Annotated in this window: 56 protein-coding genes and 2 pseudogenes (1 of these 58 running past the window's edge); 40 read left to right on the forward strand and 18 right to left on the reverse strand. The window is 36.9% G+C overall.

What is annotated here, in order from left to right; all coding sequences use genetic code 11:
* Positions 1-259, reverse strand: a pseudogene (locus tag AC1DVB_RS09475) (DUF1641 domain-containing protein); the annotation flags it as partial.
* Between the two features lie 291 nt (positions 260-550).
* Here AC1DVB_RS09475 and AC1DVB_RS09480 point away from each other — a divergent pair.
* From AC1DVB_RS09480 to spoVK, 10 genes are all read left to right on the forward strand, one after another.
* The gene (locus AC1DVB_RS09480; protein ID WP_134402162.1) at positions 551-844 is read left to right on the forward strand and encodes a hypothetical protein; all 294 of its coding nucleotides are present in this window, start codon (positions 551-553) and stop codon (positions 842-844) included.
* Positions 845-1242: 398 nt separating this feature from the next.
* Positions 1243-1698: an SMI1/KNR4 family protein gene (locus AC1DVB_RS09485; RefSeq protein WP_057276364.1), complete on the forward strand. Its 456-nt coding sequence runs from the start codon at positions 1243-1245 to the stop codon at positions 1696-1698.
* 72 nt (positions 1699-1770) lie between these two features.
* Positions 1771-2478, forward strand: coding sequence for a response regulator transcription factor (locus AC1DVB_RS09490; protein WP_057276365.1), 708 nt, complete (start codon positions 1771-1773; stop codon positions 2476-2478).
* Complete coding sequence (locus tag AC1DVB_RS09495; protein WP_057276366.1) at positions 2475-3536, forward strand: sensor histidine kinase; 1062 nt, start codon at positions 2475-2477, stop codon at positions 3534-3536. Before AC1DVB_RS09490 ends, AC1DVB_RS09495 begins: the two co-directional genes overlap by 4 nt.
* 98 nt (positions 3537-3634) lie before the next feature.
* A complete protein-coding gene (locus tag AC1DVB_RS09500) occupies positions 3635-4411 on the forward strand; it encodes an ABC transporter ATP-binding protein (RefSeq protein WP_477589060.1) in 777 nt (258 codons plus the stop codon).
* Positions 4389-6329 carry an FtsX-like permease family protein gene (locus tag AC1DVB_RS09505; RefSeq protein WP_095678819.1) on the forward strand — a complete coding sequence of 647 codons (1941 nt, stop codon included), beginning with the start codon at positions 4389-4391 and terminating at the stop codon, positions 6327-6329. The genes AC1DVB_RS09500 and AC1DVB_RS09505 overlap by 23 nt, the downstream gene beginning before the upstream one ends.
* 549 nt (positions 6330-6878) lie before the next feature.
* Entirely contained in the window at positions 6879-8201 is a 1323-nt protein-coding gene (locus AC1DVB_RS09510; RefSeq protein ID WP_057276369.1) for a sensor histidine kinase, read from the forward strand.
* A gap of 259 nt (positions 8202-8460) precedes the next feature.
* Positions 8461-9381 (forward strand): tRNA (adenosine(37)-N6)-dimethylallyltransferase MiaA, encoded by a 921-nt coding sequence (gene miaA / locus AC1DVB_RS09515; protein ID WP_057276404.1) that lies wholly within the window; start codon positions 8461-8463, stop codon positions 9379-9381.
* 3 nt (positions 9382-9384) lie between these two features.
* Complete coding sequence (hfq, locus tag AC1DVB_RS09520; RefSeq protein ID WP_034313436.1) at positions 9385-9618, forward strand: RNA chaperone Hfq; 234 nt, start codon at positions 9385-9387, stop codon at positions 9616-9618.
* 383 nt (positions 9619-10001) lie between these two features.
* Positions 10002-10958, forward strand: a complete 957-nt coding sequence (gene spoVK / locus AC1DVB_RS09525) for a stage V sporulation protein K (RefSeq protein WP_477589063.1) — start codon at positions 10002-10004, stop codon at positions 10956-10958.
* Between the two features lie 37 nt (positions 10959-10995).
* On the opposite strand, the gene AC1DVB_RS09530 is transcribed toward spoVK, so the two are convergent.
* Positions 10996-11604: a trimeric intracellular cation channel family protein gene (locus AC1DVB_RS09530; protein WP_048680928.1), complete on the reverse strand. Its 609-nt coding sequence runs from the start codon at positions 11602-11604 to the stop codon at positions 10996-10998.
* Positions 11605-11772: 168 nt separating this feature from the next.
* Here AC1DVB_RS09530 and hflX point away from each other — a divergent pair, with 168 nt between their 5' ends.
* The 5 genes from hflX to AC1DVB_RS09555 all read left to right on the forward strand — a co-directional run bounded on the left by hflX (position 11773) and on the right by AC1DVB_RS09555 (position 16742).
* Positions 11773-13026, forward strand: coding sequence for a GTPase HflX (gene hflX / locus AC1DVB_RS09535; RefSeq protein ID WP_477589065.1), 1254 nt, complete (start codon positions 11773-11775; stop codon positions 13024-13026).
* A gap of 12 nt (positions 13027-13038) precedes the next feature.
* A complete protein-coding gene (locus AC1DVB_RS09540; protein ID WP_098184609.1) occupies positions 13039-14307 on the forward strand; it encodes a methionine gamma-lyase family protein in 1269 nt (422 codons plus the stop codon).
* A 196-nt stretch (positions 14308-14503) separates the two neighbouring features.
* Positions 14504-14908 carry a MerR family transcriptional regulator gene (locus tag AC1DVB_RS09545; RefSeq protein ID WP_034313425.1) on the forward strand — a complete coding sequence of 135 codons (405 nt, stop codon included), beginning with the start codon at positions 14504-14506 and terminating at the stop codon, positions 14906-14908.
* Between the two features lie 36 nt (positions 14909-14944).
* Entirely contained in the window at positions 14945-16279 is a 1335-nt protein-coding gene (gene glnA / locus AC1DVB_RS09550; RefSeq protein ID WP_034313424.1) for a type I glutamate--ammonia ligase, read from the forward strand.
* Positions 16280-16502: 223 nt separating this feature from the next.
* Positions 16503-16742 carry a peptidoglycan-binding domain-containing protein gene (locus AC1DVB_RS09555; protein ID WP_477589068.1) on the forward strand — a complete coding sequence of 80 codons (240 nt, stop codon included), beginning with the start codon at positions 16503-16505 and terminating at the stop codon, positions 16740-16742.
* A 920-nt stretch (positions 16743-17662) separates the two neighbouring features.
* Here the strand turns inward: AC1DVB_RS09555 and AC1DVB_RS09560 are convergent.
* Both AC1DVB_RS09560 and AC1DVB_RS09565 read right to left on the reverse strand, forming a co-directional pair.
* The gene (locus AC1DVB_RS09560) at positions 17663-18133 is read right to left on the reverse strand and encodes a hypothetical protein (protein ID WP_454862221.1); all 471 of its coding nucleotides are present in this window, start codon (positions 18131-18133) and stop codon (positions 17663-17665) included.
* A 715-nt stretch (positions 18134-18848) separates the two neighbouring features.
* Positions 18849-19565 carry a GntR family transcriptional regulator gene (locus AC1DVB_RS09565; RefSeq protein ID WP_318266503.1) on the reverse strand — a complete coding sequence of 239 codons (717 nt, stop codon included), beginning with the start codon at positions 19563-19565 and terminating at the stop codon, positions 18849-18851.
* A 451-nt stretch (positions 19566-20016) separates the two neighbouring features.
* On the opposite strand from AC1DVB_RS09565, the gene AC1DVB_RS09570 reads away from it, so the two are divergent.
* The 4 genes from AC1DVB_RS09570 (at position 20017) to AC1DVB_RS09585 (ending at position 25401) form a co-directional block, all read left to right on the forward strand.
* Positions 20017-21234: a cystathionine gamma-synthase family protein gene (locus AC1DVB_RS09570; RefSeq protein ID WP_454862222.1), complete on the forward strand. Its 1218-nt coding sequence runs from the start codon at positions 20017-20019 to the stop codon at positions 21232-21234.
* 37 nt (positions 21235-21271) lie between these two features.
* Positions 21272-22312: a homoserine dehydrogenase gene (locus tag AC1DVB_RS09575; RefSeq protein WP_477589071.1), complete on the forward strand. Its 1041-nt coding sequence runs from the start codon at positions 21272-21274 to the stop codon at positions 22310-22312.
* A gap of 62 nt (positions 22313-22374) precedes the next feature.
* Positions 22375-23832: an aldehyde dehydrogenase family protein gene (locus tag AC1DVB_RS09580; RefSeq protein ID WP_477589073.1), complete on the forward strand. Its 1458-nt coding sequence runs from the start codon at positions 22375-22377 to the stop codon at positions 23830-23832.
* A gap of 132 nt (positions 23833-23964) precedes the next feature.
* A complete protein-coding gene (locus tag AC1DVB_RS09585) occupies positions 23965-25401 on the forward strand; it encodes an amino acid permease (protein ID WP_082854680.1) in 1437 nt (478 codons plus the stop codon).
* Between the two features lie 192 nt (positions 25402-25593).
* Here AC1DVB_RS09585 and AC1DVB_RS09590 read toward each other — a convergent pair whose 3' ends face one another.
* The 3 genes from AC1DVB_RS09590 to sda all read right to left on the reverse strand — a co-directional run bounded on the left by AC1DVB_RS09590 (position 25594) and on the right by sda (position 27837).
* On the reverse strand, positions 25594-26715 hold the full coding sequence (locus AC1DVB_RS09590) for a type II asparaginase (protein ID WP_377333177.1): 1122 nt from the start codon (positions 26713-26715) through the stop codon (positions 25594-25596).
* 355 nt (positions 26716-27070) lie between these two features.
* Positions 27071-27385 carry a hypothetical protein gene (locus tag AC1DVB_RS09595; RefSeq protein ID WP_063576837.1) on the reverse strand — a complete coding sequence of 105 codons (315 nt, stop codon included), beginning with the start codon at positions 27383-27385 and terminating at the stop codon, positions 27071-27073.
* Positions 27386-27690: 305 nt separating this feature from the next.
* A complete protein-coding gene (gene sda / locus AC1DVB_RS09600; RefSeq protein WP_063576836.1) occupies positions 27691-27837 on the reverse strand; it encodes a sporulation histidine kinase inhibitor Sda in 147 nt (48 codons plus the stop codon).
* Between the two features lie 1228 nt (positions 27838-29065).
* Here sda and AC1DVB_RS09605 point away from each other — a divergent pair.
* The 3 genes from AC1DVB_RS09605 (at position 29066) to AC1DVB_RS09615 (ending at position 32575) form a co-directional block, all read left to right on the forward strand.
* Entirely contained in the window at positions 29066-30061 is a 996-nt protein-coding gene (locus AC1DVB_RS09605) for an asparaginase (RefSeq protein ID WP_098865048.1), read from the forward strand.
* Positions 30062-30211: 150 nt separating this feature from the next.
* Complete coding sequence (locus tag AC1DVB_RS09610) at positions 30212-31645, forward strand: alanine/glycine:cation symporter family protein (RefSeq protein WP_477589076.1); 1434 nt, start codon at positions 30212-30214, stop codon at positions 31643-31645.
* Positions 31646-31777: 132 nt separating this feature from the next.
* Entirely contained in the window at positions 31778-32575 is a 798-nt protein-coding gene (locus tag AC1DVB_RS09615; RefSeq protein WP_034304454.1) for a fumarylacetoacetate hydrolase family protein, read from the forward strand.
* 339 nt (positions 32576-32914) lie between these two features.
* Here the strand turns inward: AC1DVB_RS09615 and AC1DVB_RS09620 are convergent, their stop codons facing one another.
* From AC1DVB_RS09620 to AC1DVB_RS09630, 3 genes and pseudogenes are all read right to left on the reverse strand, one after another.
* A complete protein-coding gene (locus tag AC1DVB_RS09620; RefSeq protein WP_258832098.1) occupies positions 32915-33049 on the reverse strand; it encodes a hypothetical protein in 135 nt (44 codons plus the stop codon).
* A gap of 314 nt (positions 33050-33363) precedes the next feature.
* Positions 33364-33648: pseudogene (locus AC1DVB_RS09625) on the reverse strand (YetF domain-containing protein); the annotation flags it as partial.
* Between the two features lie 288 nt (positions 33649-33936).
* A complete protein-coding gene (locus AC1DVB_RS09630) occupies positions 33937-34932 on the reverse strand; it encodes a zinc-dependent alcohol dehydrogenase family protein (protein ID WP_230134564.1) in 996 nt (331 codons plus the stop codon).
* A gap of 340 nt (positions 34933-35272) precedes the next feature.
* Between AC1DVB_RS09630 and AC1DVB_RS09635 the strand changes: the two genes are divergently transcribed.
* The 6 genes from AC1DVB_RS09635 to AC1DVB_RS09660 all read left to right on the forward strand — a co-directional run bounded on the left by AC1DVB_RS09635 (position 35273) and on the right by AC1DVB_RS09660 (position 38905).
* The gene (locus AC1DVB_RS09635; RefSeq protein ID WP_477589079.1) at positions 35273-35752 is read left to right on the forward strand and encodes a GNAT family N-acetyltransferase; all 480 of its coding nucleotides are present in this window, start codon (positions 35273-35275) and stop codon (positions 35750-35752) included.
* A gap of 287 nt (positions 35753-36039) precedes the next feature.
* Positions 36040-36489 carry a GNAT family N-acetyltransferase gene (locus AC1DVB_RS09640; RefSeq protein WP_477589081.1) on the forward strand — a complete coding sequence of 150 codons (450 nt, stop codon included), beginning with the start codon at positions 36040-36042 and terminating at the stop codon, positions 36487-36489.
* Positions 36490-36507: 18 nt separating this feature from the next.
* The gene (locus AC1DVB_RS09645; protein ID WP_477589083.1) at positions 36508-37038 is read left to right on the forward strand and encodes a PepSY domain-containing protein; all 531 of its coding nucleotides are present in this window, start codon (positions 36508-36510) and stop codon (positions 37036-37038) included.
* A 14-nt stretch (positions 37039-37052) separates the two neighbouring features.
* Positions 37053-37475, forward strand: a complete 423-nt coding sequence (fosM, locus tag AC1DVB_RS09650) for a FosM family fosfomycin resistance protein (protein WP_098187213.1) — start codon at positions 37053-37055, stop codon at positions 37473-37475.
* A gap of 36 nt (positions 37476-37511) precedes the next feature.
* Entirely contained in the window at positions 37512-38204 is a 693-nt protein-coding gene (locus tag AC1DVB_RS09655; protein WP_063590049.1) for an aspartate/glutamate racemase family protein, read from the forward strand.
* 503 nt (positions 38205-38707) lie between these two features.
* Positions 38708-38905: a hypothetical protein gene (locus AC1DVB_RS09660; protein WP_063575108.1), complete on the forward strand. Its 198-nt coding sequence runs from the start codon at positions 38708-38710 to the stop codon at positions 38903-38905.
* 256 nt (positions 38906-39161) lie between these two features.
* Here the strand turns inward: AC1DVB_RS09660 and AC1DVB_RS09665 are convergent, their stop codons facing one another.
* Together AC1DVB_RS09665 and AC1DVB_RS09670 are read right to left on the reverse strand one after the other, a co-directional pair.
* The gene (locus tag AC1DVB_RS09665; RefSeq protein ID WP_477589086.1) at positions 39162-40472 is read right to left on the reverse strand and encodes an MFS transporter; all 1311 of its coding nucleotides are present in this window, start codon (positions 40470-40472) and stop codon (positions 39162-39164) included.
* A 170-nt stretch (positions 40473-40642) separates the two neighbouring features.
* Entirely contained in the window at positions 40643-41407 is a 765-nt protein-coding gene (locus tag AC1DVB_RS09670) for an MBL fold metallo-hydrolase (protein ID WP_057276446.1), read from the reverse strand.
* A gap of 132 nt (positions 41408-41539) precedes the next feature.
* Between AC1DVB_RS09670 and AC1DVB_RS09675 the strand changes: the two genes are divergently transcribed.
* Positions 41540-41947, forward strand: coding sequence for an Lrp/AsnC family transcriptional regulator (locus AC1DVB_RS09675; RefSeq protein WP_034304420.1), 408 nt, complete (start codon positions 41540-41542; stop codon positions 41945-41947).
* Between the two features lie 369 nt (positions 41948-42316).
* Here AC1DVB_RS09675 and AC1DVB_RS09680 read toward each other — a convergent pair whose 3' ends face one another.
* Together AC1DVB_RS09680 and AC1DVB_RS09685 are read right to left on the reverse strand one after the other, a co-directional pair.
* A complete protein-coding gene (locus tag AC1DVB_RS09680) occupies positions 42317-43138 on the reverse strand; it encodes an STAS domain-containing protein (protein WP_048685423.1) in 822 nt (273 codons plus the stop codon).
* A 370-nt stretch (positions 43139-43508) separates the two neighbouring features.
* The gene (locus AC1DVB_RS09685) at positions 43509-44465 is read right to left on the reverse strand and encodes a patatin-like phospholipase family protein (protein ID WP_477589088.1); all 957 of its coding nucleotides are present in this window, start codon (positions 44463-44465) and stop codon (positions 43509-43511) included.
* Positions 44466-44751: 286 nt separating this feature from the next.
* On the opposite strand from AC1DVB_RS09685, the gene AC1DVB_RS09690 reads away from it, so the two are divergent.
* From AC1DVB_RS09690 to AC1DVB_RS09715, 6 genes are all read left to right on the forward strand, one after another.
* Positions 44752-45297 carry a hypothetical protein gene (locus AC1DVB_RS09690; RefSeq protein ID WP_477589090.1) on the forward strand — a complete coding sequence of 182 codons (546 nt, stop codon included), beginning with the start codon at positions 44752-44754 and terminating at the stop codon, positions 45295-45297.
* 279 nt (positions 45298-45576) lie between these two features.
* Positions 45577-46074, forward strand: a complete 498-nt coding sequence (locus AC1DVB_RS09695; protein ID WP_057276443.1) for a hypothetical protein — start codon at positions 45577-45579, stop codon at positions 46072-46074.
* A 213-nt stretch (positions 46075-46287) separates the two neighbouring features.
* Positions 46288-46509, forward strand: coding sequence for a DUF3953 domain-containing protein (locus AC1DVB_RS09700; RefSeq protein ID WP_477589108.1), 222 nt, complete (start codon positions 46288-46290; stop codon positions 46507-46509).
* 295 nt (positions 46510-46804) lie between these two features.
* Entirely contained in the window at positions 46805-47332 is a 528-nt protein-coding gene (locus AC1DVB_RS09705; protein WP_477589093.1) for an RNA polymerase sigma factor, read from the forward strand.
* Positions 47316-48467 (forward strand): DUF4179 domain-containing protein, encoded by a 1152-nt coding sequence (locus AC1DVB_RS09710; RefSeq protein WP_477589094.1) that lies wholly within the window; start codon positions 47316-47318, stop codon positions 48465-48467. Before AC1DVB_RS09705 ends, AC1DVB_RS09710 begins: the two co-directional genes overlap by 17 nt.
* Before the next feature lie 518 nt (positions 48468-48985).
* Entirely contained in the window at positions 48986-49189 is a 204-nt protein-coding gene (locus AC1DVB_RS09715) for a hypothetical protein (protein ID WP_477589096.1), read from the forward strand.
* A gap of 205 nt (positions 49190-49394) precedes the next feature.
* On the opposite strand, the gene AC1DVB_RS09720 is transcribed toward AC1DVB_RS09715, so the two are convergent.
* Positions 49395-50165, reverse strand: coding sequence for a sporulation protein (locus tag AC1DVB_RS09720; protein ID WP_454861779.1), 771 nt, complete (start codon positions 50163-50165; stop codon positions 49395-49397).
* A gap of 405 nt (positions 50166-50570) precedes the next feature.
* On the opposite strand from AC1DVB_RS09720, the gene AC1DVB_RS09725 reads away from it, so the two are divergent.
* Together AC1DVB_RS09725 and AC1DVB_RS09730 are read left to right on the forward strand one after the other, a co-directional pair.
* Positions 50571-50954, forward strand: a complete 384-nt coding sequence (locus AC1DVB_RS09725; protein WP_377333066.1) for a cupredoxin domain-containing protein — start codon at positions 50571-50573, stop codon at positions 50952-50954.
* A 159-nt stretch (positions 50955-51113) separates the two neighbouring features.
* Positions 51114-51671 (forward strand): hypothetical protein, encoded by a 558-nt coding sequence (locus AC1DVB_RS09730; RefSeq protein WP_454861776.1) that lies wholly within the window; start codon positions 51114-51116, stop codon positions 51669-51671.
* 43 nt (positions 51672-51714) lie between these two features.
* Here AC1DVB_RS09730 and AC1DVB_RS09735 read toward each other — a convergent pair whose 3' ends face one another.
* Complete coding sequence (locus tag AC1DVB_RS09735; protein ID WP_477589099.1) at positions 51715-53130, reverse strand: PQQ-dependent sugar dehydrogenase; 1416 nt, start codon at positions 53128-53130, stop codon at positions 51715-51717.
* Between the two features lie 372 nt (positions 53131-53502).
* Between AC1DVB_RS09735 and AC1DVB_RS09740 the strand changes: the two genes are divergently transcribed.
* Both AC1DVB_RS09740 and AC1DVB_RS09745 read left to right on the forward strand, forming a co-directional pair.
* Positions 53503-53778 (forward strand): ArsR/SmtB family transcription factor, encoded by a 276-nt coding sequence (locus tag AC1DVB_RS09740; RefSeq protein WP_048679554.1) that lies wholly within the window; start codon positions 53503-53505, stop codon positions 53776-53778.
* A 107-nt stretch (positions 53779-53885) separates the two neighbouring features.
* Complete coding sequence (locus AC1DVB_RS09745) at positions 53886-54269, forward strand: VOC family protein (RefSeq protein ID WP_095680040.1); 384 nt, start codon at positions 53886-53888, stop codon at positions 54267-54269.
* A 202-nt stretch (positions 54270-54471) separates the two neighbouring features.
* On the opposite strand, the gene AC1DVB_RS09750 is transcribed toward AC1DVB_RS09745, so the two are convergent.
* Entirely contained in the window at positions 54472-54627 is a 156-nt protein-coding gene (locus AC1DVB_RS09750; RefSeq protein ID WP_164468797.1) for a hypothetical protein, read from the reverse strand.
* A gap of 796 nt (positions 54628-55423) precedes the next feature.
* Between AC1DVB_RS09750 and catA the strand changes: the two genes are divergently transcribed.
* Complete coding sequence (gene catA, locus AC1DVB_RS09755; protein ID WP_477589101.1) at positions 55424-56074, forward strand: type A chloramphenicol O-acetyltransferase; 651 nt, start codon at positions 55424-55426, stop codon at positions 56072-56074.
* 563 nt (positions 56075-56637) lie between these two features.
* Here catA and AC1DVB_RS09760 read toward each other — a convergent pair.
* A protein-coding gene (locus AC1DVB_RS09760; RefSeq protein WP_477589103.1) for a S8 family serine peptidase crosses the window boundary here: on the reverse strand, positions 56638-57671 show its 3' portion. The gene runs 424 nt beyond the window's last position; only the last 1034 of its 1458 coding nucleotides appear in the window; its start codon lies off the right edge, out of view; its stop codon occupies positions 56638-56640.

Below are 57671 nucleotides of genomic sequence, written 5' to 3' on the forward strand. Positions count from 1 at the left end.
GGACCACAGGTGTCGCGATCTCCGAAATGGCGCTGACCGTATCATTTTTCAACACATCATCAGTCGCAACCGATTGAGCGAAATCATAAGACTTTGTTAAAATATTCACTAACTCAGTTAGTTTTGGTAACTGCTCGACTAAAGTGTTCAATGATTCCTGAACCTCAGGCTTTAAAAGCTGATCTAAGATATCCAATTGCTCTTGGTTTGCAGAAATATTAAGTGTTTCATGTTCAGGTTTTGAGATTACATCTACCATATCTAATTCCCCTTTAAACTTAATTATTTTGATTTATGTTTTTTCCGCCGATACTACTAATCATACGACTCTAATCTCTTAATTTCAAATATTTCTTTTGTGATACGAATATAATTTTATCGTAATAATTAAGAGTTATTTGGTGGTTTTTTTGATTTATCTTAATATTCCAAAAGAGTATTAAGATTATTCTGGTTATAATACCTTAAATAAAGAGGGGATTAGAGGCATTCTACCTTGTCATTTCCTATAATAATAAATCTATAGCAGACACCTTTTTGTTTTGCTATAATGTCCATAATCTTTGACGGAATGGGATTCGAGAATATTTTATCTGATTTAGGGTACATACTATTATCGGAATTGGAGTTGATGCCCTTGGTAGAACGCAGGATGTTAAAGGTACGTGGTGAGATTATCGAAATATCCTCTAGGTATAATGAAAAATATAGTAAATGGAATTGTACAGCTAAAGTTCCTAATAGTTCCATCATTGCTTATTGTCGTGACAAGAATAAGCTTCGTGCTGAGACAGTTTCTATGAGCAGGTTATTAATTACGTATGAAGACTATAAAATTGTTTGATAAATAGAGAAAAGGCGCCCAATCTTGAAGATGAAGTTGGCGCCTTTTTTATAGAATAATATTTTATCTGCGAAATCGGGAATATATCTTCGAAAATGGAGATATATCATCGAAAACTTCTGAATTATCTGCGAAAGTATACGATTTATCGATTTTTCGACAAAACTTCGATTAAAAAAAGCTATTTTCTTAGTGAAAAGCAACGAAATTGTCAAAAAATATATCAGAAAATACTGAAAAGGATAGTAAAATTATGTTAATATATTTAAAAAAAGTATTATTTTCTAAAGTAATAATGAATAATTTATATTTAAAGGATCTCCATTAAGAAAAGGTATTTCTAAACAGCAATTAGTTCAATTGATTTTACTACAATAAAATGAAATGGAGTCGATACAATGGTGAGTATTACTGGATATGGGAAAGCGAGAGAAGAAGCAGTGAATAATTTTCAGGAATTTGTGGGTTTTGAAATTCCTGAAGATTATAAACAATTTCTCCTTAAGCATAATGGCGGCACAACTACGGTTCAAAACTGTAAGTTTTATGTAGATGGATTAGACACACTTGTATGCTTACATGCACTTTATGGATTAGAGCTTCTAGATAAAGAACTGGATTTACAGAAATGGCATGAAGAAAACAGAGAAGACTTACATAAGAATTGCATTATAATAGGTAATGATACACGTGCAGGTAAAATTTTGCTGATAAATAATGAAGAAGAAAAGGGAGTTTACTTCTGGGATCAAGGTTGGTATTCGGATCCATCAAGCCAGGATGAAAACATTTATAAAGTTGCATCGAGTTTTCAATCCTTCATTGAGGGATTGAAAGTCCCGGAGGAAATCTAATTTTATTGTAATCCCCTTGATTGGCTCATGCCATTCAAGGTTTTTTATTGTCATGTTAATGAGGAGATAAAAATGTATAAAATATTATTGGTTGAAGACGATCTCAAAATAGCTGGAATCTTGGTCAATTATTTAAAAAGGTACGGGTATGAGGTTTTTGAAGTGAAGCAACTGGACCAAGTTTTTGCGGAGTTCCAAGATATAAAGCCAGATTTGGTTTTATTGGATATTAATCTGCCCTATTATGATGGGTTCCATTGGTGCCGGCTAATAAGGACGGTTTCGAAGGTTCCTGTCATATTCATCTCTGCAAGGACAGATGAAATGAACCAAGTCATGGCCATTGAATATGGGGGAGATGACTATTTAACAAAACCGTTTCATTTGGAAGTGGTATTAGCGAAAATAAAGAGTGTACTACGTAGGGTGTATGGTGAATATGCGGATATATCTTCATTCCACCAGCAAGTAAAGGAAATGGAAGGATTAACGCTTTATACGGAAAAAGCGATGATCGAATATCAAGACAATCAGGTAACGTTAACTCAAAATGAGTTGAAATTATTGAGTTGTTTACTACGACAGTATGACACAATCGTCTCTCGTGAAGAGTTACTTGAAGCATTATGGAATGATGATTCATTTGTTGATGACAATACATTGACCGTCAATGTCACAAGGGTACGAAGAAAACTTGAGGATATTGGCATCAAGCATGCCATAACAACTAGCAGGGGAAAAGGATACCGACTAAAAATAGTGCAAGGTGAAGAAAAGTGAAGCTGAAATCCTTTATAAAAGACCGTCTTTATTTTATTTTTTATACCGCTCTATTGGTAAGCCTGCTTATTATTGCTTATACATTAGCCGTTCTGGAAGCKGGGAATCACATATCGATTTCAAATATCATCTATTTAATTATTCTCGCGTTGTTTATGATGCTTCTATTTTTAGCGGCCGATTACATAAGGCATTACCGTTTTCTTAATCAATTAGCAAGGATGAAGCAAGAAACGAGCTTGTCCTTTGAATATGTCGAAGCCTTTAGGGAACCCCTGTCAAATGAACAAAAGTTATGGATGGAACTTTTTCAACAAATGAAACAAGTAACCATTGGGCAATTACAAGAACAAATCAAACAGAAGGAGCAATATGAGCTGTTGATTCATCAATGGGTTCATCAAATGAAGACACCTGTTTCTGTCATTTCCTTACTGATTCAAGAAGGCAAAAGGACATTTTCGAATGAGCCGATGAAGGATTATCTTAAAGAGATAGAAGAAGAAAATGATCGATTTCGCAGAGGGCTGGAAATTATATTGCATGGGGCAAGGCTGCAGCGTTTTTCGGAGGATGTAAAATCGGAGCGGGTTGACTTAATTAATCTAGTCAAGCAAGTAATTAACGAGGAAAAAAAACAGTTCATCAAACGGTTCATATATCCCAGGCTTGAAACGGAGCTTGAGAATGTATATGTACATTCGGATCGTAAGTGGCTGCACTTCGCCGTTAGTCAGGTGGTCTTTAATGCACTGAAGTATTCAAGGCAGGAAGAGCATGACAGCATAACGTTCAATATCATTGAAAAAGAGTCGGAGATTTTCCTTAGGATAACAGATCAGGGAATTGGAATCGTCCCACATGATGTAAAACGGGTGTTTGATCCATTCTTTACTGGTGAGAACGGGAGAGTCAAACAAGAGTCAACCGGAATGGGACTATATCTTGTGAAGGAAATCGTTAATAGACTTGGGCATGTCGTTACCATCCAATCGACTGTATCCGAAGGGACTACTGTGGAGTTTCTCTTTAAGACAAATATCTTACATGAAAGGTGACAGAATTGTAAGGGTGCTAAACGATTATGTAATAAACTTCGATGGGAGCCTCCCGCTTTATTCATTATACTTACGGTAAGAAAGGGAGGTATTTTCGGATGTCGATTTTAAAAGCAGAACAACTATCCAAAACTTATTTTCAAAAACAGGGGAATTTATTTCATAAGGCGTTACATAATTTCACCATGAATGTACAGAAAGGGGAATTTGTCGGAGTGATGGRTCCATCCGGCAGCGGGAAAACCACCCTGCTTAACTTAATGGCCACGATTGATAAGCCAACCACAGGTAAAGTCATTCTAAATGATCAAAATCCTAATGAATTAAACAATCAGGACCTGGCATTGTTTCGCAGGAGGGAAATTGGATTTGTTTTTCAAGACTTCAACCTTCTTGATACACTTACCGTTCGCGAAAATATCCTCCTACCTTTAGCGTTAGATCGTTATAAACTGCAGGAAATGGAAAATAGGGTAAATCAGTTGGCAAGCCTTCTTGATATAGAAGGGATTTTAGAAAAGAGGACTTTTGAAATTTCTGGAGGTCAGCAGCAACGAACGGCTTGTGCAAGAGCGATGATTCATGAGCCTTCCATTATTTTAGCGGATGAACCTACTGGTAATTTGGATTCCAAATCTGCCAAGCAGGTAATGGATACCCTCACGACACTTCAGGAGAAAAAGGGAGCAACCATCCTTATGGTCACTCATGACCCGACTGCAGCCAGCTTCTGTGACCGAATTCTATTCATAAAGGATGGCAAGTTCTTTTCGGAGGTTCACAGCGGAGGGGAAAGACAGAGCTTCCATCAAAGGATTTTAGATACGTTAAGTGTTTTGGGAGGAGTCTATCATGAACATCCGACTTCTCGCTAAGAGGAATATTCAAGGAAATGCACAACGTTACCTTGCTTATTTTTTTAGTATTGTCCTTTCCGTCTCAATCTTTTTTATTTACGCATCGTTTATCTTTCATCCTGATGTGGTCCATGCGAATATTCCAGGGGGACAGTTAATTAGCAGGGGACTCATTGCAGCAGAAATAGTGATCATCATATTTTCAGTTTTTTTTATCGCTTATTCGAATGCAGCATTTATACAGCCGCGAAAAAAAGAGTTTGGGCTGCTGACACTGCTTGGAATGTCCAAATCCCAACTTAAAAAACTGATTTACCTGGAGCAAACGATGGTTTCCCTCATATCTATCCTGATTGGAGTTGGCTTAGGGTTTTTGTTCTCAAAGTTATTCTTAATGGCAATTTCTTGGTTATTGGCTGTTGAGCAACCAATATCGTTTGTCTTTGTCCCTGAGGCCTTTATTTATACCATTGTTGGTTTCATTTTGCTATTTCAGCTATTATCGCTCTTTTCATTGTTCCAAATAGGAAATGCGGAGGTAGTCGATTTACTAAAAGATAAACAAAAACCCAAAAAGACTCCCTTCGTTTCAAAGTGGTTAATTGCACTATCAGCAGTTTGCTTAAGCATTTCTTATTATTTGGCATGTACGCTGTCGTTGAACAATTCTTATATTCGAGTATTGCCCATAGTATTCTTCGTACTGATCGGCACCTATTTTTTATTCAGCCAAAGCATTGTCGCTCTATGCAGCAGGCTTTACCGGAAGAAGAAAAGCTTATATGGCGGAACGAATTTAATTACTCAAACAAACCTGATCTTCAATATTAAGGACTATTCCAGGTTATTCTTTTTGACCTCGATCATTACAGCCGTGATTTTGACAGCTGCAGGAACACTTTTCATGTTCAGTGCAGATTTAAAAAAGCAAGGGATGGATAACATTCCGCAATCAATTGGCTGGATTGAAAATGATGCTTCCGTTTATTCAGTTATTGAACCATCCGCAGTGGAGAAAATATTAAAGGAAGATGGATTCAAGATCCTTTACGAAGTAAATATGACTGGATTGTCCATCACCCACATGTTACCCCATATGAGAACGGGAGAACCCAATGAAAATAGGTCATTATTAATCTCGGAAAGTGATTATAACAATGCGGCTGCATTGCGAAAAATTGAACCAGCAAAGTTATCAGGAAAAGAAGCGTTATATATTTTTCCTTATGGGGGACTGGACTATCAATTCGTCCACAAGGGAGAACAAAAGGAGCTGCACTTTGGCAATAGAACCATTCAGGTAACAATGGTTGGTCAGCGAAATCAATCGATAGTCGCACCCATAAAAGCAGCAACGACTCTGATAGTGGTCGATGATCAGCTGTATCATGAAATCACAGCTGATGTGCCTTTAAAAGAGAAGGCAAGAGTACGAGGGTATGAAATTAAAGACTGGGAAGAATCAATGGAAACAGCTGCTAAAATCGAAAAAATGTCTAATAATCCTGACCATAATCAACTGCAAACAAGAGCTCCGATTTATCAAGAAATGAAACAGGGAAGCATATTGATTCTTTTTATCGGCTTGTTTGTCAGTCTATTATTCTTTATCGTCCAAGGGAGCATGATGTATCTGCGAGTTTTTACGAATTTAGAAGATAAAAAAATTCAAATCCATGCCCTTCATCGATTGGGGTTGACAAAAAAAGAAATACGGCAAATTTTAAGCGCCGAAATACGCATCCTCTTTTTCGCTCCGTTTCTGATAGGGGTGATTCATGCCATAGTCGCCTACGTGGCACTAAGCAATTTATTGGAATCGAATTTGTTTGCCTACTCGGCCATGGTCATCGCAACGTATTTTCTTTTTCAACTGCTGTACTATCAAGTAACTAAAAAGATGTATGAGAGGGCAGTCATCAATTCGATTAAATAGAAGCTATCATATGTAAAATGGAATCTGGGGTTCAGTCCCTGATTCCATTTTTTTTATTCAGGATTCCTCTTACTGAAACGGCATTTTCATTGATGATAAATTAGTCAATATGCACTATTGAAAGAGGAGTGATCCGATATTTTGCACGAATATATGAAATATGGTGTGATTTTACAGATTAATCCTTTACAATCTTGTAATATTTTCATATAAAGGGTAAAATTATTTATTTGAAGCGAGAATATTGAACCCCGCATCATTTATTTTTACCCTTTTCACACACATTATTATACTAAAATAATTACTTTATGGGAATAAAATGATTTATTGGAAAGTATTAATAATAGACGTGGTTTATATTAAAACAAAAAAGGTCATATGATCAAAAAAATAGTGGATGATCTGTCAATTACTTGATTTATTATAGTATTATATGCCTGGGGTTATAGAGAATATTAGATTTTTCCCTATTTCTTTATCCCTTAATATAGTAAACTCAGAATAGGTTCGTTAACTTTTAGCTGCTAGAGATGAGGTAAGTTTAATCCTATGAAAAATAAAAAGTTAAGGGCACTTCTTTATTTGACCATACTTTTATTGATTGTTTTCATTCTTCTAAATATGTTTTCAACATATTTAAGCATTAAAAATTCTGTGCAAAAATCCGTTGCCAATCAAAACTTGGTAGCTGCCAGATCTATAGCCGACTCGATGGATATGGAGGCTTATCAGCGATTTCTCAATAACCAAGTAAAGAGCCAGGATTATTTGGATATAAAAGCTTACTTAGAGGATGCCCGTGAAAAAATAGGAGCATTATATGTTTATACCATCCTGATTGATAATCCCACAGTATCCAAGTGCATGATTACTGGGTTTTCTAAAGATCATAAAGGGGATTTTCCTATCGGTGGTGCATGTACTGTTCCGCCGGAGCAGGTTAAACAGGGGTATGAAGGCAAAAGCTTCATTACCGGGATTCTAGAAGATCCGGAATATGGTGAGTATTTGACTGTGGGTGTGCCAATGAAAAATCAAGATGGCGACATTATTGGTTTTTTGGGCATTGATGTGAGCGCGGAAGATATTAATGCCATTAACGGCAAGGTATTGAAAAGCAGCATTGCCATTCTTGTTTATAATGGTGGATTTGTCATCATGCTGCTGGTTACCTTTTTTGTCATTCAAAAATGGTATCAAAAGGAACTGACACGTGAAGTGGGGGATACGGAAGATACATATCAATCGGAATTTCAATCTCTATTTGCTTCAGTCCGCTCATTAAGGCATGATTTTTCCAATCATATTCAGGTGATACATGGACTGCTTAAATTAGAAGAGAGCGCAAAAGCACTCGAATACTTAACCGGGCTTTCCAAAGAAGTGCATTCAATTGAATCGATGAAATTGGATGTGATTCATCCGGGCTTATCTGTCCTGTTGGAGACCAAAAGGCTCTCGGCCCAGAATTATAATATCGATATCGAAATTGATGTTTCACCCAAATCCTTCAATCGGATCAAAACAATCGATTTGATAAAATTATTATCAAATGTTATCGACAATGCTATTGAGGCAACAATTGAATTGCCAGAGCAAGAACGCCGAATGGATATTGCCTGCAAAGCTGATGATGAAAAGTATACGTTTTTGGTCACGAACACCGGACCAATGATTTCGGAATTAGATTTGGAGAATATATTCGTCAGCGGTTTTTCAACCAAAAAGGCACAAAAGGGCAAAGTTCGCGGACAAGGATTGTTCATCGTCAAAGACTTAGTGAATAGATATGATGGAGAGATGCATGTACAATCCTCTGAAAAAGAAACGACCGTTACGATGATCATTCCCGTAAATGGAAAAATGGGCTAAATTGATCCAAAGGAAACACATTTGATAAGAAGGTATGACCCTGAAAGGGATCATACCTTTTTTATATAAAGATGATAATTATTGCAGGTGAAAAATTGAATAAAAGTGCCTCAATTGGACATAATGGGTAGATGTTTAGCTGCTCTCAACGAGATTATGATAAGATAGGGAAAAAATCATTTAAGGCAGTGAGATTGTGAAACAACAAAAAGGAAAACTTCTCGTTATCATTGGACCGACTGCTGTTGGGAAGACAAAGATGAGCATTGAGATGGCAAAGTTATTTAATGGTGAAATTATTAGCGGAGACTCCATGCAGGTTTATAAGGGGATGGATATTGGTACTGCAAAAATCAAGAGGGAAGAAACAGAAGGAATCCCTCATTATTTACTTGATATTAAAGAACCTGATGAACCATTTAGTGCGGCAGAGTTCCAGGAGCGAGCCAATGCTTGTATCGAGGATATCCAAAGCAGAGGTAAACTTCCCATTATCGTCGGTGGAACAGGATTATACATACAATCAGTCATCTATGATTATCAATTTTCGGAGGCGCCATCTGACCCTGTTTATAGGGAGGGACTTGAAAAACAGGTAAGGGAGTCAGGAATCGATCCTGTTTTTGAACAATTACGCAGCATTGACCCGGAAAGCGCGAATCGGATTCATCCTAATAATGTAAGAAGGGTGATCAGGGCACTTGAGATTTATCATTGTACTGGTAAAACGATGAGTGAGCAGCTGAATGAACAGCCTACAGAATTCAAATATGATACGTGCATCATTGGATTGACAATGGAACGTGAAAAGTTATATCAACGCATCGATCAACGTGTTGATGTTATGGTAGAAGAAGGGCTGATTCAAGAGGTGGAGTCATTTCATGAAAAAGGTTTGAGGGATTGCCAATCGATCCAGGCTATAGGCTATAAAGAAATCTATGATTATTTTGATGGAAGGGCTTCATTGGATGAAGCCGTTGAGACATTAAAGCAAAACTCCCGTCGATACGCAAAAAGGCAATTGACCTGGTTCCGGAATAAAATGGATGTAATTTGGTTTGATATGACCGATATCGAGGGTTTTCCAAAAAAAATACATGAAATATCTGGATTTATAGCAGGAAAGCTTTTCGGTGAAGGCGAATACATAAATTTAGAGAGAAAAGAGGAGGACTAATACATGAAACAATCAGTAAATATTCAAGATCAGTTTCTTAATCAATTACGTAAAGATGGTACGTATGTGACGGTATTTTTATTAAACGGGTTCCAGATTAGAGGACAAGTGAAAGGGTTCGATAATTTTACCGTTTTATTTGAATCGGAGGGCAAGCAGCAATTAGTCTATAAACATGCGATTTCTACATTTGCTCCACAACGTAATGTTCAGATCGATTACGAAGTGAAGGAATAATCATATATATGAATGTAAAAAACAGGTTTAGCTTATAGCGACCTGTTTTTTTTTGCATGCCCTTCTCTGTCCTTTTTCAAAGAATCGATAATTTTACGTACCTTATTTGAATATATATCAAGGGACGGATTATTTTCCGGGAAACCGCAGGAAATGACATTACCCCTAATATATTGGTGAATGGGAATGGGATTTGTCGTAATAAATCCTCCAATGAAAAAATCCTGTCAGAATAAGTCGCTTTTCAAGAAGGGAATGGGGCTTAATCACGAAAGGAATAAACGGATTTTCCGATGGGATAATTTTGGCTATGCAGCATTTGCCATGCCATCATAAAAAATTGTGGTGTTAGAGTCAGGGTCCAAGATGGAGAGGTGAATGAAATGGAACAACCGATCCGTATGAAAAATAACGGGCAAATCAATATTGTGTTTAATGCGGAAAACAGAAAAGCGCTACAAAAGGATCTGCCGATAAAAGAAATTTTGGTGCAGGAAATCCCCCACCAGCATGTGGCATTGAAAGAGATTGAAGATGAATTGAAATCGCTGGTTGGAATGGAAGAAATGAAACGGATGATAAAAGAGATATATGCCTGGATTTACATCAATAAACAACGTGAGGCAAAGGGGCTGAAGACTGGCCGGCAAGCGCTGCATATGATGTTTAAAGGAAATCCGGGAACAGGGAAAACAACGGTTGCACGTTTAATCGGGAAGTTGTTTCAAAAAATGAATGTACTTTCGAAAGGGCATTTAATTGAAGCGGAGAGGGCAGATTTAGTCGGGGAATACATTGGTCATACTGCCCAAAAAACCAGGGATTTAATTAAGAAGGCCATTGGCGGAATCTTATTTATTGATGAAGCCTATTCCTTGGGAAGAGGCGGCGAAAAGGATTTTGGAAAAGAAGCCATAGATACCCTTGTCAAGCATATGGAGGATCGGCAGCATGAATTCATTTTGATCCTTGCTGGATATTCGAGGGAAATGGAATATTTCCTAAGTCTTAATCCTGGCCTTCATTCGAGGTTCCCGCTTGTTATTGATTTTCCGGATTATACGATTGAACAGTTAATGGAAATAGCCGATCGGATGCTGCAGGAAAAGGAGTATCTTATGAATCGGGATGCCGAAAGGAAATTAAGGGAACATTTAATCATATTACGTTCATTCCGGGGACCTATTTCATTCTCTAACGGTCGTTATATCCGCAATGTAATAGAAAAGTCAATTAGGGCGCAGGCGATGCGGCTTTTACTGGAAGATTCATTTGAAAAATCCGATTTATTGACGCTTACCAGCCAAGATTTGATTTTCGAGGATGAAGAGAAAGAATGACATGGAAAAGCCCACCAGGATGGCGGGCTTTTCAAATTTATGTTTTAGGCACCCATTTTTTATTAGGAAGATGCCAATTATTGGTGTAAGAAAGGACTCGCAATATCGTGATGACGGCAAAGAGTAAATAAAGCTGCCATGATTGGGATAATACACCACTGCCTAAAGCCAAGCCTGCAATGATGGCCCATACTGCGTAGATTTCTTTTCTGAAGACCAATGGCTTTCTTCCGGCCAGCACGTCACGGAGTATCCCGCCGCCGCATCCGGTTAATGCAGCTGATACTATGATGGCGCTTATTGGATGATTAAGTTCCACGGCATACATCGCCCCTTGGATGGCAAAGGCTGAGAGGCCAATGGCATCACTGAGATTTCCCCATCTGTCCCAGTGCTTTGATAGGTTTGTAGGAAAAACAAAAACGATGGTGATGGATACTAAAGCGATGACAAAATAGAAACTTTGATCCCATAAAGCTGAAACGGGGACGCCGATCAACAGATTGCGGATTGCCCCGCCGCCAAAGGCGGTTATGATTCCTAAAATATAAACTCCTAAAATATCATACTCTTCTTCCATGGCGATGATGGTTCCGCTTATAGCGAATGCAATCGTACCTATGAAGCTTAATACTTCCCATGTCATATGAATGTCCCTCTATGTCTTTTCGATTTTGATGGTAAAGCCAAATTTGATTTTAGCACGGTATCGCAATTTTTAAAACGGTTAAAAGCTTCGTTTTGAGGAAATTTTTATATATTCAATTTTTTTGTTATGATTAAGTTAAATCTACCAGAAGGTGGTGCGTGTGATTTGGAAGAGACAATAAAGGAAACGGCTGTCTTGATTGGGTGTCAAACAACTGAGACAAGTGAACACTTTGAATATTCACTCGAAGAACTGTCTTCTTTGGCGAAGACGGCGAATGCTGAGGTTTTAATGACCATCTCCCAGAAAAGGGAAAGCGTCGATCCGGCTACATATATAGGAAAAGGAAAAGTGGAAGAACTCCGGAATCTGGAAGAGGAGCTGGAGCCGGATTTATTTATCTTTAATGATGAATTATCCCCGAGCCAGATTCGGAACCTTTCGAAACAATTGGAGGCAAGGGTCATAGACCGGACACAGCTAATATTGGATATATTTGCTCAGCGGGCTCGATCCAGGGAAGGGAAGCTGCAGGTTGAACTTGCTCAGCTCCAATATTTATTGCCGCGTTTGGTTGGACAAGGGACTGCAATGTCCAGGCTAGGAGGCGGAATCGGCACAAGGGGACCAGGGGAGACGAAGCTGGAAAGCGACCGCCGCCACATCCGTGGAAAAATAGATGAAATCAAGCAGCAATTAAGTGGGATAGTGAAGCATCGTGAACGCTATCGTGATAGAAGGAAACGTAATAAGACCTTTCAAATAGCACTAGTGGGATACACGAATGCAGGTAAATCAACGCTGTTCAACCGTTTGACGGAGGCGGATTCATATGAAGAGAACCAATTATTCGCTACGCTGGATCCCATGACACGAAAGGCGATTCTTCCTAGCGGATTTACCGTGCTTCTGACGGATACGGTTGGATTCATACAAGATTTGCCGACATCTTTAATTGCCGCATTCCGCTCTACCTTGGAAGAGGTGAAAGAAGCGGATCTGCTGTTACATGTGGTCGATTCCTCAAGTACCGATTACTTTAATCATCAGAAAACGGTGCAGGATTTGCTAAATGACTTAGATGTCCCTTCCATTCCACAGCTAACGTTGTATAATAAGAAAGATAAGGTTCACGCTGATTTTGTGAGATCAGCCAGTCGTGCTTCATTAATGATCAGTGCCTATGAACAATCGGATCTGAATGAAATCATGGAAGAAATTGAAAAGTACGTGATTGAAGAAATGATCCCGTATCATGTTTTCCTGCCATCGAGTGAGGGTAAACTATTATCACAGCTGAAAAATGAAACCATATTGCGCACTCTCTCCTTTAATGAAGAATCGGAAAGATATGAATGCAAAGGTTTTTGTCTAGCTGATCATCCAATAACCGGGCAGCTGGAGAAATATTCATTATAAAGGGGAATTTTGATGTATCAGCAGTTAACAAATGGAGAAGTGTTGAAAAACATTGCCCAGGAAGTGGAAGCAATGATTTCTCCATTACATAAGCAAGTGGACGAACGAATCGAAGAAAATCAATTTCGCGTATTACAAAGTTATCAAGCACATAAAGTGAGTGATTCCCACTTCATCCCGACTACTGGGTATGGATACGACGATATGGGCCGCGATACGCTGGAATTGATATACGCAGATGTTTTTGGAGCGGAAGCTGGATTGGTGCGCCCCCAAATTATATCAGGCACACACGCCATCTCCACCGCTCTTTTCGGCATTTTGCGCCCAGGGGATGAATTGTTATACATAACAGGAAAGCCGTATGATACTTTGGAAGAAATCGTCGGTATCCGGGGGACGGGTATTGGATCTTTACGTGATTTTCAGATCAGCTATAAGGCCGTTCCGTTGGCGGAAACTGGAACCGTTGATTTCGAAGCCGTCAAACATGCCATTCAACCGAATACGAAGATGATCGGTATACAAAGATCAAAAGGGTATGCTACACGTCCTTCCTTTACGATCGATGAAATAAAGGAAATGATTGCCTTTGTTAAAGGCATTAACCCGGAAATCGTCGTGTTCGTGGATAATTGTTATGGAGAGTTTGTTGAGACACAAGAACCATGTCATGTCGGAGCGGATTTAATGGCTGGTTCACTCATTAAAAATCCTGGCGGCGGGATAGTGAAAACCGGTGGATACATTGTTGGTAAAAAGGACCTGGTTGAAGCTTGCTCTTATCGGTTAACATCACCAGGAATAGGGGCTGAAGCAGGTGCTTCGCTTTATAGTCTGCAGGAAATGTACCAAGGATTCTTCCTAGCACCGCATGTCGTGGGCCAAGCTGTTAAAGGAGCCATGTTCACAGCTGCCTTTTTAGAAAAGCTCGGTATGAATACATCCCCAAAATGGGATGCGAAACGAACTGACTTGATTCAATCCGTACAATTTGATGAACGGGATAAGATGGTTGCCTTCTGTCAGGCCATCCAATATGCATCACCAATCAATTCACATGTGACACCGTATCCTGCTTATATGCCGGGATATGAGGACGATGTAATCATGGCTGCAGGCACCTTTATACAGGGGGCCAGCATTGAACTGACGGCAGATGGTCCGACAAGGGCTCCATATGTTGCTTATGTTCAAGGCGGATTGACATACGCCCATGTTAAAATGGCTGTATTGACTGCTGTGAATGCGCTAATGGACAAAAAGCTGATCCAATTGTAATTGAAATTAAATAAGGTATGTTATGGGAATCCAGATACAATTGGATTCCAGTAAGAGCAATAGTCATAATATTTGTGTAGTAACAAATCATTTAATTTTTCTGAGAAAAATCACGTCATAAAATGTAACATCATATTGACAAGTTTAATAACATGATATAAGATTATTTTAAGATAAACAAAGGAGGATGCTAAGAATGAGCGGCAACAACATTCGGCGTTCGATGCCTCTTTTTTCCATCGGAATCGTCATGCAGTTAACTGAGTTGTCTGCACGCCAAATTCGGTATTACGAAGAGCATCAACTTATTACTCCTATGAGAACAGATGGAAATCGTCGGGTCTTTTCATTAAATGACATCGATCGACTGCTTGAGATTAAAGATTTAATCGAACAAGGAGTCAATCTGGCCGGCATTAAAAAGATTTTCACTGTAAAGGAACAGAATTTACCTAAAACCCAAGAATTAGAACAAGCGGAAAAAATAAGGCATGACCTTAGTGACGAGGATCTTCGCAAGCTTCTGCGTGCCGAGCTTTTACAAGGAAGCAAGCATCGAACATCTCTTAGACAAGGGGATATGTCCCGTTTTTTCCAATAAAAAATATGATTTATGAATTATTAGGGGGAATAGAAATTGGCAAAGTTCACACGTGAAGACATCACTCGTTTAGCGAAAGAAGAAAATGTTAAGTACATTCGTTTACAATTCACTGACATTTTAGGGACAATTAAAAACGTTGAAATCCCAGTCAGTCAATTAGAAAAAGCACTTGATAATAAAATGATGTTTGATGGATCTTCCATTGAAGGCTTCGTTCGTATCGAAGAGTCTGATATGTACTTATATCCTGATCTAAATACATGGGTTATCTTCCCTTGGACTTCCGAAAAAGGTAAAGTTGCACGCTTGATCTGTGATATTTACAATACGGATGGAACTCCTTTTGATGGGGATCCACGTGCAAACCTAAAACGTGTTCTTGCAGAAGCAAGAGAAATGGGCTTCACAGATTTCAATCTTGGACCTGAACCTGAATTCTTCCTATTCAAACTGGATGCAGCAGGCGAGCCGACGCTGGAATTGAACGATAAGGGCGGATACTTTGACCTTGCACCTACTGACCTAGGAGAAAACTGCCGTCGTGATATCGTTCTTGAGCTTGAAGAAATGGGATTTGAAATCGAAGCATCCCACCATGAAGTAGCTCCAGGACAACACGAAATTGACTTTAAATATGCAGATGCGATTTCAGCTTGTGATAACATCCAAACATTTAAATTGGTTGTTAAAACGATTGCCCGCAAACATGGTTTACACGCAACATTCATGCCAAAACCATTGTTCGGTGTTAACGGATCTGGAATGCATTGTAACGTTTCTCTATTCAAAGGCAACGAAAACGCATTTTATGATAAAGAAGGTAAATTGGAATTAAGCAAAACAGCTGAGCAATTTATCGCGGGTATCATTAAGCATGCTCCAAGCTTCACTGCGGTAACAAACCCAACTGTTAACTCATACAAACGTCTAGTTCCTGGTTACGAAGCTCCTTGTTATGTTGCATGGTCTGCTAAAAACCGTAGCCCGCTAATCCGTATCCCAGCTTCACGCGGAGTAAGTACTCGCGTAGAGGTACGTAGTGTCGATCCAGCAGCAAACCCATACTTGGCACTTGCCGTTCTGCTAAAAGCTGGTCTTGACGGTATCAAGAACGACTTGACTCCTCCTGCTCCAGTTGATCGCAACATCTATGTAATGAATAAAGAAGAACGTGAAGAAGTAGGTATCGTTGATCTACCAGCTACTTTATATGCTGCATTGGAAACATTAAAATCTGATGAAGTCATTAAAGAAGCATTAGGTGAACATTTACTTGAACACTTCGTCGAAGCAAAAGAAATCGAGTGGGATATGTTCCGTACACAAGTTCACCCATGGGAACGCGAACAATATATGTCAATGTATTAATAACTTTAAAGCCTTGGTATTACTGAGTTTCTCAGTTGCCAAGGCTTTTTTTATTTTTATAAAATGAAAGGGAACTGGCTGGCTGGCCACATTTTGATCACATTTCAAACTATTTCATATTCAACTGGGGATAATGTGGATGACATTCCGGGACCTAAAACTAAGTCTGTTCTTATCAAAGCCTTATAAATAGAACTAAATAACCTACAATAAGAAATTAGTTGTGGATGAAAAATGGGGACCTAAGACTAGAGCAGCCATTGTCACTGTCAAAAAAGGTGCAAAAGGCAATCTTACATGGATTCTCCAGGCTGCACTTTATACTGAAGGATATAGCCCTGAATCACTCGATTCTATCTTTGGAAAAGGTACTGAAACTGCATTAGCTAACCAGAAAGTAGGTGATATTTCAGTTGATAGTAAGGCGGGTAAAGCTACTTTCACTGAATTGGTTGCTGGATAAAGAAAATTTTAACTTTTAAATAGTCTTTCTGGACGATTCTTTTCTTTAAATAAATTCTGGTACCAAGTAATATTATAAAACTCATGAAAAATGCAGTACCTTTTTTAAAATTCATCGCCTTCATTCCTTCCTTTTAAATATATGTACATGTACATATATAAACCCAGGGGAATAGGAAGAAATATTCAGATTTTTTCTATTAACATGTTACTATTTACTTATATATGAATAAATATAAAAACAGAAAATCACGATGAAAGCTAAAAAAAGTATTATGCCTATAAGAAAATTAACAGTTAAATAAATTGCCGAGATATTTAAAAGCGCAATTAAAATAAATATATTTATCTTATCTTTAATTTTTAAGAAACATATAAAAATTAAAGATAAAATGAATAAGGAACTTGCTAAATAAAATATTGAATCATATTCTAAGTTATCGCTATACGTTAATAAAACAATCCAGTATAAAACTATAAGTGTTACGATACTAATTATTTTTTTCATAGATTCACTCTCCTTTTTGTATGTAAACATATCATGGTTAAAATATCATATATTATCCTAAAATGTTAGTTTTTGTGGTTATTTAGTTAGTAATAAGTCCCATATCAAAATATAACTTGTCCAATAACTTTTTCACAATTCCCAATTCCATTGAAGTATGAAAATGGTACTTTATCATATTTACTCGGCTCTTCACCTTCATGTCAAATTTCTTAAACGCGCCTATCTTCAACATAAACTGCCTGTGTAGCAGTCGCTTTATTGGTTTTGTGGTTTTCGCTTTTATCACCCATCTTGCTAAAACTATTTCAGCAATCCGAGTAACCTGGTTCCAAGCCAAAGAAAAAGAAGAATTAAACCAGTTGGTGGATCTGTAAGGAGGAAATAAAAAAGCACCAATAAGGTGCAGGTGCTTAGTTAAATATCTTTTTAAAGTAATGAATATTCATTATGTTAATAGCAATTCCGATTATCGTAAATATAAATATATCAATTAGATTAGTTTCATCCAAAGAATGATAAGGAGCGAAAAGTTCAATATATGTATAAGCAATGATAAATAAAGGTATTGACCATACGAAGGTATGCAAGAATAGAGGAATCGATAAGCTAAAGAAAGGTAAGAAAAAATCTAAGTCTTTTCTACTTCTCTTTTTATAAATAACGATTAACAGATAGATTGCAATTACATCGATAATTGAAGTCAAAATTAAATCTATAACATCATATCCATTCATAGTTGAAGGATTATAAACTACAGGATATGCGAGTACTGAAAGAGTAAATATTACCCAGAAGAATATACGGTATCTTTTCTTTTGTTTGTTGGTTATTGTTCCTTCCTGTAAAGCTATGACGAGTTTGTTAATATTCCAGATATACATTGTTGTCCCCTTATGTAGTACAGTATCAGACTAATTATAGGTTAGGATTTACTCAAAAGCCATCTTTATTAAGATAGTAGGAAAGGTCTAGGGTTCACTTTACAAGCCTGATAAGCTAAGAAGTTCTATAAGTAAATGAAACGGTTTACGAGCGAATGACTAGGAGTTATTGCTTAGCTTGGCAGAGAACAAGACAGATGAGCAGCAGGAGAAGTTTTTAGGTCACATGTATGGAACAAGATAAGACATGTTCAACTAAGCTCATTCACGACTAACAGTTTTATTTGTTGAACATTAAGACTAATTATACAATTTGACGGTGCATCTTATAAAGAACTATTAAAAGAGTTTCAAGACTTTGAAGCCGATTCATGTAATTTTTGGAGAGGTGTGGCTAGACGTATATCTGTTCCGTATGAATGGCCAATAAGAATTGATCATGCAAACGGTACTATTTATGTTGGTGGTCACGATTTATATGAGGGATAGAATAGAGAAAGAAGAGTGTGATGTATGGCTTAACTCATAGTCGGAAAGGTTCATATATGAGTTGGTAAGTTATTATTATTAATAGATTTAGAGCGTTAGCCAAAAGGGTTAACGCTCTTTGTGTTTACAAAATAGCTAGTCATATAAGTATTTCAGGCCCTCTCCAGAATCGGATTGGTGGGTGGGAGTCGATAATCCCGTTACCTTCCACTATAAGACAGGAACCCTATATCATATCTAAATGAGTTATTTCCCAATGTTTATTCTTAATAAGTTGCTCTAAATTCTCTTTATCTCTTTTTTTGAAATAATTGGTAATTTCTTTATGATCTTCATTCATTTCCTCTAATACGGCAAAAAGCTTTTCTTCATTATTACTTAAATAAATTTGTCTGACAAAACTATTTTGTAAAGAATCAAGAAGATCTATTAATGTAGGATTATTGCATTTATCAATATATACTTTATGGAATTGATTTTGGTATTTTTGATAATCTAAATAATTTTTTGTTGAAATTGAAAATTCAATTTTCTTAACCAAATCTTCCATACGTTCAATATCACTTTCTGTAATATGCTCCAAAGATAAAGAGGCTGCTAAAGAATCCAATACACTAACAATTCGAAATACATCTAGCTTTTTCTTGGTATCAAGTTCTTTTACAATAAATCCTTTTCTAGGAAGATACTCGAGTAAATTGTCTGAAGCTAGTTGTATCAAAGCTTCCCTTACAGGAGTTCTACTTACTCCTAATTTTTCGCATAATACCGATTCATTTATCTTATGCTTAGGAAGTAAGGTTCCGTTCTGAATTCTTTCAGTTATATAATCATATACGAGATCTTTTAATGATTGATATTTATTTTTGATAGCGTTTCCCCCTAAGCCAAAAGTTAATATTATATAGTATACAATATATAATTCGAAATTCTTGTCTTTTATATTAGCTTAGCACCATCTTTTACAGACTTCAATATCTCTATTATTTATTATTATATTTAAGATATAAAACGACTCCTACTTCCATTTTTTTATGAATTGTTGTTTTTCAAGTTGATATAGCTTATAGCATTAGAAATAATGCTGTTTAAAGAATTTTTAAGAATAAAAAAATAAAGCATTGAAAAAAAGATAAGTTAATTATATAATTCGATATGTAAAATATTTTCAGACTATTCTGTACTATATACAATATATAATATAAAGTATAAAGTATATTTTTTCATTTGTTACCTTAATGTTTAGAAATAAACCCAAGATAACATTAGGTGAAAACTGAAATGTGGAAGGGAGGAGGTTGGAGTATAAAATATACAATATATTATATATAAAATAAAATACATGTTTCAACAAAACCATTTTTACAAAGTTATAAAATTAGAGGTGGAAAAATATGAGTGAGAATAACTTTAAAGATGTGCAAGATGGAACAAAAGCGGTATGGGCAGGAGAAAAAGAATCTCTTGCATATAATGCAACCCAAGTTCCAGTAGTTCTTAGTGTAGCCTACAATTACGATGACGTGGATGAATGGCAAGAAGTTGCCCTTGGAAATAAACCTGGTTATACCTATAATCGAATGGCAAATCCGACTGTTCAAGCCCTGGAAGAAAAATTGAGGATACTCGAGGGGGCAGAGGAAGCTGTAGGTTTTTCTTCAGGAATGGCTGCTATTAGTAGTACATTATATACATTTCTAAGACCGGGAGATCGGGTTGTATCAGTTAAAGATACTTATGGAGGAACCAATAAAATTTTTACTGAATTCTTGCCCAATCTTGATGTCGATGTGACATTGTGTGATACCGGAAACCATAAAGAAATTGAAGCTGAAGTGGCCAAAGGGTGTAAAGTGCTATATTTAGAGTCTCCTACTAACCCTACTATGAAAGTTACTGATATTGAGAGGCTAGCAAGAGTCGGAAAATCAGTGGGTGCATTAGTTATCATAGATAATACGTTTGCTACTCCAATTAATCAAAATCCTCTTCAATTAGGAGTTGATATTGTAGTCCATAGTGCAACTAAATTCTTAAGTGGACATGCAGATGCATTAGGTGGCATAGTATGTGGCTCTGAAAAATTAATGAAAAAAGTCTATCATTTTCGTGAAATTAATGGAGCAACTATGGACCCGTGGTCAGCCTACCTTATTTTAAGAGGGATGAAAACGTTAAAGCTTCGTGTACGGCAACAAGAAAAAAGTGCAATGGAAATTGCAAAGTATCTTCAAGAGAAAAAGCTTGTTGACGCAGTTTATTACCCGGGATTGGAAGCGCATCCACATCATGATATCGCAAAGAAACAAATGAGAGGGTTCGGTGGGATATTAAGTTTTGTATTAAAAGAAGAAATGAAAGCTATCAAAATTTTATTATCAAAATTAAAATATGCAAACAAAGCTGGAAATCTTGGAGCCGTTGAAACGATATATGGGCCCGCAAGAACGACCAGCCATGTTGAATGTACTATTGAAGAGCGTAAAGCCCTTGGTATCCCAGAAGGTTTAGTTCGTATCTCTGTAGGTATCGAGGATACAGAAGATCTTATAGCAGATTTAGAGCAAGCTTTTTCTTACTTAGAATCCAATTACCCTGTTAGCTGTAGTTGAAAGCATAAAATATAACTAATGGAAGAGGTATTGAAATATGACACATAGGATAGCATTACTTGGATTTGGTGTAGTTGGTCAAGGGTTAGCTGAAATTTTACAAGATAAAAGTGAGTCACTACGTAGTGGGTTTAACTTTGATGCAAAAATCGTTGCTATTTCTGATGTTATGAAAGGTTCCCTTTATGATCCAAAGGGGTTGGATCTTTCTTTAGCATTACAAGCTGTAAAGGAAACAGGAAAATTAGATAGTTACCCTGAGACCCCTGGCTTGGTAAGAGGGTGGGATAKTTTTCAAACAATACGTGAGAGTAATGCAGACACTGTTGTTGAAATTACCTTTACTGATGTAAAAACAGGCCAACCTGCCATTGATCATTGTAAAGCAGCATTTGAAAGCAAAAAGAACGTAGTAATGAGTAATAAAGGTCCGGTTTCTCTAGCTTATCAAGAGTTAGCTGAATTAGCAAAAAAAAATGATGTTCGTTGGGGCTTTGAAGGAACAGTTATGAGTGGAACCCCAGCATTAAGAATGCCTCTGAGTTCATTGGCAGGGAACAGCATTTTTGAAATACGGGGGATTTTGAATGGAACAACTAATTATATCCTAACTAAAATGGAAGAAGGATTGAGTTATCAAGATGCATTGTCAGAGGCACAAGCTCTAGGTTATGCAGAGGCAGATCCGACTAGCGACGTTGAGGGATATGATGCTCAATATAAAGCTACCATTCTTGCTAACATTGTAATGGGTATTCCAATGAAACGAGAAGAAGTAGAATGTGAAGGAATTAGTCATCTTACGGAAGAGGACATTGAGTGGGCAAAATCTGAAGGGAAGAGATGGAAGTTAATTGCTAAATGTATAAAGGATGGCGATAAAGTCATTGCAAAGGTAGGACCTGAAGCTATACCTCTTACAGATCCTCTAGCTGGAGTTTTAGGTGCACAAAATGCTATTACTTATGATTGTGATTTAGCGGGCCCGATTACCTTAATTGGAGCCGGAGCTGGACGTAAAGAAACAGGATTCTCAATTCTTATTGATTTAATCAACATTAACCGTGATCAATTATAATTATAATTCGTTTCAGTCTTAAAGTTATAAGTTAAAAATTACTTATCTTGAGGTGATTTTGTATGATATTTACTGACAAATTAATAAATAAAAATAAGATGTTTCTTGCTGGGGAATGGGTATCTCGTGATAAATGCATTGAAGTCTTGGATCCACAKGATCATAGTTTAATCACAACAGTTCCTGCTGCTAATGAAAGCGACGTCATATATACAATAGAAGAAGCAAAAAAAGGAGTTAAAATAGCAGCAGATATGCCAACACACGAAAGAATTGCTATTCTTCATCGTGCTGCGGACTGGATCCTTGAAAATAAGGAAAGATATGCAACTACTATTGCTCGTGAGGGAAGTAAAACAATTAAAGAAGCAAGAAAAGAAGTACTGCGTTGTATTGAAACACTTCGTATAAGTGCTGAAGAAGCAAGGAGAATTCATGGAGAAACCATTTCGTTTGATCAAATGCCCGGAAGCGAAGATCGCATAGGTTACTATTATCGTTTTCCTATTGGCATTATTGTAGCTATAACACCTTTTAACGATCCATTAAATCTTGTTGCACATAAAGTGGGTCCTGCTATTGCTGCTGGGAACGCTATTATTGTAAAACCAGCAACTGTAACACCATTAAGTGCTCTCTTATTGGCAGAAGCTTTTGAAAAAGCCGGTTTGCCACCGAAAATTTTATCCGTCATTACTGGTCATCCAGGTGACATGGGAGATAGCCTAATTACTCATTCAGCTATACGAATGATTTCTTTTACAGGAGGACTTGCCACTGGCAAAGCAATTATTCAAAAAGCAGGTTTGAAAAAGATATGTATGGAGCTTGGATCAAACTCACCCGTTATTGTATTGAAAGATGCTGATTTAGAAGAAGCTGTGAAATCAACTGTTTCTGGAGCATTTTGGGCAGCAGGACAAAATTGTTTAGGGGTACAGAGAATATATGTCCAAGAAGGTGTTTATCATGATTTTATTGGTAAATTTATAGATCGTACTCAACAATATCGAGTAGGTGATAAATTATTAGAAGAAACAGATATGGGACCAATGATCTCCGAAAAAGAAGCAAAACGTGTTGAAAGTTGGGTAAATGAAGCTGTTGAGAAAGGTGCAAAGTTGCTATGTGGTGGAAAACGCGAAGGGTCTTTTTATCAACCTACCGTTCTAGTTAACGTACCAGAAAATTGTAAATTGGCAACTGAAGAGGTTTTTGGCCCAGTTGTTACCATTTATAATGTTCCTGATCTTGATACAGCTATCTCCCAATCTAATCGTGTAGATTTCGGACTGCAAGCAGGTATATTCACTCGTGATTTAGATAAGGCATTTAGAGCAATACGTAAACTTGATGTAGGTGGAGTTATGGTAAATGATAGCTCAGATTATCGCATAGATGCGATGCCTTTCGGAGGTGTAAAAGGTTCTGGATTAGGTCGTGAAGGAATTAAGTTTGCACTTCAAGAAATGACTGAACCAAAAGTTGTTTGTTTTAAAGTTAATAATAAAACAATATGATGACATAAAGACTGACCTGTGCAGGTCAGTCTTTATATTAAAGATTCTGATTTTTCTGTAAGAATATAAACTTTGTATATTGTTATCTATTAAAATAAGTACTTGTAGAGTAGTAAACGAGGAGGAGACTAGATGCCAAACACAAATGATACCAATGAAAACCAGTTGAAACGTTCAATGAAAAGCAGGCATTTGTTCATGATTTCGCTAGGTGGTGTAATTGGAACGGGTCTTTTTCTGAGCAGTGGATATACAATTAGCCAAGCTGGACCAGGAGGTACGATTCTCGCTTACTTAGTAGGCGGATTAATCATGTACCTTGTCATGTTATGCCTAGGCGAACTAACTGTTGCTATGCCAGTAACAGGTTCATTTCAAACTTACGCTACCAAATATATCGGTCCTGCTACTGGATTTACTATTGGTTTAATGTACTGGCTTACTTGGGTGGTAACGGTAGGTTCCGAATTTACTGCCTCTGGACTGTTGATGCAGAGGTGGTTTCCTAACACTTCTGTTTGGATGTGGAGCGCCGTCTTTGCGATTCTAATTTTTTTACTTAATTCCTTTTCAGTAAAAATATTTGCAGAAACCGAATTTTGGTTTTCAGGTATTAAAATAATTACTATTATCTTATTTATTGTACTTGGAGGATCTGCAATGCTTGGATTTATTCCAATGGATGATAGAGCCTCTGCCCCCATGCTTTCTAATTTCACTGCAGATGGGGGTCTTTTCCCAAATGGCCTGCTTCCAGTTTTTATGGCCATGATTTCCGTTAATTTTGCCTTTTCAGGAACAGAACTTATTGGCATTGCTGCTGGAGAAAGTGAAAATCCAGAAAAAGACGTTCCTAGATCTATTAGAAATGTAATTTGGCGAACAATGTTTTTCTTTGTTGGTGCAATTTTTGTGTTATCTGGTTTAATCTCTTGGGAAGAAGCAGGAGTCATTGAAAGTCCATTTGTGATGGTTTTTGACAACATTGGAATTCCTTATGCAGCTGATATTATGAACTTTGTTATTATTACAGCTTTACTCTCAGTAGCAAACTCTGGTCTATACGCATCTACTCGTATGTTATGGTCTCTTTCAAATGAGAAAATGATAAGTTCATTTTTTGGAAAGATAACGTCAAATGGAGTACCATTGAATGCTTTAGTTATAAGTATGGCAGTAGCTTGTTTATCTCTATTATCTAGTGTATTTGCACCTGATACAGTTTATGTAGTACTTGTGGCTATATCAGGATTTGCAGTAGTAGTAGTTTGGATAGGGATTGTTTTATCTCAATACATGTTCCGTAAACATTTTTTGAAAATGGGTGGAGATATTAAAAATTTAAAATTCCGTACACCACTTTATCCTTTTGTACCCATTGCTGCTTGTGTTTTGTGTCTTGCTTCTTGTATAGGTCTTGCTTTTGATGCGAGCCAAAGAATTGCTCTGTATTGTGGAGTACCTTTTATTATTTTATGCTATCTCTTCTACTATATGAAAAATAGAGGAAATACGAATCAGATAAATTCTTATAATGAAACGGATGATTATATTAGGAATATTAAGTAAAGAGTTTTTTGCTAATGGGTGCGTTAGCTGAAATTTGAGCTTCCCTGAGGGCAGTTGTTTCTTTATACAACTAGGACAATTTAGTTCAACTTAGTACAAAAATAAATAAAAGCATACGTTGGTGATTTATACCATCGTATGCTTTAAATTTCATTCACTTTTAGTTAATCAAGAAATTTCTAATTTTAATGATTAATATTCGTTGAAAAATTGCTGAATTTCTTTTGGATCATCTGTTTTTGTTAATGCAAGCATCGTCAAAATACGTGCTTTTTGAGGATTAAGTGAGTCCGCTGTAACAAAATTATTTTCATCGTCAATCTTTTCTCTCGTAACAATACCATTTCCTACACGGCTAGAGCGAGTAATAATCACGCCTTTTTTGACAGCGTCTTTAGCACCCTCAAAAGAAGTATCAGAAGTTAAACCGTTTCCTTCACCTGCTATTATAATCCCTTTAGCTCCTGCTTTCACAGATGCATCGTAAAAATATCTACTATCATTTTGATAGCTATAAATAATGTCCACTTGAGGAAGTGTATCTAGTTTTGATACATCAAACACCGATTTGGTTGTATGTTTACGAGTAGGTTCATTGTAGAAAAATATTTTATTACCTGCGATTGCTCCTAAATAGCCTTGTTCCTCCGATTGGAATGTATCTGTCATGGTTGTATTGGTTTTTGTTATATAACGCGCAGAACCTATCCGGTCATTTAATGAGATTAAAACACCTTTGTTCTTAGCATCTTTACTAGCAGCAATTTTTACAGCATTATATAAGTTTAAAGGTCCATCTGCACTTATAGCTGTAGCCGGTCTCATTGATCCAACAATCACGACAGGTTTGTTGCTTTTTACGACCAGATTCAGAAAGTAAGCAGTTTCTTCTAAGGTATCTGTTCCATGCGTTACGACAATACCATCAACGTCTTTAGATTTTAATAACTCATTAATTCGTTTCGCCAACTTTAATAAAGTTTTATTATCCATATTGTTACTGCCAATATTGGCGATTTGTTCACCACTCACATTTGCTACTTGTTTTAGTTCAGGAACAGCTTTAATTAGTGTTTCAACACCAAGTGCACCTGCTTGATAACCAGTTGTGTCAGTATTGGACGTAGCAGAACCTGCAATCGTTCCACCAGTAGCTAAAATTTTCACATTGTTTAACTTTGGATTTGTTGAAGTTGCTTCTACTCTCTCTTCTTTTGGATTACTATTTGCTGAGCTATGGATAACAGTGATAGATCCAAAAAGTAATAGTGTAACTGATAGAAACGTGATTCCTAGATATTTTTTTATGTTCATGTCTAGTTAGCTCCTTCTTTATTAATTATTAAATTATGTATGACATAGAAAATACTATCATATTTTGATATTTCTTACATGATTTTTATTCAGTTGGAAAAAACCATAGAAATTCAGAATGTTAGCTTCCTTGTAGAATCGTCATACGGCGGCATTCCTGTATTAACTGAAATACTAAAAAGGATGTGAAGAAATCTACTAAAACTAACGGGTGCATTAGCTGAAGCTCTGAGCTGTCTTTAAGGCAGCTTTTTTGGGGCAGGACAGTAACGTCCCATAAGACATATAGTGAACAAATAAAAAAAGACAGTGTACCACGCTGCCTCATTTTGTATGAATTAAAGAAAACGAAGAATTATTTAATCTTATCTAGTGAAATTATTCTATGTTTTAATTCTGAATTCATATCTAAAACACCTATCACAATTTGATTATCTTCCGTCAATGTTATGTATCTGAAATAATCATCATCAGAAATCAACAAATCGTTGTCATTCGTCGTTTTTTCCATTTTGGCAAATACATCTACTGTGTACTCAAGGTGAAAAAAATCGTCAAATCCCTTGCTTGAGCTACCTACCCAGGTATACAGAAAATCTTTCAGTGTGATTTGTTCAATCACCGATAATTGTTGTTTGAACTTTAACTTATCTACTGTTACGCTTATCATCTTTCATCACTCCTTAACGAATATTAATTAGAAGTCTCCTTCAACAATGCTATTTGCGTATCAATCCGTTTACAGTTTAGTTCATAAAGGACAAATGAAAGTTTATGTCGAAATTCAAGTAAGAGATTTAATTAATTCTAAAAGTGGATTTGAGTCAATATTTTTGACACTAAAAGGTTAATCTTAGAGAGTTAATTAGTTTTACAGCTTGATCGAGTCTTATACAGAGAATTGACTAAGGAACAAGAATTATTAGTATGGGTTAAAAAACAAAGCAAAGAATTACAGTTTAAAGCATATACTAATTAGTTACTCCTATCTTTTTGATCGATAAGGGGTAGACCTCTTCTCTTCAATTCCTCTTCTAGAACGAGGATGAATTTTTTTTCTAAGTCTAATTCAATTGCTTTAAGGTATGAGTCTATCAATAGTTGATCATTTAATTTTTTCATATCTTCCCTCTTTTATTTCTTTAAAACCCCGTTTAAACATACAATATAAGTATTTATTATTAAGTGATAAATAAAAATATAATAACTCAAGTAAGACAAATTATAGTAATTAATAATTAACGAAGATAGTCTCCAACTTAACATATTGAGTGAACTTTTTTGTAACAAATGGGGTTCATATTTATTCTATATTTCAATCTACATAAAACAACATATACCGACATCATTAAACACAATATATTTAACTTTCCTGGTTTACATAATACAAATTATTAACATAAAAGTTAAAAATCCCCGATTAAAATAATAATTTATTTTGCTATCAATAGACGTTTTTCAATTAAGTGGTTTTTTTTTGAAGATCGTAGCTTAACTTATCCAACTAAAGGGGATTTATTTCATAAGGGGGTGCTGCGGCACCCCCTTATTGAAGTAAAGGTAGGATTTAATATGAATATTGGTGATTTGATATTTCAACTAGTTTTCCTTATTTTTATATTTGGGATTTTTTCTGGTGTGTTTTTTTCTTTTTCTTTCTCTCGTTACTAAACAGCCAAGCAAATCAGAAAGCATTGAACAAAAGTTGATAGAATAATTGATTTACTTGAAAAGGATAAGAAAGAGTAATCTTTTTTGTCCTTTTTAACTTAATTTTCACCTCACAGTTTGTGTCAACCCAACAAACCTGTATGAACTAACAGGTGCGTTAGCGCCATAAGAAGGCCGCCAATTGGCGGCCTTTTGAACGTATGATCGCTTTTTTTGCGTGATATTTTTAAGGATACTGTATGTTTAAATCTGGACAGACGGTATATTATCCGACATGGGATAAAATCAATTGTCCCCTAATTAAAGATTTTAAATTATTTCACTAATGATTCACGTATATAAAAACTATAATATTCTCATTGACAACATATAAACAAGTTGATGTATATGAGTTTTTAGGCTTAATTTCATCTAAGTTGTAATTAAGTATCTTAATGAAATAATCATCTTTTTGATATTTATTATTTGTAATAACTCAGCTCAGATTCAGGAAGCAAGCACCATTCTGTGGATTCTAAAAGTGGAGGAAGTGTACGAAAATTGAATATTTTTATCTTGAATTATTATATTTATGTTACTATAATTACATGGAAAGTACGCGAATCGAATAAACATACGCGAATTGAATACTTTCTTTTAAAAAACGTATTGTAAAAAAGAGATAGAGGAGCCATTATCATTGAAAAAATTAATGTTGTTTGCGACTGGTGGAACAGTAGCCTCACTTGAAGGAGAAAACGGACTTGTACCTGAACTGCATGCCGATGATCTATTAAGTTACATTCCTGAATTAAATGTACGTTGCCGTATTGATACGAAAGAGTTAATGAACATTGATAGCACCAACATACAACCAGAGTTTTGGGTAGATATGGCGAATGCTATTTACGAACATTACGATCAATACGATGGCTTTATTATTACTCATGGTACCGATACAATGGCTTACACATCAGCTGCACTTTCTTATATGTTACAAGATGCATCAAAACCGATTGTTGTTACAGGTTCGCAAATTCCTATTTCGTATAGTAAAACGGATGCAAAACGAAACATTTCAGATGCTATTCGTTTTGCTTGTGAAGATATAGGTGGGGTATATATTGTATTTGACGGCAAAGTCATTCAAGGGACAAGAGCGATTAAACTTAGAACGAAAAGCTATGATGCCTTTGAAAGTATTAATTATCCGTATGTTGCATCGATGCATGATGACCATATTGAATATAATGAATCGATTCATATTCAAAAAAAGAAACACATTCAATTAGATACATCACTTTGTACAGATGTAGCGGTTGTGAAATTACATCCTGGGATAAAGCCAGAATTTTTTGACTGCCTTAAAGATTTGTATAAAGGAGTGGTTGTGGAGAGCTATGGAAGTGGTGGTGTTCCTTTTCAAGTGCGCAACATTTTGGCGAAATTAATTGAATTAATAGAGCACGGTGTATCTGTTGTCATTACGACTCAATGTCTAGAAGAAGGAGAAGACATGGGGATATATGAAGTCGGTCGGAAAATTGACCATAATCGTGTAGTACGTTCTAAAAATATGAACACAGAAGCAATCGTGCCGAAATTGATGTGGGTGCTAGGAAAAACAACAGATCCTAAAAAGGTAAAAGAAATGATGGAAACATCGATTGCAGCAGATATTACATTATATTTTTGAGATACTGCCATCAAGGCTATTAATTCAAATATTTGGCGGCTATATAACTCCTGATTTTGGACAGAATTCATCAGTTGATGAAGTTGATATTTTTACAGTGAAAAAACTAGGTATCTTCTAAGTTAGTAAATTTTTATAAGAGGTGATAGAATGCAACAATTATTACATGATGTAGTTGGCGTAACAAATGAATTCCTTTGGTCAAAATTATTAGTTATTATGCTTGTTTCTTGTGGGATTTATTTCACATTTAAATTGAAATTTGTACAGGTTCGAATGTTAAAGGAAATGGTCCGTGTTTTAATGGAAGGGAGAACTAGTTCTAAAGACAGCGTTTCCCCATTTCAAGCTTTCTGTATTGGTATGGCTGCTCGCGTTGGAACAGGTAATATCACAGGAATTGCGATTGCGATTGCATTAGGCGGTCCTGGAGCGATATTCTGGATGTGGATTATTGCTATTATTAGCTCAGCAACCAGCTTTATTGAAAGTACGTTAGCGCAAGTATATAAAGTGAAAGATAAAACTGGTTTCCGAGGCGGCCCATCCTATTATATGGAAAAAGGATTGAACAAACGTTGGATGGGAGTATTATTCTCTATTTTAATTACGCTTTCTTTCGGTCTTGTATTCAATTCTGTACAATCAAATACCGTTACAATTGCTTTTGAGAATTCATTTGGTACAGATCGTTTAATCGTAGGGATTCTCATGACACTTGCTTTCGCTGTGATTATCTTTGGCGGTGTGAAGCGTATTGCAAAAATTGCTGAATACAAGGTTATGATTCTAGGTGTGTTATACCTTGGAATGGCATTATTTGTCGTAGCAATGAATATAACCAAAATGCCGGAAATTCTTTCTCTTATTATTAATAACGCGTTTGGCTTTGAACAAATAGCAGGCGGTTCAATAGGCGCTGCGTTCATGAATGGAGTTAAACGTGGTTTATTCTCGAATGAAGCTGGTATGGGGAGTGCGCCAAACGTTGCCGCAACGGCAAAAACAAGTCATCCGGTGAAACAGGGACTTATTCAAGCATTTGGCGTATTAACGGATACACTGATCATCTGCACAAGTACAGCATTTATTATTTTACTTTCTGATGCTTATAAACAACCAGGGCTAACTGGCATTGCACTTACACAAACATCATTAAGTGAACACATCGGTTCCTGGGCATCAGGCTGTCTTGCTATCTTTGTTTTCCTATTTGCATTCGGTTCGTTAATTGGTAACTATTATTATGGGGAAACAAATATTCGATTTTTACACAAAAGTAAAGTGTGGTTGATTCTATATCGAATAGGCGCGTTCGCCATGATTGTATTCGGTTCGGTTGCAAAGGTCGAGCTTGTATGGGATTTAGCAGATTTATTTATGGGCTTGATGGTTATCGTAAACTTAATTGCCGTTCTCTTATTATCAAAAGTAGCTTTTGCAGCATTAAGTGATTATATGAAACAGAAAAAGGCTGGTCAAGATCCAGTTTTTTATAAAGACAGCATTAAAGGTCTTGAAAATCTTGAATGTTGGGAGCACTCTCAAGATGCTACCAATATAAAAAAAGAAAACATCATGTAATAAAAAAGATTTTCAGACATAAGGGTTTGGTATTATCCCCTACAGGGGGCTTGTTTGTGATTATGAGGAGAGCCGAATTTTATATATTTTCTGAGGTAAGTATATCTTACTCATCAAAGGAGTTTATTCATAATGCATGTGCTACAAAAAACACAAAAAATAGTTCGCTATCAGAATCAACAGGGCAATATACATTACGGTATTGTTGAGGATGACATGATATTACAACTGTCTAGCAGTTTTGCTGAACTTGTCAACAAGGAAATAAAGTATGACGGGGTCGAGCTGAAATATAGTGACGTGAAAATCTTGGAACCTGTAAAACCTTCGAAAGTGGTTAATTTCGGCTGGACATATGCAGGTCATGCGAAGGAAACGGGTGGAGAGGCAAACCTTGTTGAACCATTCCTATTTTTAAAGCCWTTATCTTCGCTTATTGCAGACAAGGAGAATATTATCCTTCCTCCAAACGAGCTATCCAATCAAGTGGAACTTGAAGGGGAAGTGGCCCTTGTCATTGGAAAGCGCGGAAAAAACATTAAAGAAGAAGATGCGCTTGATTATGTATTCGGCTGCACGATATTTAATGACGTGACAGCAAGAGATCTTACAAAAAAAGATCCACAGTTTACGCGGGGCAAAGGATTTGATACATTCGGACCTTTGGGACCATGTATCGTTACCGGGGTAGATCCTACAAACTTAAGGATTGTGACCACTTTAAACGGCCGCGTTGTCCAAGACGGAAATACAAATGAAATGTCTCTGAGCATTCCATTTTTAATCAGCTGGCTTTCACAGGTAATGACACTGGAGCCCGGCGATATTTTGGCCACGGGTTCACCATCTGGCAGCTGCATGATCAAGTCGGGTGATGAAGTCGTTGTTGAAGTCGAGAATATCGGTCGGTTATGTAATGGTGTCCAGTAGGATTAGCTGAAATTCTTAATACGTTAAAAAAGATCAGAGCTGCCTTTAAGGCAGCTTTTTTCTTGTGCATCGGGGCAGGTTAGTTTAATAAAGAATGGATAAAGTATGTATGTAGATAAACATTTGGGGTGTGATTGAAACGAATAACAGGCTATTAGAAATATATACGTTGGATGGGAAGATACACCAGATAATGACGACTGGTATTTTGGAAATTCGAAAAGTCTATTATTTCGATGAAGAGCCAAGTAATCCTTCATGTTAGCGGTATGCTTGACCCTTCAGTTTCGTTTACCTGCAAGCTTTTTTTGGAAAAGCAAAGAAGTCACGAGATTGTACTTATTTAGCATTACGCGGGGGCTTATTAGTTGGATAAATTGCTTTTTCCAAGTCTTCTGCTGCAATCACTGGGTCTACTGTATTGCTTTTAGCCTTTCCCTTCTGACTATTGCCTTTATCACGCTTTTGGCTCATGCCTAGAACCTCCCTCCATGTAGCTTCATTTGTTAAGATGGACTATTAGATGGCGACTTATTCACCAAACGAGTGAAGGGCTTCGTTTTGATTTGAAAACATCCATATAGCAATTTTGACAGAAAGCCCTTTTTATCCTGTAGGAGTCTACTATGGCAATCTGTCTTAAAGTTGCCAATTCCGATTACTATAGCCTATTGGTGCTTTACGGCAATTAAAAATAAAAGGAGACGGTACAGCGGGAATCTTAGAGGTTTTCACTGTTCCGTCTATAATTAAGCGGTGTGAAAAATAAAATATCTTCAAGTTTTTTATTATATATGAGAGTTTTCTTTGGGATACGGCTGTATATAGAATCCATCTGTTTCTGACCATTCTCTATAAAGGATATCCTCAATTTTTTTATAATTCCTCTTCTGAAGCCCTTCCAGAAGCCATTCTTTTGATTTTTTCACGGATCGAAGTTCTTCCTCTTTTATTTGGCCTTCCTCAATTACTAAGATAGAAGGGGCTTCATCTCTAGGATTGAGGTCAAGCATATCTGGTGTGACGCTTCCTGCCTTAGAATGAAGCTTTACACTGATGTCCCCGCCAGGAGTCCAGCCAGCCCAATCACCAGCTTCGTTGCTATTTCCAGATAAATCATTTTGTCACCTCACCTTTTTTTCCCTTTCTCCTTTTTAACAATCATTTAAACCAAATTGCACCTGGTATTTATATCACACGGCAGAGTACCGTTTTCTGCAATTCTATTAAATAAGAATACCCAACATCAGAGGCGGTATTGTCCTATTAAATAAAAGAAGACGGTACAGCGAGAATCTATAGAGATTTTCACCGTACCGCCTATTTTTAAATGAACATAAAGTTGTTAAAGTGCCTATTCTTTACCAATCATTTTTCAAAACAATTTTCCCTATCGCCTTGCCTGACTCCATGTATTCATGAGCTTTTGAGACTTCATCAAAGGTGAACATGTTTGGATCCACAAGCGGGCGCAGCTTACCTTCCTCAACCACCTTGGCAACCTTCTTCAAAATCTCTCCATATTGCTTATGCATGTCCTTATTTAATATCTTCAACAACATAAAGGTAACATGGAGGGAAAGTCCCTTCGAATGCACTGGGGAGAGGTCATGAGTCGAACGGGCAGCAATGGCTGCCACCGTTCCATGTACCGCAGCCGCCTCAAAAGAGCGATCAAGGTTTTCTCCGCCTACCGTGTCAAACACAACGTCAAAACCTTTTCCGTCTGTATACTTTTGTACATAGTCGTGAACGCTTTCTTCTCGATAATTGATCGTTACATCTGCCCCAAGGCGCGTGCCAATCTCCAGCTTCTCTTGCGAAGAGGCAGTTGTATAGACTGTCGCACCTTGCCATTTGGCCAGCTGAATGGCAATGTGGCCTACACCGCCGGTTGCTGCATGGATCAGTATATCCTGACCAGGGACTAGATGTGCCCGATTGAATAATGCTTCCCAAGCGGTAATGGCAACCAGTGGTAAAGCAGCGGCTTCTTCCATCGTCAAATTCTTCGGCGTGTGAGCAAGTAAATCAGCATCTGCAAGCATGAACTCTGCAAGTGCACCGCCAGTCCCTTTAAAACCACCTGCGCATCCAAACACTTCATCGCCAACTTTAAACTCAGTCACTCCTTCTCCCACTGCAGATACCAAACCTGCGACATCACCATGTAAAACGGCTGGAAACTCGGGGGCAACGGCTGGAACTGCACCAGCACGGACTTTCGTATCAATAGGATTTACACTTGAAGCCTTGACTTGAATAAGGACATGTCCAGGTTTTAATTCGGGTTTTGAAACCTCTTCAAGCTGAAATACGGATGGATCGCCAAAAGATTGAATGATTTGTGCCTTCACTTTAGTCACTCCTATTTATTTTTTTTATGGGGAATGTCTCATTACCAATGCCTATTAAGGATCTCAGGGAATAGGATGAAATGTAAGAATATTTAGTCTTTGCTTGTAAAATCAATGATACTTTATCTACTATTAAATTAAAAGTTATGCACATTTTTTAAAGGGAAAGTCTCTTAAATCATTAAAATATAATATGATTAAGGCCTATCAAGGTATTTGGCGAAGTTTCAGTAATATGTGGAATTGTAATTTATCGTATGAAAAGTTAATGAACTAACGGGGTATGTTAATTATTGAATGAATTCGTGAAAAAGGCCTTAATGATTAAAGGGGGAGAAGGATGGAAATTCGTTCAGTGAAAGGGTCAGATTACTATGCCATATCGCCGCTAATCAATGAATGGTGGGGAGGAAGGCAAATGTCTGATATGCTGCCGAAATTATTCTTTGATCATTTTACAAATACAAGTTTCATAGCCGAAAAGGAAGGGAACATAGTCGGTTTCCTAATAGGGATTCTATCTCAATCTCAGCCTGATGAGGCAAATATTCACTTTGTCGGAGTTCATCCTGAATACAGAAAAAATGATATCGGCAGACAGTTATATAATCAATTTTTCCATGTCGTTTATCAAAATGGCCGCAATGTTGTCCGTTGTGTAACGTCTCCGGTCAACAAATCTTCAATCGCCTATCATACCAAGATGGGATTTGAAATGGAAGAGGGAGATACATTCATTGATGGTGTTTCAGTCCACTCTGACTATGACGGACATAATCAAGATAGAGTTCTATTCGTGAAACAGTTATCAATGAACTAAGGTCGACCAGTAAAAATCCGGTCGACCTTTTTCTTATAGAATCCACTAAGGCAGGACTGGACTGTCAGCTAAAGCGGGTTTTATTCATTGCTAATGCTGCCTGGAATAGCATATTTCTCTTTAGAACCTCATAATTATCTAATCTGCTCATTGTATGCCCCCTTCATTTCTTCTTCTTAGGCAGCTCTTCTTTTATGGTCCTATAGGGACAGGATAGTTCAACAAGGATAAGATATAATTTGGATTAATATACAAAATTTTAATGAAAATAGAAAGGAAGCATGAATATGACAGAAATGTTACCACTGACATCGGAGAATTTGGAGCTATGCATCGAACTCTACATGAACGTTTTTAATCGTGAACCATGGAATGAAAGATGGACCTATGAAACGGCTAAAGAGAGACTTTCCGACTTATTGCATACACCTAAATTTCTTGGCTTTTTATTTCATATTGATCATAAACCAGTTGGTTTCATTGCTGGAAATAGTAAAGTGTCTGATCAAGGTTTAACGTATTATTTGGCAGAACTTTGTGTGAATAATCAAATGCAAGGCAAAGGGCATGGCTCAAAAATGCTTCGAGCTTTAGAAGCTGAACTGCAGAAGAGAGAGATTAAAAGTCTATATCTATTAACGGCCAATGACGGGCTTGCAGAAGCATTTTATCTGAAGAATGATTATGTTGTAAACAAAGATAGGGTGGTCATGAAGAAAAATTTTTTTGAAAAATAGTCAAGGGACGTGATGGAATTGTCGAAATCTGTAAAGTTGTATCAATTAAGCCGAAAAGTACATAAATGGACTGGATTGATTTTATCCATTTTTTTCATGTTCATCGCAGTAACGGGCCTCGTGCTTGTTTATATGATACCCCTCGGAGTGGCTGATGAGTTAAGGGCGGGGAAAGAGGCAAGTCCAGATCAAGCGATACCTATGGAGAAGGTCGTGTCCATTGCTGTGTCTCAGGATCTTCCAGGTGCGGATTCGGTTGAAGATATATTTAGAATCGAATATAGGCCAAGTGCAAATGTGTACCAGGTTCGCTTTAATAACGGTCAAGGTGTCCAAATGGATGTGAGTACGGGAAAAGTGTTATCCACAAATCCGGATTACTCGACGTTCCTCATTACTTTGCATGATGGAACCTTCTTTGGTGATTGGTATAGATACAGTATCCTCACAATGACGGGTTTATCCTTAATCCTGCTCTCGTTTTCCGGGTATTACATGTTCGGATATCCTCTCTATAAGCGTTTAATGGCGAATAAAAGGAAATCTTAATATGAGGTGGTAATGTGTCTATAAAAGGTTTGAATCACTTTTTATTTTCAGTTTCTGATTTAGACAGTTCCATAGAATTTTATCAGAAGGTTTTTGATGCGAAATTATTAGTAAAGGGCCGAACCACAGCTTATTTTGATTTGAATGGAATGTGGATTGCCCTGAATGAAGAAAAAGATATTCCCCGTAATGAAATAAGCCAATCATACACACATATCGCCTTTTCCATAGAAGAAGCCGACTTAATGAACATGTACGAGAAACTGATCGGATTGAATGTAAACATCCTGTCAGGACGTCCAAGAGATGAAAAAGATAAGAAATCCATTTATTTCACTGATCCAGATGGTCATAAGTTTGAGTTTCATACAGGGACTTTACAAAATAGAATAGATTACTACAAACAAGAAAAAGCCCATATGGAGTTTTTCGACTGATAAGTAAGCCATCTTCAAATGAAAAGGGGAATGTTCATGAAAACTATTGGCCTTATTGGCGGCATGAGCTGGGAGTCATCGTTGGAATATTATCGAATCATCAATGAAGAGGTAAAAGCCAAATTAGGAGGATTGCATTCAGCCAAATGCATTTTATATAGCGTGGACTTTGAGGAAATCGAACGCTGCCAAGCTGAAGGGGATTGGGAAAGCTCCGGCAAATTATTAGGCGATGCAGCTCTGTCTTTGGAAAAGGCAGGTGCCGAAATGATTCTAATTTGTACAAATACGATGCATAAAGTGATTGGATATATTGAAGAAAAAGTCAGTTTACCGATTTTGCACATTGCTGATTCAACGGCAAAACAAATTCAAAAGTCCAAAATCAGTACGGTTGGTTTACTTGGCACTAAATATACGATGGAGCAAGACTTTTATAAAACACGAATTGAGACTAACGGTATCAAGGTCCTGATACCAAGCGAAGAGGATAGAAAAGTCATCAATAAAGTGATTTATGAAGAATTATGTTTAGGTGAAATTCAACAATCRTCAAGGGATTATTACAAAAAGGTTATCAAGGGGTTAGTTGATGATGGAGCGGAAGGAATAATACTAGGCTGCACAGAAATTGGATTACTAGTAAAACCCGAGGATTCCAAAGTGCCATTATTCGATACAGCTGTCATACATGCCATCGAATCCGTTAATATGGCATTGGAAAAATGAAGTGATCACATTGTGCTTTAAAAAGGAAGGTTGCTGCGGCGGCCTTTTTTTGTGGAGATGAGGGGGAGGGTAATTCAGGTAATAAAGAGCCAAATAAATGGAATTATGTGTTAATATTTTACTAGAAGATATGGGACTCGAATTTAAAGGGAGATAAAGATGCGAAATGTAACATATATATTTATTACTAGTTTAATTTGGATCTTATCAGGAACTTTTTTGTTCATCCATAGTAAGGGTCTGATGAATGTTAGTCCTTGGGGGATGCACACTTTTGAAAATATAACGATACAAATAGCAGTTATTCTATTACCGGTTATTGGACTATTTTTATCAATTCTTATTAAGAAGAGAGTCATAAAGTACGTAATGATTTTAGGGTGCTTAATGAATATTTATTATCTCTCCATTCCATTTACCTTTGCTTGGTTACATTACTTTCAGGTCATTTGATACAGTAAAACACTTTTGAATTTATATTTCAGTAAAGGAGACGATGGGATTTGCTTAAGATTGATACAGTTTTTTCATATGTTCTTCTCGGAGTAATAGTTTTTTATGCCTTGGAATGGTTAGCTGTTGGTTCAGGTTTCGGGGTACTTGTTGGCGGAAGTTTTGGTTTACTTTTATATATAGCTAATCATTTTAGTAAAAATCAAAAAACAATGGGCAATGCGGAAGAACCTGATGACAAGCAATAAATATTAATATCCTAGGCTAACGGGTGCTTTACATTAATAAAAGGGTTGCTGTGGCAGCTCTTTTTCTTAAGGAACAAACGGGGCGGGTTAGTTGAACAAGAGATTCCATAAAACCTTCCTGGGCTTCTTTAGAAGCTTGTTTTTTTATAAGTTACCTTCCTATATGAATAAAGGCAGCTTTCAGTTTCTTGCTGAAAGCTGCCTTGTTGATATTTTAATTTCACTATATAGGGATATATCTACATTAAGCTAACTATCATAGCTCTTTGCTTGGACTTTTCCGAGACCAAACAACTACAGGAATAAGCACTAGTGACAGAATGGCTCCAGAAAGTGATAATGCTGCAAAACTAGAATGAGCGACTACCATTCCTGATACCCCACCACCAGCTGCTCCTGACAGTGCAAATAGTACATCGACTGATCCTTGTGTTTTTGCACGTACAGATGGGTGCGTTGAATCTATAATGAGAGCAGTCCCGCTTATTAAACCAAAGTTCCAGCCCAAACCTAGCAGTACTAACGCCAGGGTAAGCAGTGGCATTGAACCTACGGGTGCAAAAGCTGCCACCAATCCTGAGGTTAGGAGTGTAGCACCAGAAGCAACAGCCATGGTAATACGTCCAAGCTTATCTACCAGTATACCTGTCAATGGTGAAGGAAGATACATAGCTGCTATATGGAAACCTATAACTAATCCTACTTCTCCCAAACCATGACCATGATGTCCCATATGAATTGGTGTCATTGTCATAATGGCTGCCATGACAAATTGAGTCAAAATCATAATTAAAGCCCCTACAACAACACCCTTTTTGTTTATGGTGGCATTCTTTAAGTTTGTCCCTGTCTGTACACTATCGCCTTTTTTCTTAGCATTCGCAATAGCTGTGGACACAACCAAAGGGTCTGGACGAAGTAAAATTAAGATAAATAATCCGGCAATAATAAAAGCAGCTGCTGACAAGATAAAGGGGCCAGCCAAGGTTGGAACACCAATTGAATCCGCAAATTCCCCCATTGTATTGACCAAGTTAGGACCAACAACGGCACCCAAGGTAGTGGAAACCATGGCCATGCTTGCAGCAGTTGCCCTTTGTTTATCTGTTGCAAGGTCTGTCCCTGCATACCGCGCTTGTAGATTAGACGCTGTACCAGCTCCATAAATAAAAAGAGAAATAAATAAAAGTGGGATGCTGTTGGTTAAGGCTGCAATTATAACACCAATGGCACCTAACCCACCTGCAAGGAAACCACCTGCAAGTCCTGCTCTCCGGCCAAAACGTTGTGAAGACCGGCCTATAAGCAGGGCAGCTCCTGCAGAACCTAAAGTAAATAGGGCAGTTGGAATTCCTGCCGCATTTTCAGTCCCTAGCATGTCTTGTGCAAGAAGCGCTCCTACTGTTATACCGGCTCCAAGTCCTGCTCCCCCAAAGATTTGTGAAAGAATCAAAATTCTTAATGTTTTTTTATAAAGGTGTATTTGTCTTTCTGGTGAATCAATATATTCTTGCAACCATATAGGCTGGTGTGTTGAGGCATTTGTATCTTTTGCTGACATTGTCATGAACTTTACCTCCTAACGAAATATCCTTGTAGCTTTTCATGTTTGGATGTCATCCTTGGAACATTTCATATCGTCATTAGAAGAAGCTCATAATTAAATTTCGATAATTATGAGCTTCTTTTATTTCTTATTTTTAAATAGGAACGTGACACTATTTGTCGGTGTTCATATTAAAATTTGTAGGATTCACCATCTTCTGGTACTAACATTTTACTTGAGAATCCTTTTTCTTTACTAAAGCTTTTTAATTCTTCTCTAGATAGTGTCCAATGGTTAACAGCTTCCATATGAACAGAAATAACCTTAGCATTAGGAGCCGCCTTGTGTACTTCATAGATGTCTTCTTTTCCCATAATGAGAGAACCATATTCTATCAATTGATTATCTCCGCCATTGACAACAATAATATCTGGTTTATGGGTATCCAATTCTTCCTGTACACCTTCATACCAGACTGTATCACCAGCTACGTACAATGTTTTTTCACTTGGATGTTTAAAGACAACGCCACATACTTCCCCCATGCGCTTTAATAGTTCTTCTCCTCTTCCATGCTCGCCTCTTGTTTTAACTAATTGGATGCCTTCAAAGACAGTGTCCTTTGTTAATACCTCTACATTGTGGAACCCGGTATTTTGGACTTCCTTTGCATCTTCTTCATTTTGAACGAACATTTTAATATCTTTTGGTAATAGTCTTTGCGCTGCTTCGTCAAAATGGTCTAAATGTAAATGAGTCACAATGACTGCATCAACTCCACTAATAATATCGTCAGCAAAGGTTGGTAAACTCACTGAAGGATTGTTTTGATCTTGCCTAATCGTACCAGGGAAAGACGGGTACGCACCTTTCTCTGCTAACATAGGATCAATTAAAAACTTTTTATTTGCATATTCTACAACTATCGTTGCATTTCGAATTTGTGTAATCTTCATCTTTACAACTCCCTTTCTTTTCATGTGTTCACTAACAGTGTTAAGTGTATAATATGAGCAGTATTCAAATACACAGATAAATTAAAGTGTTTTAGGCGTTTGACTTTATTTTTGAAAGGAGTTGACGTTCAGATGGATCAAACAGATAAGCGAATTATAGAGGAGTTATGTAGTAATAGCCGGATTACGATGAAAGAATTAGGGGAGAGAGTTCACTTAACAGGACCGGCAGCCGCAGCTAGAGTGGAGAAATTAGAGGACAATGGGGTTATTGAGGGGTATAGCATTAAAGTGAATCAAGCGAAATTAGGGTGTTTTACGTATGCCTTTATCAATATCTATATAGAAGGTACACATCATCAACCTTATCTCTCATTTATCCAAACAAAGGAAGGATATGTCATCAATAATTATAAAATCAGTGGAGATAGCTGTTATCTTTTGGAGTGCAGGTTTCCAAGTAATGAAGCGTTAAATCAATTTTTATTAGAGTTAAACAAGTATGCAAACTATAAATTATCGATCGTTATAAGTAAATAGGGCATGAATAAACATGGATATTTGTGAATAGTCACATTTAAACTATAGGGTGCTTGAATTGAACAACGAATGCAGCAGGGACACCTCGTTTTCTTATTCACAAGTTAGTATATGAAGGACTGTACTTAAACTAATGGGTGGTTTAGCTAAAGATCGGAGCTGTCTTTAAGGCAGCTTTTTTTTTATGGAGCTATAGGACAGGTTAGTTGAAGAAGAAAACGAATTGATTGGTGTTGAATTAAATGCCTAACTATATTTTTTATACAAAGATATAACTGCTAGGCAGGAAAAATATTTAGACAGTTGGTCAGAATATATTGAATAAGGAAAAAGAGTCGCAAAGCGACCCTCCTCTAAGATTCTCCGTATTTAACATATTAAGTATTTATTCAACGCTTGTTGTAAAGTTCCTAATGTTTGTGCCTTTTCATTTAATCTCATTCCTAAGCGTATCATATTGCTAGCCACTTCAGCTCTTAACCCGGTAATCACTGTGGTACATCCCATTAATGAAGTGCCGTCAATAATCCTCATTAAATGATCAATTACCTCAGTCTCCATTTCCATAATTCCAGATAAGTCCATAATCAATGTTTGAATACGTAATTTTCCAATCTCTATTAAAACTTTTTCCTCTAGAATATTCGTTCGGTAAAGATCAACCGCACCAATTAAAGGCAAAATACATATAGTGGGTGTTATTGGGATTATTGGCACAGAAAGATTTTCGACCAATTCTCTTTGAGCCGTTATCAATGAATCTTTGTATTGAGAATATGTGATAAAAAAAACATTTAAAAACCTGTCTACTTGATTATTTATTTGTTTTTCTACCGAAAAAAAATCTTCATTTATAACGTGATTCGTTACCTCGTTATATCCTTGTAGGAACTTCCACAAAGTTCTTCGAATGGCTTGCACCCACTCTAATTTGAAAGTTAATGGTATTTCGTGTGTCGCCCAAGCTATACCTTCTTGTTTAGCAAATGATTGAAGCTCTTGTTCTTCACCCTCAATAATGTATCGAACCAGCTTACGGGCATTATTTATCAGGTCAATATTACCGACCATTAATATTTCTTCAATTTTGTCTTTCACATTAGATGCTTCGTTTAATAATGAATCTTCAAAATCCTCGTTATTTTCTTCGATGAATTTCATTAATTTATATATATCAAGTGACAAATCCATAATTTAATCTCCTTTTTTTAAATATGCCAAATCATAAATACCCTATTATTATAATTATTAAACCCATTTACACAAAAAACTTCTAATTTAAAGGAAAATGGATGATATTTATGTAAATTAAAATTGTGAAGATACTAACGGGTGCTTTACTTCAATAAGGAAGGTTGCTGAGGCAGCCTTTTTCGTATGGCACTAACGGGGCAGGTTGTTCAATTAAAGAGATGTACATTGGCATATTTTCCTTACATTAGTAGAGAGTTTAGTTGAAGAAGAACTGAATAAATAAAAACAGCCAGGTTCTGGCTGTTTTAAAAAATCCGAATGCTTGAAATAAAAACAAAAATTCAATCAGGTTTATGGGGTAACTTTATTAATTCCAGTTTTTCTCTATAAATTGAACTGCAGGAGTTAAATTTGTTTTGTTAGCAATTGAAATGAGAGCTGGAACCACAGAAGGGTCCGTTTTGGAGAAATTAGGGATCCGTGGATTTAACCGAAAAAAACGATTTCCTAGAAGCTGAGAACTGACCATGGATTCATAGTAACCGGATCCACTAGCGACAATCTGAAGAAATGGCAGTAAGGGTTCATTGGGAGATCGGTCCAAAAGAACTCCCCAATTTGGGGGAAGGTTCTTCATATTTTCGGGACGTATGTTATCTGCACTTACCATCCCCCATCCCTTCGTATCTCTTCTTAATCGAGTCGGCTCTTCACCTGTTCCAATGGATAATACCGCAATTTGATCCAACGGCTGTTTGGCCTTCCCCACCGCAAATGCGATACTGGCTGTACTGGGGTTGGTCGCTACTGTATACCCATCCACGTAGTTTTGATAGGCTCGTTGCGTCGCGGGGGCACCACTGCTCCTTAGTATTACATCACTCGCTTTCTCATTTAAATAGGGAGAGCCAGGAAAGTTGTGGAATAACACAGGAGTCCAACGATTCAGCTCCGGTGAGAATAAATGAAATGCAGGTACAACAATTCGTCTTTTTAAGTCTTTGAGGAGAAGATCTGATGGGAAAAATGTTTGTACCGCTTTAATGAAACCAGAATATGGCAATTGTTGGTTGAAAACAGGTCCACCTGGTCGGGAAACGCTGAAAGCCGGCAGGATTTTATCCTTAAAAAACTGGAGTGTCTCCTTCGGCGATCTTCCACTTGCTAACGCAAGGGCAGTGAATGAACCGATTGAATTTCCCGAAAAAACATTGGTTCGACTAATTAATTTTGGGTTTTGCCGAGCCAGTCTGTTCAAAAGTTGTAAACTTAAAGCACCTAAAGTGCCGCCTCCATCAAAGGTTATGATCCGATATTTTGTCAAAGCTATTTCTCCTTTCTAATCTGGTCACAAATATCATTCAGTATATGTTTATTTTTCAGGAGCCGGATTATGTAGCTAAACATCCAAGTAAAGACTTCACCGAGTATATAAAAAACTACGACGAGGATAGAGGAGACTACGTTTGAGTGGGAGTACGGGCAATCCAAACAGAATTATTATGCACGTACTTTGTTTGTAATGAGTGATGAGAAAGACAGAAAGTAACAAGGGTAATTCATAATTTGTATAGAATATGTAGAGTGTAGATTCATTTGAAGATAATGAGGTGGCTATCATAAAGAAAATTATTAGTTTATTGTTTTTGGTTGTATTGTTTATTGGTGCAGTTGCTTGTAACAAAGATGTGATCAAAGAAAACAGTGAAGAAAAACCCCTACAAGAGGAAAATGTGGTCAAAGTAGAAGAGGCAGAAATACTATTTAATAACTATAGTAAAGAACTATATACTATTAAAGATCCATCCAATCCCCCAATTTTTGATGAAATCGCAGAAAAGATTAAATTATATTTAACAGAAGAACAATATAATGCTGAAATCGCTAACCGTAAATTTCAAATACCAGAATTGGTATCCAAACAAATTAATAAAAGTATTGAAGTACAAGATGTGAAACTTGAAGAACAAAGCAAAAATGATGATGGCACAATAGATTACTTATATACAACAACATTTAAAGTTTATGACGAGAATTCATCTAAAATTTATGAAAAAGAAGGAGAATTAACCATATCCACTACAAATAATGAATTAAAAATCGATCGTGATTGGAGTAGAGGGGTGAAAATTGACGGTTTAGATGGTGGCCTATAAGAGCTTATAAATGAAGAGTCATATTCATTAAAGTAAGGAATGGAAAATATATTTCATAATGGTTGTTGCAGCACCTTTTCTATATAAACTCCACAACAATGAAATGTGAAAATTCGGAACTAAGTATTTCGTATTCCTGAGGAAGGTGAACGCAGTTGGTGTAATGTTGTTTTATACCTAAATGACTCTTTAACACAGAAAAGGTTTTACTCTCGTTTATGTTATAATTTCGATTGAAGAATATCGATTTATACTATGACTATAGATTGGTTGTTGAAGATGAAAAGGAAAAAAAACAAGAAAAACGAATCAAATATAATTAATATGACATTTGGAAAGAATTCTTATGTTAAGGACGATGAAACAGATTTTATATTTGCGTGGTTACATCCTATTATTTCGTGTAGGTTATGTATCAAGTATTTTATAAAATGGATAACGTCTGTGGATTCTTCTTTAGCACCTAATGTTCATCGTTACTACATTTTATTCTTTACATTGATATTGAGGTCATTTTTATGGATTTATATTGGGATGGGGATTGGAGTAATCTCAAATGATGAGTCTGATGGTATGAGGTTAGTGACAGAGATTCCAATGGCTTTCGGGATGTCATTTTTATGTATATTTGGACTATTGTTGGTTTTACGGATTGTGATTTCTTTCTTTGAACTGATCAGACTATTTAAAAAAGATAACTTAATTTTGTATGGTTTGGGAGTTACCGTTGTATATGGATTTATTGGCATGGTTATGTTGGGAAGTGCAATGAGGTAGTTTTATACCATGTTATTCTGCAGGTAACGGTGCGTTTGCTGGAAATCGTAGCTGTCTTTAAGGCAGCTTTTTCTTACGGGACTAACGGAGTAACGGTGCAGGATAGTGAAAGGAGTAATTTCCATTTTTTATATAAATGACAAGTTGTTAAATGGTATGATTGAAAAGAAATAGTGCAGAACTTAATTTTTAGGGGGAAATATATTTTTGAAAGTGGTTAGAATTATTTTAGCGATAATTGTTCTTGCTTTATCAGCCTATCAGCTAATTACAGAAAATTTTGAGTTGATGCCGTATTCTATGTTGTTCTCGGGGGCAATTATGTTAGTTACAGGATTAGCCGAACTTCAAAAAGATAGAAAAGGATTTTGGGGGTATATGAGCCTTGTTGTCTCTTCATTTCTTTTCTATGTTTCCATACAGGGTTTCTTATAGAACTAACAGGTGCGTTAGCTGAAGATCGGAGCTGTCTTTAAAGGCAGCTTTTTCTTATGGAACCATCGGGGCAGGATAGTTCCCTGATCTAACGAGGAACTTATTCTAGGGTAAAAATCATGAGCTTGGAGCATGATTTTTACCTTATTTCTAAGACAACTGATAAACATCAGTTCTATAAAAACAAAAAGATCTCTAATCTAAACTTTTAGAGATTTTTTTTACGCAAAAACACAACTTTTATTTAGTTAGTACGTCTAAGTATTGAAAATTTAAGAAAAGGAGGGGTGGAGACTTGTCGGAGTACAGAAAATTAGAAATTGCAGATTGGTATGACCAACATAGTAAATCCATTTTAAGCTTTATTTTATTGATGGTTAAGGATTATCAACAAGCAGAGGATTTGACCCACGATACCTTTGTAAAAGCGTACTTATATCATAATTCATTTAAACAGCATTCCAGTGAAAGAACATGGCTATTCAGTATCGCTCACAACTTAACGGTTGATTTTTTAAGAAAACGTAAACCCAGCAGGTTCTTTAAAGAAGTATTTCTTTTTCAAAAGGACAATACCTCATTACCTGAAGAAATGATTCGAATAAAAGAGGAATCATCTGAACTATATAAAGCGTTAGGGGAAATCAAAGATACATATCGACAGGTGATCGTTTTAAGAAAAATCAAAGGTTTTTCGATTGAGGATACAGCAAAGATATTGAGTTGGACTGAGAGTAAAGTTAAATCAACTCTTTTTAGAGCTATTCCAGCCTTAAAAAAACAACTAATAAAGGAGGGGTATTTGGATGAAAAAACAATATGAAGATACTGATTTAGATATCTCCTTAAAGAAGTTAAATGCCGATCTACTGTGGAAAACCAAACAAAAACAAGAACTGAAAAAACGAATCATTTCTGATATTGAAAAGTTGGAGTCCCAAGAGAGAAATAAGAATCCTATCCTACCAACTCGTATCAGAAAAGTAAGTCTGATTAAAAAGTTAGCATACTCTGGAATCGCGTTAATCATATTATTGGGTTTATTTATTGGCTCAGCTTTTATCTCTCCTGCAATGGCAGAGGTTGTATCAAAAGTCTCTTTCATAAATCAAATTGTGCAAAGCTTGAAGGAAACGGATGACAGGAAAGGAAAGCTAGATGCTTTATATGACGAGATATCTAAAAAGTTAAACGAGAATAAGGAGTATGAAGGAAAAGTAGAAGTTGGAATGTCATGGCTTTTTTCCTCCGAGCCTCCTTCATTCACTGTTTGGGTAGGGGATGAAGATTTTAAACAAGAACATGAGGATGAAATTAAAGATATTATTTTTAAATGTGCTAAGTCTTATAAAATTGATGGAGTTGAGGTTGTACTAGAAGTACGGGATAATGTTGAACCAAGTGAAAAAAATAAAGAATTAGAGAAACTTACAGATGAAATACTTACAATAACGCAAGAGGCTGTAGAAGAAAAGGGTTATACCATTTTAGCTAGTGGAGTATCTACGAACCCCAAAAAGGTTACCGTTAAAGTGGGGATTGAAGGAACAGAGCAACATTACAAAAAAGTGAAGAGTCAAATAGAAAAACATGTACATGATGTAATATATGCAAAAAAGCATGAGAAGTTTAAAGTTGAAGTCAAAAGAGAAAGTGAAGACGAAATTAAGGGTCAGAGTTGGCAGCCTATTTTTACAGCAGTCATGGAAGAAACACATAAAAAGTTTAAAGAAACAAATGGTTTTGCCTACTCCTTTCATCCAAAACCTCTTGAAATCATTTTAAAGACTTCATTATCCAAAGGAGAGGAGACTGAAGAGCAAGCTGAAAGAATTGAAGAGTATGCAAGACAGGTAGTTGAAGTAAAAAGGAAGGAATTATCCGTTGAAGCAATACCATATAAAGTCATTATACGTGATAAAGATCATAAGAAATTGTATGAGGAATTGCACAATTAAAATATATTGCTTCTTCGACTAACAGGTACTTTACTTCTCTATGGAGCTGGAAACAGCTTCTTTTCTTATGCAACTATCGGGGTAGGTTAGTTGAACACGAATGTAGGTTTTAATGGTGGAATTAACCTGATTAGATTTATTAAGTAGTTTACCTGCAATATAGAAAATAAATTAGGAGTTGTTTTTATGTTTGACATTGCTTTGATTTTGATTATAGCTTCTGCTGGGGAGTTATTGTTATTACCGGCTTCCTCGTTATATTAGGTCGAAGAATTTTAGAACCTAAGAAAGAACTTCAACAAAAAATCGATACTAGAAGAAGAGGTTCAAATATTAAAAAATCACAAATAAAAACTAGCTTTAACGAACTAACGGGTGCGTTAGCTGACGATTAGAGCTATGCAACTATCGGGGCAGATTAGTTTAACAAGGAAAAAGTTCATTTATTGTTATAATCATAAAAAAATAGCGGATGTTTAGTTGGATTGCCAGCCAAAGAATAGGAGTGGTTTGAATTTATGGCAATAACAAAGAAAAGATTCTTCATTATTTGTATAGTGGGTATCATACTTAAGTATCTTGCAAGCTCTGGTCTGCAATACTTCAGGGGACAAACGATACATTGGTTAGGGAATGTAGCATACGCATTCTATTTCGTAGCATCTCTTTCACTTTTACTTTGGTTATTTGGAGATTCTGGTAAGAAAAAAGCTGATCATTAATACAGTGATTGGCTCAGGCTGTTGAGAAACCCTCGACAGCCTTTAATGAACTAACAGGTGTTACTGTTTAATGAGAACTCTACTAATCTAGTATAATAGTTATTCTTTTGACTATACTGTCTATTAATACGGTATAGATTGGAGAGAAACAGGTATGATCTTAACTGATGTTGGGGTTTATATAAGGCAGATAAGCAAATCCAATTTATCGAGAATAACGGGATAGTATATCCATCAGTTCTTCCTTGGCTGTTTCTACACTTTCTTTTTGGAAATGTTTGTATTGCACTCGGATCTTGGATTCATCCATTCCTGCTGCACTTTCCAAAAACCCAGAAAGTCCTCTTGCTTTTCTATCCACTTCGATGAATAAATCTACGGATTGAGCGTCCGCGACGAATCCGATTTCAACCTCATCAAGGCTTCTTTGGAATGGACCGCCCTTTGGCTTGTATTCGAATTCCTGAAAGACACCCGTTTTGCTACGTTTGAAGGGTACATTTTTCACTTTGTTCAAGTAAAACCCTAATGATTCGATTGCTTTTAGGAAGCTACTGACTGTTTCATTTCCAAATACGTTTATATAATCGTTATCTTTAGGGTCCAATGCGAACGTCACATCCATTTCCGTCTTCATCCACACAGACACGTCCCCTATCGTGATTGGCGTTTCGTACGGAAGTTGCAAGGAAAACGGAATCACCTTTTCTTCGCCTTTTTCAATGACGAATGCATCCGAAACCTTTATTTTGTAAAGGGTAACATCATCTAAATACTTACGGTCATCCTGTTCCCTCAAAACCTGTGTCATCACATGGATGTACAGCCCATTGATTTCTTGTTGGGTGTTTCCGCCAAGGACAAACACGTTCCCTTTTACCGTTTCTCCTTGTTTGTATGAATCTTTTTCTGATTTTGTATCCACTTTCGCCGCACCGATTCCGATGCTTGCTTTCATTTTATCAAAAAATGACATGTACATAATTCCCCCTTTGTAAGTCTATAAATAGCATAGCATAATAGGTTCATGGGCGCCTCTAGAAGGGGTTCAAAGTTTAATGGGCCATGAAAAAGTGAAACCACAAAAATTTATGCATATCTAACACACGTATAGGCGTTTGTATTAGAGTTCATCCGCATGACTTAAGTGGCTATCTTAAAGCTTGGAAAGAATGGAGAGTGTATCTTCCTTCTATTTAAATTTATAATGGTAAAATGTCAAAAAGACTATGATGCAAAATCATAAGATTGGACTCCAGAAGATCGTCATTAGTGGCGATCTTTTTCTTTTCACCTATTTGAACGCGCACTGTAACCAAATTAATAGTAATAATATTTTATGAATTAGAAAAAGATAGGGTAAGGGAAGGAGGGATTGCGAATGTCAGTGAAAAAGTGGGTAACGGGATTGGTCGTTATGCTTGCAACGGTTGTCGTTGTGACATCTCTAGGATCATTCGGCGTATCTGCCGAATCCCGTGTTGTAGCTCAGCCTGCGGTGAAATCGATTGAGGTCAAGTTGAACGATGATTTCTTTAATCCGGAAGCCATCACTATTCCGAATGGAACAGCCACAACGTTGATTTTGAAAAACAAAGGTAAGAAAGAGCACACCTTCACAGTGGAAAAGCTCGGAATTGACGCAGAGGTCCAGGCAGGTAAAGAAAAAACCATTACCGTGCAACCGAAACAGCCGGGGACATATGAACTGATATGCCGGTACCATTTCCAGGAAGGAATGGTTGGGAAAGTGATAGTCGAATAAAAGGCAGGGCCAAATAAGGCCTTGTTTTTTTATTAGGCAAAGGAAAATCATTTTTCATTTCAGGATATAGATGGTGGTTCATTAATAATTGTTCCACCTCTAATGAATGGTAAATATAATGTAGGGTAACGTATAAACCATTTAGAATGAGGTGGAAATGTGTATTTTTTTAAACCTATTTCTGATGAGGTTCGTTTATCTCAAATCCTATTCAATAAACATAATAGAACGATGAAGCTCATTTTAGTGTCCATTTTTGCTTGCATTGCTGCCATTCTACAGGCTGCTGGTGGCTTTTTACCAGGTATCGGATATTTTATAAGTTCGCTAGCCACTGCACCTATTCTGTTAGGTTCCATGTTTTCCATTCCATTTGGAGTGATGACCTACCTTTTGACAATCATGTTGTTATTCATCCTACAGCCAACTGAACTCATTGTATTTCCTTTTACAACAGGATTGTTGGGTCTTGGCATAGGGGCATCTTTTTTCTTTTTTAGGAAGAGATTAAGTGTTATTGCTGTTGGTGCCATTCTTTTAATGTCAGGAATTATGAGTCTGCTATTTATTTTTCACTTTCCGGTTTTAGGTCCAGCCGTGCCTGTTTCCTTTCCATTTCTGATAACTGGCTTTTTATTCGCTTTCATTTATAGCTGGTTTTGGGTTGAAATGGCTTTAATCATTTTTAAAAGATTAAAAATGATTAAAGTACAGTGAGTCCCCAACACTCGGTTTTTCATGATTAAGTAGAATTTGAAAGTTAGGATTCAACGATTTCAAAAATCGTACCTTGGTTAAAATCAGTCACTTTCATAGAGCCATAGACCCCTAAATATAGTCTGGTTTGATCCAGGTTCGTTCCTAAATTAACATAATAAGCTGATTGAGACCCAAAATCATAATCGGTCTGTATCACACTAAAATCATTTTGTTCACCATTTGGTCTTACGGTGGTATAAGCTAAAGCMCCTCTTACCTGAGGTTGAGATTCTTTCCGGGCAAGATCGGTAAACACAACGCTTCCTGTCAAAGCAGGGATTCTTTCCCCCATATAGGCTTGCACCCCTGTAAGTGCAGTTCCTCCAAACTTATCGGGTCTGGAATCTTCATGAAAATAACTAGTCAAAGGCTGAAGACGGCTCCCTGAAAGCGCAGCTGCTTCATTGTAATAAGCAGTTATTTTCTCATTCAAAGCCGGATTATTCGTGCATCTTCTGATAATCGAAGCAGGAAAAGCACCTTCCCAACCTCGCCAGCCAAAGTTAATAAATCCTTCTTTGTCAGGTTCGGAATTCATGGAATAAGCTTGAATAAGCTGAGTAACCGGTATTGGTTTATACTGAACGAATGAATAAATCGACTCGACCAAACGCTGTCCGACATTTCCCGCATACTTAATATACTGATTATAAAATCTTTGAAATGAAATGCCTGGTATATTGCGCACCCCTTTGGCCATTACCATGAGCGTTTCCTGAATGGGTGTGGGAAGTTCATTAAAACGTGTGACAATGGGTGGATTATTGATGTATAGATTCTTGCCTACATCCATTTCGATTATTTTACCGGCGATTTCGAGATCATCCTGGCTTAAGTTAAATGGATCATAGCCTGATCCGCCATCTCCGGTTGTTAAAACAAGTTTTCCTGTTTCAGGTGAAAAGTTTAAACTATTGAACCCATTATGATTTTCAAATGGCCGTCTTAAGTTAAGTAATGTCCGTCGTTTTTGGGGTTGACCATTCGATTGTAAAATCCATTCTTCAATTGTATCAATATGGTTATATTTAGTTTCTCTATTCATCCACCTTAGGTTTAACGTTTTGGGATCACACGGGTCAGGCTTAAAAGATTCAGAAAGAGCGCCTGGTCCTTGTGTTCCAGCTACTGAATAATGAAGATAAAACAAGCCGTTATAATAAAATTCGGGATGAAACGCCAGCCCCAGCAATCCCCGTTCATCATATCCGCCGCCAGAAGCACCTAGTTTTAGGATTCGCGGGCGAATATCTAAAAAAGTCCTTATCTCTCCGTTTCCTATGTAAAAAATCTCTCCTACCTGGGTTGCAATAAATAATCTTTCAATGGAGTCACCCGGAAGTATAGTCGTTTTCAAAACAGTAGGTAAATTTATCTTACTTACGATGGGCCGTAAACCAACCTTCACTTTTATCAACTGATTTTGCCCCCCTTCTTATTGTTTTCTTTAATAAGAATATGATTAGAACTGTCCGTTAGTACCAATTTAGGCAGGGGGAATCTGATAAGGCAATGCACCACTTTCCGCAGGAGCGTAAGGAATCTGATGGAGTGCGTTACGTGACGGGGCGGATTAAGGTGAAAAACCAAAACCAATACTTAAATTGTCTGCAATTATGGGAAATGAATGAGTGTTGGGGTTATACATGATGGAGCCTGATGATGGAAATAATAGATCAACATATGTATTTGTAGCTTTCGTCCATCAGGAATAGGTGCCATTGACAAGCAACTATACAGTTGCTTATACTTGTTGACATGCAACCATAGAGTTGCTTATAATCGATGTATGTGGGATAAAGACGCTATATTCAAAGCACTCGGCGATTCGACTCGGCGGCTGATATTGGACGAACTATCTGAACGCAACGAGCTGACGTTGTATGAACTTACGGTACGTCTCATTACGAAGCACGACCTTGCCATTTCGCGACAGGCTATCGCTAAACATCTAGCTGCATTGGAAGATGCAGGACTCGTAAAATCAAAACGAAAGGGAAAATATCGAGTACTAATGTTCAACAACGAACCACTTAAAAACTTGCTGAAAGGATGGATAGAGTAATTTTATAAAATCGGAACAGGCTTCTGAAGAATGTGTGGGTTTTTCGGCTTGGAGCCAAATTGTATGCAGAGCACCAGCGTGGTAAATATTAAAGGAGGCAAAAGATTATGAAAATCATTGTTACCAGTTTATTCGTAGAAGACCAAGACAAGGCACTGGAATTTTATTCAGAGAAGCTGGGATTTGTAAAAAAGCATGACGTTCCCATGGGGAAATTCAGGTGGATTACGCTTGTTTCTCCCGATGATCACGACGGTACCGAGCTTTTACTCGAACCGAATGAGCATCCTGCCGCAAAGGAATATCAAAAGAAGATAGTAGCCGATGGCATCCCAGCAACAATGTTTGGCGTCGCAGATATTCATAATGAGTACAAACGGCTATTGGAAAACGGCGTGAAGTTTACGATGGAGCCGACAAAAATGGGCGAAAGCACAATAGCTGTCTTCGATGATACATGCGGCAACCTTATTCAGATAGTGCAGCAGTAATTTTATGTGAAATAGAGGTATATAGGCTTTATTGTAATGGTTTTAAGTTGGAGGAAGTGTGTTCATCTAACTTTAAGTTAACCCTGTCCTGATTTTAGGACAGGGTTTTATATTTTGGGGTGTAAAAATAAATGACAATGTTGTCATTCTCAACATTTTAAAAAAGTTTATAAATCGAAAAAATAACCCCGAAAGATGGGGATTATTTTTTATTTACTTGACGTCCACTTTTTTTTGAGCTCTGTGAACTTGTGTTTCCAATTTGAAATTCATTACCTAGTTCAACATCATTTCTTTTATCCTGTTTCTCGATTTGCTTTCTCGTTTGATCCTTGTTTTGCATCCCTTGTTTAGACAATACGTATCCATCTCGCTTTCAATATTATTGTTTTTAATATGCGCAAGTATAAGGAAAATACGTATTATTATTAAAAAAATAATTCTTTTAATAACTTACTAATAGTTCTTATTATATTAGGTGTTTTTTCGTTCTTCTTCGGTGTCTAACTTGAAGGGAGTTGCAGTGAATTTAGCTGCTAATCGGCAGCTTCTTTTATCAAAAAAGAAGAAATTAGTTTAAGTCTGTTAATTATTGTACTTAAACTAAAGGGTGCTTTAGCGCCATAGAGGGCCGCAATTGGCGGCCAGAAAAAACCACAACAGATCCAGTAAAAACGCTTTTTAAAAAAGGGCTGGGCCTTATGAGTGATCTGATTGAGTTTGGTAAATCGTTAAACAAAAACCTCCAATTATAGCCAATTAAGTAGAGGCTAGCGCGACGACCAAAAAAGGATTAATCTCCCATGAGTGCTACCCATAAAGGGCGCGACAGTCGGTGGTACACCGTGGTCGTCGGAGTCAGACTAACGGATGGGCTCAAAGGTACCATAGTTCAACGACCTTCTTCGCCAGCCATTAAACATAATTGACCCTGAACCCCATTTTCATTCTCTGTGGTGCAGCACCGATTTTGCGCTGCATGGATGGCTAACGGAGCAGGATCGTTAAAGAAAGTAATCTCTGTAAGTTGATTTTAGTCTGGGAATATTTAATAATGTTGGGGTACAAATTCTTTTAAAAAAGGATGACTGTCATGAAAAAAGCAGAGGAAATAGCCTCCTAAATCAAATAAAACACATTAGGAGGCGTTGTATATGAAATTCAATATGATTGATCGTGAAAATTGGGTTCGAAAAGAGTACTTTGAACACTATTTACAACAACAAACAACATTCAGTATAACGAATGAAATGAATATTACTGTTCTTATGGAAAACTTAAAGAAGAAAAATTATAAGTTATATCCCGCGTTTATTTTCATGGTTACAAAAATAGTTAATTCCCATCGAGAATTTAGAACCAGTTTTAACCAAGAAGGGAATTTAGGTTATTGGTCAGAAATTTTGCCTTCTTATACAATTTTTGATAAGAAGACATACACATTTTCTAGCATCTGGTCACCGAATGAAAGTAGGTTTTCTGAATTCCATTCCCAGTATGAAAAAGATGTAGAAGAATACAATGGTACGGGTGGTTTATTTCCAAAGACCCCTATACCAGATAATCATATTCCGATATCCATGATCCCTTGGAGTTCTTTTACAGCATTTAATTTAAATATTAATAATGGCGGCGGCGATTTTCTCTTACCCATTATAACCGGGGGGAAATATTCACAGATAAAAGATGAATGGTTCTTGCCTGTTTCGTTGCAAATTCATCATGCAGTTTGTGATGGGTATCATGCAAGTGTTTTTATGAATGACCTCCAAAGGTCTGCTGATGAAAGTGCAGACTGGCTCTAGTTGTTCATTGGGAAAATAAAAAAGGGGAACTGTGAAAGCAGTTCCTTTTTTTATAGAATTAAAAAAAGGTTTGTGTACCGTTAGCTCAATAAGTAGATGTTTTTGGTGTGGTATTATATGGATATAAGAATGACTTACATAATTTAAAGGGAGATGATTTAATGTCATTTAATATTTTGATACCAATTATAATAATGGGTCTCATAATTCTTTGCGGCTTTGGAATTTTCAAGATTGCCAAAATCATAAAAAGGTGAGGCTAGCCGGCTGCCATTACTTATGAAAATAAAGGGCAGGATCGTTCCAATCACAAATTGGAAAATGTTTTTTTACTTGGACTAGAATTTGTAATTAAGCGAAAAAACAAAAAAATCCCAACAATTAAGTTGGGGATGAATTTTAACTGGTGAGTTGTGTTAATTAGAATATGGCTTCACGCATTTTATGTGTTTCCGTTTTTGATATTTCGGGCATATAGCCTTTTTTATTATGGATATATTTTTCCCAATTACTGTTCAGGTTACAGATTCTGATCATGAACCTTAATATTTCAGAAATATAGGCTACTTCTTTATATTTTCTAATGCTCTATATGCATTTGCTTCTCCTGAGCCAAATAAAGCATCTTGTCCTTTCTTTCCATAGTCAAGAGTTGTTTGCTTAATGCGAGCTGTTACTTGGTCTGGTTTATACTCCGGATGAGCTGCCTTAATAACCCCTGCAATTCCAGCTACTTGAGGTGTGGCCATGGAAGTACCAGCATTAAACTCATATGAAGTACCTAAATAGGTAGGCCAAGTACTAAGGATTAAGTTACTTGGATCAGCCGCCGCAGGGTCATTGGTTTCTGCATATTCAGGCCCGAAATCCCCTCCGGGTGCTGCCACGTCAATGGCACTGTTTCCATAATTAGAGTAGAAAGCAAGCTGTTGAGTTGACCATTTTGTGGAGGCAGATACATTAATGACTCCTGGCAGCTGTGCCGGTACCACGGTTGCAGGCCCTTTCACGCTCATACCATATGGTTCATACAATTTATTTAAAAATTCGTTAACTTCCTTCTTATCATCTAAATTTAAACTTTCATTACCACTGCCGGCCACTACAGTTACTCCATTCTTTACTGCATATTGAATGGCTCTTTTCCAAAGTAACGTTTCAGCGATCGATTTATAACTTTCTCCCTCAATTGTCATTTTGTTATTATTATAGAAACGTAGAGACATATTAATAACATCTACCTTGTCATTTGTTGCTGCAATAATTCCATCTATAATCCAAGTTGGTAATCCAAGGGCTTGCTCTGAGTATAATGCGCGATAGGATCTGATTCCTAAATTCGGCCCTACACCCTTTACTTTACCATTTGCGCCAATGATCCCGGCAACGTGAGTGCCATGCCCATTGCGATCTTTAATATCAGTGGGATCACCTGTTTCAGATTCATCCATTCCAGCAGGAACAAGGTTACGTCCGCCTAAATTATTATTCTTTAAGTCAGGATGAGACTCATCAATTCCGGTATCAATCACTCCCACCACTGCTTTATGAGTCATGCTTCCATCTTTATTTTTATATCCGCCTGTTTCTAAATCAT

This window comes from Peribacillus sp. P4_D6 (assembly GCF_056401795.1).

Bases quoted from the DNA above. Each gene is read 5' to 3' on its own strand.
- AC1DVB_RS09480 (WP_134402162.1), top strand. From the start codon at position 551: ATGTCCATAATCTTTGACGGAATGGGATTCGAGAATATTTTATCTGAT.
- AC1DVB_RS09485 (WP_057276364.1), top strand. From the start codon at position 1,243: ATGGTGAGTATTACTGGATATGGGAAAGCGAGAGAAGAAGCAGTGAAT.
- AC1DVB_RS09490 (WP_057276365.1), top strand. From the start codon at position 1,771: ATGTATAAAATATTATTGGTTGAAGACGATCTCAAAATAGCTGGAATC.
- AC1DVB_RS09505 (WP_095678819.1), top strand. From the start codon at position 4,389: ATGAACATCCGACTTCTCGCTAAGAGGAATATTCAAGGAAATGCACAA.
- AC1DVB_RS09510 (WP_057276369.1), top strand. From the start codon at position 6,879: ATGAAAAATAAAAAGTTAAGGGCACTTCTTTATTTGACCATACTTTTA.
- miaA (WP_057276404.1), top strand. From the start codon at position 8,461: ATGAGCATTGAGATGGCAAAGTTATTTAATGGTGAAATTATTAGCGGA.
- hfq (WP_034313436.1), top strand. From the start codon at position 9,385: ATGAAACAATCAGTAAATATTCAAGATCAGTTTCTTAATCAATTACGT.
- spoVK (WP_477589063.1), top strand. From the start codon at position 10,002: ATGGAACAACCGATCCGTATGAAAAATAACGGGCAAATCAATATTGTG.
- AC1DVB_RS09530 (WP_048680928.1), bottom strand. From the start codon at position 11,604: ATGACATGGGAAGTATTAAGCTTCATAGGTACGATTGCATTCGCTATA.
- AC1DVB_RS09540 (WP_098184609.1), top strand. From the start codon at position 13,039: ATGTATCAGCAGTTAACAAATGGAGAAGTGTTGAAAAACATTGCCCAG.
- AC1DVB_RS09545 (WP_034313425.1), top strand. From the start codon at position 14,504: ATGAGCGGCAACAACATTCGGCGTTCGATGCCTCTTTTTTCCATCGGA.
- AC1DVB_RS09560 (WP_454862221.1), bottom strand. From the start codon at position 18,133: ATGTATATCTGGAATATTAACAAACTCGTCATAGCTTTACAGGAAGGA.
- AC1DVB_RS09570 (WP_454862222.1), top strand. From the start codon at position 20,017: ATGAGTGAGAATAACTTTAAAGATGTGCAAGATGGAACAAAAGCGGTA.
- AC1DVB_RS09585 (WP_082854680.1), top strand. From the start codon at position 23,965: ATGCCAAACACAAATGATACCAATGAAAACCAGTTGAAACGTTCAATG.
- AC1DVB_RS09590 (WP_377333177.1), bottom strand. From the start codon at position 26,715: ATGAACATAAAAAAATATCTAGGAATCACGTTTCTATCAGTTACACTA.
- AC1DVB_RS09595 (WP_063576837.1), bottom strand. From the start codon at position 27,385: ATGATAAGCGTAACAGTAGATAAGTTAAAGTTCAAACAACAATTATCG.
- sda (WP_063576836.1), bottom strand. From the start codon at position 27,837: ATGAAAAAATTAAATGATCAACTATTGATAGACTCATACCTTAAAGCA.
- AC1DVB_RS09610 (WP_477589076.1), top strand. From the start codon at position 30,212: ATGCAACAATTATTACATGATGTAGTTGGCGTAACAAATGAATTCCTT.
- AC1DVB_RS09620 (WP_258832098.1), bottom strand. From the start codon at position 33,049: ATGAGCCAAAAGCGTGATAAAGGCAATAGTCAGAAGGGAAAGGCTAAA.
- AC1DVB_RS09635 (WP_477589079.1), top strand. From the start codon at position 35,273: ATGGAAATTCGTTCAGTGAAAGGGTCAGATTACTATGCCATATCGCCG.
- AC1DVB_RS09640 (WP_477589081.1), top strand. From the start codon at position 36,040: ATGACAGAAATGTTACCACTGACATCGGAGAATTTGGAGCTATGCATC.
- AC1DVB_RS09665 (WP_477589086.1), bottom strand. From the start codon at position 40,472: ATGACAATGTCAGCAAAAGATACAAATGCCTCAACACACCAGCCTATA.
- AC1DVB_RS09670 (WP_057276446.1), bottom strand. From the start codon at position 41,407: ATGAAGATTACACAAATTCGAAATGCAACGATAGTTGTAGAATATGCA.
- AC1DVB_RS09675 (WP_034304420.1), top strand. From the start codon at position 41,540: ATGGATCAAACAGATAAGCGAATTATAGAGGAGTTATGTAGTAATAGC.
- AC1DVB_RS09680 (WP_048685423.1), bottom strand. From the start codon at position 43,138: ATGGATTTGTCACTTGATATATATAAATTAATGAAATTCATCGAAGAA.
- AC1DVB_RS09695 (WP_057276443.1), top strand. From the start codon at position 45,577: ATGAAAAGGAAAAAAAACAAGAAAAACGAATCAAATATAATTAATATG.
- AC1DVB_RS09710 (WP_477589094.1), top strand. From the start codon at position 47,316: ATGAAAAAACAATATGAAGATACTGATTTAGATATCTCCTTAAAGAAG.
- AC1DVB_RS09715 (WP_477589096.1), top strand. From the start codon at position 48,986: ATGGCAATAACAAAGAAAAGATTCTTCATTATTTGTATAGTGGGTATC.
- AC1DVB_RS09720 (WP_454861779.1), bottom strand. From the start codon at position 50,165: ATGTCATTTTTTGATAAAATGAAAGCAAGCATCGGAATCGGTGCGGCG.
- AC1DVB_RS09725 (WP_377333066.1), top strand. From the start codon at position 50,571: ATGTCAGTGAAAAAGTGGGTAACGGGATTGGTCGTTATGCTTGCAACG.
- AC1DVB_RS09740 (WP_048679554.1), top strand. From the start codon at position 53,503: ATGTGGGATAAAGACGCTATATTCAAAGCACTCGGCGATTCGACTCGG.
- AC1DVB_RS09745 (WP_095680040.1), top strand. From the start codon at position 53,886: ATGAAAATCATTGTTACCAGTTTATTCGTAGAAGACCAAGACAAGGCA.
- catA (WP_477589101.1), top strand. From the start codon at position 55,424: ATGAAATTCAATATGATTGATCGTGAAAATTGGGTTCGAAAAGAGTAC.